This is a genomic window from Paraburkholderia sp., from assembly GCF_035501035.1.
Lineage (GTDB): Bacteria > Pseudomonadota > Gammaproteobacteria > Burkholderiales > Burkholderiaceae > Paraburkholderia.
In genome coordinates this window covers 1-54,949 of record NZ_DATJWR010000243.1, presented here as the reverse complement: position 1 = coordinate 54,949, position 54,949 = coordinate 1, and the positions used below count along the sequence as shown (strand labels likewise).

At 61.7% G+C, this 54,949-nt stretch carries 58 protein-coding genes and 2 pseudogenes (1 of these 60 cut by a window edge); 33 read left to right on the top strand and 27 right to left on the bottom strand.

Annotated elements, in window-relative coordinates; genetic code table 11:
• From VMJ11_RS18110 to VMJ11_RS18095, 4 genes are all read left to right on the top strand, one after another.
• Nucleotides 1-513, top strand: partial view of an ABC transporter ATP-binding protein gene (locus VMJ11_RS18110; RefSeq protein ID WP_325620768.1) — the end only. It extends 1,101 nt beyond the left edge of the window; only the last 513 of its 1,614 coding nucleotides appear in the window; its start codon lies beyond the left edge, outside the window; it ends in the stop codon at nucleotides 511-513.
• A 43-nt stretch (nucleotides 514-556) separates the two neighbouring features.
• Complete coding sequence (locus VMJ11_RS18105; protein WP_325620767.1) at nucleotides 557-1,219, top strand: isochorismatase family cysteine hydrolase; 663 nt, start codon at nucleotides 557-559, stop codon at nucleotides 1,217-1,219.
• Nucleotides 1,219-1,623: an oxalurate catabolism protein HpxZ gene (gene hpxZ / locus VMJ11_RS18100; protein WP_325620766.1), complete on the top strand. Its 405-nt coding sequence runs from the start codon at nucleotides 1,219-1,221 to the stop codon at nucleotides 1,621-1,623. The genes VMJ11_RS18105 and hpxZ overlap by 1 nt, the downstream gene beginning before the upstream one ends.
• A gap of 97 nt (nucleotides 1,624-1,720) precedes the next feature.
• Nucleotides 1,721-2,458: a GntR family transcriptional regulator gene (locus VMJ11_RS18095; RefSeq protein WP_325620765.1), complete on the top strand. Its 738-nt coding sequence runs from the start codon at nucleotides 1,721-1,723 to the stop codon at nucleotides 2,456-2,458.
• Nucleotides 2,459-2,603: 145 nt separating this feature from the next.
• Here VMJ11_RS18095 and VMJ11_RS18090 read toward each other — a convergent pair whose 3' ends face one another.
• Nucleotides 2,604-5,180: an ATP-binding response regulator gene (locus VMJ11_RS18090; RefSeq protein ID WP_325620764.1), complete on the bottom strand. Its 2,577-nt coding sequence runs from the start codon at nucleotides 5,178-5,180 to the stop codon at nucleotides 2,604-2,606.
• A gap of 28 nt (nucleotides 5,181-5,208) precedes the next feature.
• Nucleotides 5,209-6,246 (bottom strand): 3-oxoacyl-[acyl-carrier-protein] synthase III C-terminal domain-containing protein, encoded by a 1,038-nt coding sequence (locus tag VMJ11_RS18085; RefSeq protein ID WP_325620763.1) that lies wholly within the window; start codon nucleotides 6,244-6,246, stop codon nucleotides 5,209-5,211.
• Between the two features lie 415 nt (nucleotides 6,247-6,661).
• On the opposite strand from VMJ11_RS18085, the gene VMJ11_RS18080 reads away from it, so the two are divergent.
• Together VMJ11_RS18080 and VMJ11_RS18075 are read left to right on the top strand one after the other, a co-directional pair.
• Complete coding sequence (locus VMJ11_RS18080) at nucleotides 6,662-7,084, top strand: GMC family oxidoreductase N-terminal domain-containing protein (RefSeq protein WP_325620762.1); 423 nt, start codon at nucleotides 6,662-6,664, stop codon at nucleotides 7,082-7,084.
• A gap of 15 nt (nucleotides 7,085-7,099) precedes the next feature.
• Nucleotides 7,100-7,513 carry a GMC oxidoreductase gene (locus VMJ11_RS18075; RefSeq protein WP_325620761.1) on the top strand — a complete coding sequence of 138 codons (414 nt, stop codon included), beginning with the start codon at nucleotides 7,100-7,102 and terminating at the stop codon, nucleotides 7,511-7,513.
• A gap of 20 nt (nucleotides 7,514-7,533) precedes the next feature.
• Here VMJ11_RS18075 and VMJ11_RS18070 read toward each other — a convergent pair whose 3' ends face one another.
• Both VMJ11_RS18070 and VMJ11_RS18065 read right to left on the bottom strand, forming a co-directional pair.
• Entirely contained in the window at nucleotides 7,534-8,004 is a 471-nt protein-coding gene (locus VMJ11_RS18070) for a ribonuclease (protein ID WP_325620760.1), read from the bottom strand.
• Between the two features lie 264 nt (nucleotides 8,005-8,268).
• Complete coding sequence (locus VMJ11_RS18065; protein WP_325620759.1) at nucleotides 8,269-8,709, bottom strand: globin domain-containing protein; 441 nt, start codon at nucleotides 8,707-8,709, stop codon at nucleotides 8,269-8,271.
• 412 nt (nucleotides 8,710-9,121) lie between these two features.
• Between VMJ11_RS18065 and VMJ11_RS18060 the strand changes: the two genes are divergently transcribed.
• Nucleotides 9,122-9,286, top strand: a complete 165-nt coding sequence (locus tag VMJ11_RS18060; protein WP_325620758.1) for a zinc ribbon domain-containing protein — start codon at nucleotides 9,122-9,124, stop codon at nucleotides 9,284-9,286.
• An 87-nt stretch (nucleotides 9,287-9,373) separates the two neighbouring features.
• Here the strand turns inward: VMJ11_RS18060 and VMJ11_RS18055 are convergent, their stop codons facing one another.
• Entirely contained in the window at nucleotides 9,374-9,970 is a 597-nt protein-coding gene (locus tag VMJ11_RS18055; RefSeq protein WP_325620757.1) for a short chain dehydrogenase, read from the bottom strand.
• A gap of 527 nt (nucleotides 9,971-10,497) precedes the next feature.
• Between VMJ11_RS18055 and VMJ11_RS18050 the strand changes: the two genes are divergently transcribed.
• Entirely contained in the window at nucleotides 10,498-11,202 is a 705-nt protein-coding gene (locus VMJ11_RS18050) for a response regulator transcription factor (RefSeq protein ID WP_325620756.1), read from the top strand.
• A 16-nt stretch (nucleotides 11,203-11,218) separates the two neighbouring features.
• On the opposite strand, the gene VMJ11_RS18045 is transcribed toward VMJ11_RS18050, so the two are convergent.
• Nucleotides 11,219-13,165, bottom strand: coding sequence for a hybrid sensor histidine kinase/response regulator (locus tag VMJ11_RS18045; RefSeq protein WP_325620755.1), 1,947 nt, complete (start codon nucleotides 13,163-13,165; stop codon nucleotides 11,219-11,221).
• 310 nt (nucleotides 13,166-13,475) lie between these two features.
• Nucleotides 13,476-15,425, bottom strand: coding sequence for a hybrid sensor histidine kinase/response regulator (locus VMJ11_RS18040; RefSeq protein WP_325620754.1), 1,950 nt, complete (start codon nucleotides 15,423-15,425; stop codon nucleotides 13,476-13,478).
• Nucleotides 15,426-16,322: 897 nt separating this feature from the next.
• Between VMJ11_RS18040 and VMJ11_RS18035 the strand changes: the two genes are divergently transcribed.
• Both VMJ11_RS18035 and VMJ11_RS18030 read left to right on the top strand, forming a co-directional pair.
• Complete coding sequence (locus tag VMJ11_RS18035) at nucleotides 16,323-16,709, top strand: DUF4148 domain-containing protein (protein ID WP_325620753.1); 387 nt, start codon at nucleotides 16,323-16,325, stop codon at nucleotides 16,707-16,709.
• A 533-nt stretch (nucleotides 16,710-17,242) separates the two neighbouring features.
• Nucleotides 17,243-17,509, top strand: coding sequence for a hypothetical protein (locus tag VMJ11_RS18030; RefSeq protein ID WP_325620752.1), 267 nt, complete (start codon nucleotides 17,243-17,245; stop codon nucleotides 17,507-17,509).
• 305 nt (nucleotides 17,510-17,814) lie between these two features.
• Here VMJ11_RS18030 and VMJ11_RS18025 read toward each other — a convergent pair whose 3' ends face one another.
• Nucleotides 17,815-18,090, bottom strand: coding sequence for a hypothetical protein (locus tag VMJ11_RS18025; protein WP_325620751.1), 276 nt, complete (start codon nucleotides 18,088-18,090; stop codon nucleotides 17,815-17,817).
• A 508-nt stretch (nucleotides 18,091-18,598) separates the two neighbouring features.
• Here VMJ11_RS18025 and VMJ11_RS34500 point away from each other — a divergent pair.
• Nucleotides 18,599-18,850, top strand: coding sequence for a hypothetical protein (locus VMJ11_RS34500; protein WP_414694425.1), 252 nt, complete (start codon nucleotides 18,599-18,601; stop codon nucleotides 18,848-18,850).
• Nucleotides 18,851-18,979: 129 nt separating this feature from the next.
• Here VMJ11_RS34500 and VMJ11_RS18015 read toward each other — a convergent pair whose 3' ends face one another.
• Nucleotides 18,980-19,201, bottom strand: coding sequence for a hypothetical protein (locus tag VMJ11_RS18015; protein WP_325620750.1), 222 nt, complete (start codon nucleotides 19,199-19,201; stop codon nucleotides 18,980-18,982).
• Between the two features lie 636 nt (nucleotides 19,202-19,837).
• Between VMJ11_RS18015 and VMJ11_RS18010 the strand changes: the two genes are divergently transcribed.
• The 3 genes from VMJ11_RS18010 (at nucleotide 19,838) to VMJ11_RS18000 (ending at nucleotide 21,433) form a co-directional block, all read left to right on the top strand.
• The gene (locus VMJ11_RS18010) at nucleotides 19,838-20,164 is read left to right on the top strand and encodes a hypothetical protein (protein ID WP_325620749.1); all 327 of its coding nucleotides are present in this window, start codon (nucleotides 19,838-19,840) and stop codon (nucleotides 20,162-20,164) included.
• A 153-nt stretch (nucleotides 20,165-20,317) separates the two neighbouring features.
• On the top strand, nucleotides 20,318-21,049 hold the full coding sequence (locus VMJ11_RS18005; RefSeq protein WP_414694424.1) for an alpha/beta hydrolase: 732 nt from the start codon (nucleotides 20,318-20,320) through the stop codon (nucleotides 21,047-21,049).
• 3 nt (nucleotides 21,050-21,052) lie between these two features.
• On the top strand, nucleotides 21,053-21,433 hold the full coding sequence (locus VMJ11_RS18000; protein ID WP_325620748.1) for a hypothetical protein: 381 nt from the start codon (nucleotides 21,053-21,055) through the stop codon (nucleotides 21,431-21,433).
• Nucleotides 21,434-21,502: 69 nt separating this feature from the next.
• Here VMJ11_RS18000 and VMJ11_RS17995 read toward each other — a convergent pair whose 3' ends face one another.
• Nucleotides 21,503-22,111, bottom strand: coding sequence for an H-NS histone family protein (locus VMJ11_RS17995; protein WP_325620747.1), 609 nt, complete (start codon nucleotides 22,109-22,111; stop codon nucleotides 21,503-21,505).
• A gap of 611 nt (nucleotides 22,112-22,722) precedes the next feature.
• On the opposite strand from VMJ11_RS17995, the gene VMJ11_RS17990 reads away from it, so the two are divergent.
• On the top strand, nucleotides 22,723-23,064 hold the full coding sequence (locus tag VMJ11_RS17990) for an H-NS family nucleoid-associated regulatory protein (protein ID WP_325620746.1): 342 nt from the start codon (nucleotides 22,723-22,725) through the stop codon (nucleotides 23,062-23,064).
• Nucleotides 23,065-23,183: 119 nt separating this feature from the next.
• Here VMJ11_RS17990 and VMJ11_RS17985 read toward each other — a convergent pair whose 3' ends face one another.
• Nucleotides 23,184-23,399 carry a DUF3820 family protein gene (locus VMJ11_RS17985; protein WP_325620745.1) on the bottom strand — a complete coding sequence of 72 codons (216 nt, stop codon included), beginning with the start codon at nucleotides 23,397-23,399 and terminating at the stop codon, nucleotides 23,184-23,186.
• Between the two features lie 316 nt (nucleotides 23,400-23,715).
• Here VMJ11_RS17985 and VMJ11_RS17980 point away from each other — a divergent pair, with 316 nt between their 5' ends.
• Nucleotides 23,716-24,435, top strand: coding sequence for a hypothetical protein (locus VMJ11_RS17980; RefSeq protein WP_325620744.1), 720 nt, complete (start codon nucleotides 23,716-23,718; stop codon nucleotides 24,433-24,435).
• Between the two features lies 1 nt (nucleotide 24,436).
• The gene (locus VMJ11_RS17975; protein ID WP_325620743.1) at nucleotides 24,437-24,868 is read left to right on the top strand and encodes a cytidine deaminase; all 432 of its coding nucleotides are present in this window, start codon (nucleotides 24,437-24,439) and stop codon (nucleotides 24,866-24,868) included.
• Between the two features lie 119 nt (nucleotides 24,869-24,987).
• Here the strand turns inward: VMJ11_RS17975 and VMJ11_RS17970 are convergent, their stop codons facing one another.
• The 4 genes and pseudogenes from VMJ11_RS17970 to VMJ11_RS17955 all read right to left on the bottom strand — a co-directional run bounded on the left by VMJ11_RS17970 (nucleotide 24,988) and on the right by VMJ11_RS17955 (nucleotide 29,013).
• Complete coding sequence (locus tag VMJ11_RS17970; protein ID WP_325620742.1) at nucleotides 24,988-25,593, bottom strand: cytochrome b; 606 nt, start codon at nucleotides 25,591-25,593, stop codon at nucleotides 24,988-24,990.
• A gap of 274 nt (nucleotides 25,594-25,867) precedes the next feature.
• Nucleotides 25,868-26,986, bottom strand: coding sequence for an FUSC family protein (locus VMJ11_RS17965; RefSeq protein ID WP_325620741.1), 1,119 nt, complete (start codon nucleotides 26,984-26,986; stop codon nucleotides 25,868-25,870).
• A gap of 223 nt (nucleotides 26,987-27,209) precedes the next feature.
• The gene (locus VMJ11_RS17960) at nucleotides 27,210-27,689 is read right to left on the bottom strand and encodes an RbsD/FucU family protein (protein ID WP_325620740.1); all 480 of its coding nucleotides are present in this window, start codon (nucleotides 27,687-27,689) and stop codon (nucleotides 27,210-27,212) included.
• Nucleotides 27,690-27,846: 157 nt separating this feature from the next.
• Nucleotides 27,847-29,013 (bottom strand): annotated as a pseudogene (locus tag VMJ11_RS17955) (GNAT family N-acetyltransferase).
• Between the two features lie 358 nt (nucleotides 29,014-29,371).
• On the opposite strand from VMJ11_RS17955, the gene VMJ11_RS17950 reads away from it, so the two are divergent.
• Nucleotides 29,372-29,575, top strand: a complete 204-nt coding sequence (locus VMJ11_RS17950) for a hypothetical protein (protein WP_325620739.1) — start codon at nucleotides 29,372-29,374, stop codon at nucleotides 29,573-29,575.
• Nucleotides 29,576-30,079: 504 nt separating this feature from the next.
• Here VMJ11_RS17950 and VMJ11_RS17945 read toward each other — a convergent pair.
• From VMJ11_RS17945 to VMJ11_RS17930, 4 genes are all read right to left on the bottom strand, one after another.
• The gene (locus VMJ11_RS17945) at nucleotides 30,080-30,859 is read right to left on the bottom strand and encodes an amino acid ABC transporter permease (protein WP_325620738.1); all 780 of its coding nucleotides are present in this window, start codon (nucleotides 30,857-30,859) and stop codon (nucleotides 30,080-30,082) included.
• On the bottom strand, nucleotides 30,856-31,587 hold the full coding sequence (locus tag VMJ11_RS17940; RefSeq protein ID WP_325620737.1) for an amino acid ABC transporter permease: 732 nt from the start codon (nucleotides 31,585-31,587) through the stop codon (nucleotides 30,856-30,858). The genes VMJ11_RS17945 and VMJ11_RS17940 overlap by 4 nt, the downstream gene beginning before the upstream one ends.
• Nucleotides 31,588-31,667: 80 nt before the next feature.
• Entirely contained in the window at nucleotides 31,668-32,501 is an 834-nt protein-coding gene (locus VMJ11_RS17935; RefSeq protein ID WP_414694423.1) for an ABC transporter substrate-binding protein, read from the bottom strand.
• A gap of 365 nt (nucleotides 32,502-32,866) precedes the next feature.
• Complete coding sequence (locus VMJ11_RS17930; protein ID WP_325620736.1) at nucleotides 32,867-33,091, bottom strand: hypothetical protein; 225 nt, start codon at nucleotides 33,089-33,091, stop codon at nucleotides 32,867-32,869.
• Nucleotides 33,092-33,490: 399 nt separating this feature from the next.
• Here VMJ11_RS17930 and VMJ11_RS17925 point away from each other — a divergent pair, with 399 nt between their 5' ends.
• Both VMJ11_RS17925 and VMJ11_RS17920 read left to right on the top strand, forming a co-directional pair.
• Nucleotides 33,491-34,348, top strand: a complete 858-nt coding sequence (locus VMJ11_RS17925; protein ID WP_325620735.1) for a VOC family protein — start codon at nucleotides 33,491-33,493, stop codon at nucleotides 34,346-34,348.
• 206 nt (nucleotides 34,349-34,554) lie between these two features.
• Entirely contained in the window at nucleotides 34,555-35,589 is a 1,035-nt protein-coding gene (locus VMJ11_RS17920) for a sulfonate ABC transporter substrate-binding protein (protein ID WP_325620734.1), read from the top strand.
• Between the two features lie 40 nt (nucleotides 35,590-35,629).
• Here VMJ11_RS17920 and VMJ11_RS17915 read toward each other — a convergent pair whose 3' ends face one another.
• From VMJ11_RS17915 to VMJ11_RS17900, 4 genes are read right to left on the bottom strand one after another with little or no spacing between them, the layout of a single operon-like run.
• The gene (locus VMJ11_RS17915) at nucleotides 35,630-36,427 is read right to left on the bottom strand and encodes an ABC transporter ATP-binding protein (protein WP_325620733.1); all 798 of its coding nucleotides are present in this window, start codon (nucleotides 36,425-36,427) and stop codon (nucleotides 35,630-35,632) included.
• Nucleotides 36,424-37,290, bottom strand: a complete 867-nt coding sequence (locus VMJ11_RS17910) for an ABC transporter ATP-binding protein (protein WP_325620732.1) — start codon at nucleotides 37,288-37,290, stop codon at nucleotides 36,424-36,426. Before VMJ11_RS17910 ends, VMJ11_RS17915 begins: the two co-directional genes overlap by 4 nt.
• A gap of 11 nt (nucleotides 37,291-37,301) precedes the next feature.
• Nucleotides 37,302-39,125, bottom strand: a complete 1,824-nt coding sequence (locus tag VMJ11_RS17905) for an ABC transporter permease (protein ID WP_325620731.1) — start codon at nucleotides 39,123-39,125, stop codon at nucleotides 37,302-37,304.
• Between the two features lie 42 nt (nucleotides 39,126-39,167).
• Entirely contained in the window at nucleotides 39,168-40,346 is a 1,179-nt protein-coding gene (locus VMJ11_RS17900; protein ID WP_325620730.1) for an ABC transporter substrate-binding protein, read from the bottom strand.
• Between the two features lie 296 nt (nucleotides 40,347-40,642).
• Here VMJ11_RS17900 and VMJ11_RS17895 point away from each other — a divergent pair, with 296 nt between their 5' ends.
• The 13 genes and pseudogenes from VMJ11_RS17895 (at nucleotide 40,643) to VMJ11_RS17835 (ending at nucleotide 52,133) form a co-directional block, all read left to right on the top strand.
• A complete protein-coding gene (locus VMJ11_RS17895; protein ID WP_325620729.1) occupies nucleotides 40,643-41,245 on the top strand; it encodes a peroxidase-related enzyme in 603 nt (200 codons plus the stop codon).
• 124 nt (nucleotides 41,246-41,369) lie between these two features.
• Nucleotides 41,370-42,569, top strand: a complete 1,200-nt coding sequence (locus tag VMJ11_RS17890) for an ABC transporter substrate-binding protein (RefSeq protein WP_325620728.1) — start codon at nucleotides 41,370-41,372, stop codon at nucleotides 42,567-42,569.
• A gap of 125 nt (nucleotides 42,570-42,694) precedes the next feature.
• A pseudogene (locus VMJ11_RS17885) lies at nucleotides 42,695-43,375 on the top strand (HEAT repeat domain-containing protein); the annotation flags it as partial.
• On the top strand, nucleotides 43,372-43,686 hold the full coding sequence (locus VMJ11_RS17880) for a gamma-butyrobetaine hydroxylase-like domain-containing protein (protein WP_325620727.1): 315 nt from the start codon (nucleotides 43,372-43,374) through the stop codon (nucleotides 43,684-43,686). The pseudogene VMJ11_RS17885 and the gene VMJ11_RS17880, both read left to right, overlap by 4 nt.
• A gap of 312 nt (nucleotides 43,687-43,998) precedes the next feature.
• Nucleotides 43,999-44,364, top strand: coding sequence for a DUF2946 domain-containing protein (locus VMJ11_RS17875; RefSeq protein WP_325620726.1), 366 nt, complete (start codon nucleotides 43,999-44,001; stop codon nucleotides 44,362-44,364).
• A 79-nt stretch (nucleotides 44,365-44,443) separates the two neighbouring features.
• Nucleotides 44,444-46,858 carry a TonB-dependent receptor gene (locus tag VMJ11_RS17870; RefSeq protein ID WP_325620725.1) on the top strand — a complete coding sequence of 805 codons (2,415 nt, stop codon included), beginning with the start codon at nucleotides 44,444-44,446 and terminating at the stop codon, nucleotides 46,856-46,858.
• 13 nt (nucleotides 46,859-46,871) lie between these two features.
• Nucleotides 46,872-48,362, top strand: coding sequence for a PepSY domain-containing protein (locus tag VMJ11_RS17865; RefSeq protein ID WP_325620724.1), 1,491 nt, complete (start codon nucleotides 46,872-46,874; stop codon nucleotides 48,360-48,362).
• 8 nt (nucleotides 48,363-48,370) lie between these two features.
• On the top strand, nucleotides 48,371-49,060 hold the full coding sequence (locus tag VMJ11_RS17860) for an energy transducer TonB (protein WP_325620723.1): 690 nt from the start codon (nucleotides 48,371-48,373) through the stop codon (nucleotides 49,058-49,060).
• Between the two features lie 33 nt (nucleotides 49,061-49,093).
• Entirely contained in the window at nucleotides 49,094-49,825 is a 732-nt protein-coding gene (locus VMJ11_RS17855; RefSeq protein ID WP_325620722.1) for a MotA/TolQ/ExbB proton channel family protein, read from the top strand.
• A 14-nt stretch (nucleotides 49,826-49,839) separates the two neighbouring features.
• Nucleotides 49,840-50,259, top strand: coding sequence for a biopolymer transporter ExbD (locus VMJ11_RS17850; RefSeq protein WP_325620721.1), 420 nt, complete (start codon nucleotides 49,840-49,842; stop codon nucleotides 50,257-50,259).
• 150 nt (nucleotides 50,260-50,409) lie between these two features.
• Nucleotides 50,410-50,814, top strand: a complete 405-nt coding sequence (locus VMJ11_RS17845; RefSeq protein ID WP_325620720.1) for a DUF2946 family protein — start codon at nucleotides 50,410-50,412, stop codon at nucleotides 50,812-50,814.
• Nucleotides 50,815-50,921: 107 nt separating this feature from the next.
• Nucleotides 50,922-51,578, top strand: coding sequence for an SCO family protein (locus VMJ11_RS17840; protein ID WP_325620719.1), 657 nt, complete (start codon nucleotides 50,922-50,924; stop codon nucleotides 51,576-51,578).
• Between the two features lie 108 nt (nucleotides 51,579-51,686).
• The gene (locus tag VMJ11_RS17835) at nucleotides 51,687-52,133 is read left to right on the top strand and encodes a copper chaperone PCu(A)C (protein ID WP_325620718.1); all 447 of its coding nucleotides are present in this window, start codon (nucleotides 51,687-51,689) and stop codon (nucleotides 52,131-52,133) included.
• A gap of 155 nt (nucleotides 52,134-52,288) precedes the next feature.
• Here the strand turns inward: VMJ11_RS17835 and VMJ11_RS17830 are convergent, their stop codons facing one another.
• From VMJ11_RS17830 to VMJ11_RS17815, 4 genes are all read right to left on the bottom strand, one after another.
• A complete protein-coding gene (locus VMJ11_RS17830; protein WP_325620717.1) occupies nucleotides 52,289-53,194 on the bottom strand; it encodes a copper resistance D family protein in 906 nt (301 codons plus the stop codon).
• Between the two features lie 2 nt (nucleotides 53,195-53,196).
• On the bottom strand, nucleotides 53,197-53,562 hold the full coding sequence (locus VMJ11_RS17825; protein WP_325620716.1) for a copper resistance CopC family protein: 366 nt from the start codon (nucleotides 53,560-53,562) through the stop codon (nucleotides 53,197-53,199).
• Nucleotides 53,563-53,586: 24 nt separating this feature from the next.
• The gene (locus VMJ11_RS17820; RefSeq protein ID WP_325620715.1) at nucleotides 53,587-54,510 is read right to left on the bottom strand and encodes a hypothetical protein; all 924 of its coding nucleotides are present in this window, start codon (nucleotides 54,508-54,510) and stop codon (nucleotides 53,587-53,589) included.
• Between the two features lie 110 nt (nucleotides 54,511-54,620).
• On the bottom strand, nucleotides 54,621-54,949 hold a 329-nt coding region (locus VMJ11_RS17815), incomplete at its 5' end, for a DUF2946 domain-containing protein (protein ID WP_325620714.1).

The following is a 54,949-nucleotide window of genomic DNA, read 5'->3' as shown; positions in this document are numbered from 1 at the left end:
ATGAGCGTGGCCGAAAACATGGCGCTGCGCGATTTCGACCGCGCACCGCTGCGGCGGTGGGGATGGCGGCTCGACCGCCGCGCCATGCGTGCACGCGCCGAGGGGCTTATCGCCGAGTTCAACGTGAGGCCGCCACTGCCCGAGCGCGCCATCGGCACGCTTTCCGGCGGCAACGTGCAGCGCGCCGTGCTGGCGCGCGAGCTTGGGCAGGCCGTGAACGTGCTGATCGTTGCGAATCCCGTGTTCGGGCTCGACTTTGCCTCCGTGGCCGACATCCACGCCCGCATTCTCGCGGCGCGCAACGCCGGTGCGGCCGTGCTGCTCGTGAGCGAAGACCTCGATGAACTGCTGGAACTCGCCGATCGTATCGTCGTGATGGCCGAAGGACGGCTCGTCTACGAGACGGTGGCAAGCGAGGCGGATCGCGTAGTGCTTGGGCGTCACATGGCAGGTCATGGCGACGAAGGCAACGCACAGGCAGCCGAGACGGCAGTGCTGCACGCGAGCGCCTGAGCGAAACTCGAACGACACACAAGACAAAGGGAGAAGGACAGCGATGACAACCATCACCGGCGCAAAACCCGCGCCGTTCACGTTCGATGCGCGCCACACGGCGCTCATCGTCATCGACATGCAGCGTGATTTCATCGAGCCGGGTGGCTTCGGCGAGGCGCTAGGCAACGACGTGTCGCTGCTCGCCGACATCGTGCCGACGGTCGAGCGGCTCATCGCGCATGCACGCTCGGCGGGCTGGCAGGTCGTGCACACGCGCGAATCGCACGCGCCCGACCTCTCCGACTGCCCGCCGGCCAAACGCCTGCGCGGCACGCCGAATGCGCGCATTGGAGACGAGGGACCGATGGGCCGCATCCTCGTGCGCGGCGAGCCCGGCAACGCGATCATCGATACGCTGAAGCCGCTCGAAGGCGAACTCGTCATCGACAAGCCCGGCAAAGGCGCTTTCCATGCAACGCGGCTCGGCGAAGCACTGTCGATGCGCGGCATCACGCACCTCGTGTTCGCGGGCGTGACGACCGAGGTTTGCGTTCAGACTTCGATGCGCGAAGCGAACGATCGTGGCTACGAGTGTCTGCTGATCGAGGATGCAACGGCTAGCTACATTCCCGCGTTTCGTGAAGCCACGATCGCGATGATTCATTCGCAGGGCGGCATCGTCGGCTGGACCGCCCCGCTCGACGCACTGCTGGAGGCAGCCTGATGACGCTGGAATTGAACCGATCCGAGGTCGTTGCTCAGGTGGAGTCGGCTTTCGAGGCTTACGAACGTGCACTCGTCGACAACGACGTCGAGACGATGAACACACTCTTCTGGGACTCTCCTGAGACCGTGCGCTACGGCATCGCTGAAATCCAGCATGGCGGCGAGGCGATCCGCCGCTGGCGGGAGACCTGCGTGCCGGTGCCGCGCTCACGGCGGCTGCATCGCACCGTGGTGACGACATTCGGCGCCGACTACGCCACGGTAAGCACCGAATTCACGAGCGACGCCACGCCATTGACGGGCCGCCAGATGCAGACGTGGGCACGCCTGCGCGAGAAAGGCGCCGCGTTCGGCGGCTGGACGATCGTGGCGGCGCACGTGAGCCTCATCGAACCTGTCTGAGCATGGACACTAAGCGCGGATAATAGGGAACTGGCCTGCGTCGCCCGCCATCGCGCCGACGCGCCGCAAAACTCTCGACGTTTTTTACAGCCGACTCATGGACGACTTGCCCGAAGTGGCCGCCGAAGCCTGCGCAGCACCTGGTGCGAAGGTGGCCTATAGCGCGAACCCGCTTGCAGAACAGGTGTATCAGCTGATCAAGCAGGACATCTTCAGCTTTCGCCTGTTTCCTGGCGACCGCTTTTCCGAGAACGACATCGCCCAGCACTACGGCGTATCTCGCACGCCAATGCGCGACGCCCTGTTCCGCCTGCTGCGCGAAGGGTATCTCGAAGTGGGGTTCCGGCGCGGCTGGAAGGTCTGCGATATCGACTTCAACCGGCTCGACCAGCTCTACGACCTGCGCATCGTGCTCGAACTGGCGGCGCTCGAGCGGCTCTCCGGCGTCCCCCACAACGCCATGGACGAGCTGCGCGCCATATGGTGCGTCGAAGAAGGCGAGCGCGAAAGCGATCCGGCCGCGATGTTCGCGCTGGACGAGCGTTTTCATTGCGGCCTCGTGAGCGCGGCCGGCAACGACGAGATGCTGCGCGTGCATAACGAGGTCACCGAGCGCATACGCATCGTACGGCGGCTCGATTTTCTCAAGGCCCATCGCACGAGCGCGACCTACGACGAGCATTCGACGATGCTCAACCTCATCGATCGCAGCAAGTTTGCCGAAGCGAGCATCCTGCTGCGCGCTCACATTACGCAGAGCAAGCTGGAGGTGAGAAAGATCACACTGTCAATGCTCGCGACCGCGCGCGACGAGAAGCTGCCTTTCGTCAGCTAGGTCTGCGCCGCCTGGGCGCATCAGGTTGTTCATCTCGGTTCCCGGGGCCTCTGTGCCCCAGGGCTTCAGACATTTTCTTGCCTCTGCGCTCTGGCGCGTGCAAAGACCGCCTGAAAGCCGTTCACGCGCAAAGGCCCCTCGAACTTCAGTCGGCGCTCGATACGCCCGCCTGATCGACCGGACCTATCGCGGTCAGAAAATATTGATGCAGCGCATCGGCCGAACGGTTCCCCAGCGCGCAGGTCCGCTCACACCAGTCAGCCTCGACAGGCCATTGACCATCAAGGACCTGCGGGTAGATCTGCTGCACATGCGCGTGCAAGGCTTTCGCGCCGAGATTGCCGCTGTTGCCGAGCAGCAGGTGCAACGTCACTTGCGTGGCCCGGAAATCGCGCGCCTCTACGCTGCCCGCAAGCTGCGTCAACAGGGAGCGCAAATGCGCGACGCCCTTGAGGAAAGCATGATCCAGCATGTCGAGCGACGCGAGTTCCTCCAGGTGCGCCGCATCGAGCAGGTCGTGCTGTGCGAGCGCCGGCTGCTTGCCTGCCCGAATGGCAGCCGCTGCTGGACGCTCCCTCTTCTCCGGGACGGGCGCGAGGCGCGAGTGCGCAAACTGTCGCGCGAGACAGGCATAGAGGACGCCGACCTGCACGGGTTTGGTCATCACCTCGTTCATGCCCGCCGCAAGACAGGCTCGGACTGCGTCCATATCGGACTGGCCAGTCAACGCCACAATGGGCATGTCTGCATACTCGTCCACGCGGGCGCGAATCCAGGTTGCTGTCTCCACGCCCCCCATACCGGGCATGTTCATGTCCATCACGATGGCGTCGACGGTCCTTTCGCCCTGCAGGCGGCGCAGCACTTCCTCTCCGTTTTCCGCCTCCACGACGCTCGCGCCACATCGCTCGAGATAGCTCTTCGCGACCATCCTGCTGTAGGTGTCGTCGTCCGCGACGAGAATCGTCTTGCCCGCGAAGCCATCGAAGCGCGGGTGGCGCAAATGCCGATCGCCGCTTTCCATGAGCGTCTGCAGCGTGCTCACCAGTTCCACCATGCGTGTGGACTTGCTGATCGTGGCGTCCATGCCGGCTCCCTGCGCAAGCACACGAGCCAGCGTGTGATCCTCGCCCGTATAACCGACAACAAGCGGGCTCCAGGCAGCAAGATCGGGATCGGAGCGGATCTTCTCCGTGGTCGTGTAGCCGTCCAGACCCGGCATGTTGATGTCCATCAGCACGAGATCGTAGGTGGAACTTTGTCGAAGGAGCGTCAACGCCCGTTCACCGCTTTCCGCTTCGGCAACCTGGGCACCCACTCCGGAAAGCGCGTGACAGACTTTCTCACGCATGACCGCGTCATCATCCACGAGAAGAATCGTCTTCCCGGTGAAGAACGCCGTTGCGCGCACAACAAGCTGCTGCCGGTAAGCCGCGATTTCAGCCTCCGGCACTGCTGGAAACGCCAACGTAAATTGCGTAAAGCTACCCACTTCCGAACGGCATTCGATGGTGCCACCGAACGAACGCATGGCGCGCTGGCAGTAGGCGAGCCCCAAACCCGTGCCTGCAGCGTTTCCTTGCGTGCGAAAAGGCTCGAACAGCTCAGACATCATCTCGGCTGCGATGCCCGGTCCCGTGTCGTGAACGATAACCTTGTTCCGGTCAACGGTCAGCGTAAGCGTTGCAGTGGGATGAGCCACCATGTGATGCAACGCATTTTTGATCAAATTGAACAACGTAAACAGATAAACGGTCTCGTCGACCTTGAAGGTAAAGTCTTCGAGGACCATCAGCCTCACGCGGCTGCGCTCTTTCCTGTCGCTGAAGCCGTATTCGTCGAGCGCCTTGCGCGTCGCCGCTGCAGCGCTCGCGTAGTTGAGATTGTCCGACTGAATGGGCTTGGCACTGACTTCGTCCAGCGTCATCGCGATGATTCTCAGGCCGCGGTCGATCGCCAACTGCCCGTGCGCAACGTGCTGCGAGAGCGAAGCCACCGCATCGACCGGCAGCACCGGCGAAGGCCTCGACTCGGCCATTGCGGGCAGCGCCTCCTCGACGCGATCGAGCACGTACCTGAGCTGGCTGAGCGGATTCCTCATTTCATGGGCGATCGTGCCGGCAAGCGCCCGTAGCGCGCCGTTCTTCGCCTGCGCCGTGATCCCTCGCATGTTGCTGTAGCTGAACGTGAGGCCAGCGCCAATGCCGAACGCGAAAACCGGGAAGTACGTGTAGAGCAACAAATGTCCGTCGACCTGAAGCGATTGCGGGCTGACGATCCACGCGCAGAAGATGGCAAAGCCAACCCCGATGGCCAGATTCAGAGCCAGCACGACGAACGATGGAAAAATCGCTATCAGGAAGAACATCATCCCGACTTCCGCCATCGACCAGATCATCGAATAGTGGCCGGTCATCAGGTAGTAGGTGAAAAAGAACGGTAGCGTATAGGCTACCGTCAAGAAGTAATACCACGGCAGAAAGCGCGCCGCCGCTGCTGGCCAGAAGCGACGCAGAAGCAGCAGGAGACACGCAAGCGCGCCGACGACTCGCATCAGCGTGCTTTCATTGGGTTGAGGATCGATGTACGTCCACCACAACCAGTACAACGGATGTCCGATTGCCCCGATGACGCCAACCGCCAGCACGCTAAGGTCCGACAAGCCGTACGCGTCGCGAACCCGCTGCCGCAGGTAGCGGATGCCTCCTGCAATGCCTTTCATATTATTCTCGATAACTTGATACCGGGCTTCAGAACCGGAAGCTGCTAACGTTGAATGACATGCCTGCGCTGCCGACCCAGCACAACGCCCTGTCGCCCCGCTTCAGTTTCCCCGTCTCCTTTGCCATTGAAATCGCAGCCGGAATCGAGGCGGAAACGAGATTTCCGGTATCGGGATAGATGTGATACATCTTGTCGTCGATACCTGCCTTTACGCCATAACCGTGCCACGCGGCCTTCGACGAGGCGTGGGTGAAAACAATGTCGATATCTTTTTTGGGAACAGCCAGCCTGGAGAATACCGCAGACAGCTCGTCCGAGTTCTTGTGCAACTCGTGGCCGAAGGACGTGAACCGCATTTCGCCGTTCTTGCCGATGCGCTCCGTGGGGTGGCAATACCCTTCGTAGCCAGGAATGGGAATCGTACACAGGTCCGAAACCTCAGGCTTGCCGCGAAACGCAAAGCTGAAGTTTTCCGGCTCCTTTGCGACAACCAGCGTAGCAGTGGCAGCTTCGCCTATCGTGAACGACGGCAAGGTGTATTCAATCTGCGCGTGATGCTTGAGCGCGAAATTCGCCGGATAAAGCGGACCACCTGCGAGCATATTGAATTCGGCATTCACGATCATTGCGTTTTTATATTGGCCGGATTTGAAGAGACTGTCGACAATCGACATTGCCCGCGTCCAGCTCATGCAGGCATCGACGACATCGAAACATTCTGCGTTACCGAATCCGAGTGTGCTCGCCATCATGTGGCTATTGCCCGGCTCGAGAAACCCTCTTCCGATGCCGACGAAGATGAACAGTTCGATGTGCTCCGGCCTCAGATACGTTTCCGACAACACCTTGCGCGTCGCCATCGCAACGTGATCGATGGGCGACTCGTGACTATCGCACCAGCGCCGATGGACGAGACCGCTTCGGTCGAGAAGCGTCTTGATGGTTCGCGCCGCCCTGTCGATGTCGCCATCGAATGCGGTCGAGTGGTACCGGATCATGTCGACAACTTCTTCATTCGTAACGACGCGCGAAGGGAGGCTAACCGCAACATTCTTGATAAGCATAGAGAATCCGTGAATCACGAAAAATTGAGTGGATATAGATTTCGCGCGTATGGCACGCGGATACCAGGACACCAGATATCCGGCCGAACGGCAACCGTACATTAGCGCCTCCACCGTGTATCACGAATTCCACCCCTTCCCCATGCGACGACTCTCAGCGACCGGGTCTCGATTGCACGCAGCGGCAATGGATCGAGTAACGATCTCTGGCCGGCAGTCCAATTCTTTCAATTTGCCTTCCAATTGTCATTGTCATTGCGATTCCGTGTCGGATTGGATTTACCAGTTCATACACACTGCATATCTTCATGGACTGCTCTCCAACCGGTTATCGACAAAGACACATGAAACTTGAGTGTTACGCCCAACGGATATCCATATATGCCTTGCGACACCGTCGTCGCCGGGCAATTGAATGGGCTTCTCTGGCATTCCGCGCATCGACAATTACAACGGCACGAACTACGAGGGCGTGAGATACCTGCAGCTATCGGTTGGGCAAGGGCGCCGTTGCAGTACGGCCATCGGTTATCTGCACGGGCGGCCGCAAGGCAATCTGCGCATGGCCACGGGCGCCCTCGTGACGCGGCTGCTATTCGACGGCAGCCGGGTAACGGGCGTCGAGTATCGGCGGAATGGCGAAACCCGGACCGCTCATGCCGCTCGCGAAGTCGTGCTGAGCGCCGGGTCGAATCGGCGACGCGCAAAGTCTACGAGAGCTCGGCATTCCGGCGCAGCGGCATCTACCCGACGTGGGCGAGAACCTGATCGACCATGTGCAGTCGCGCATCACCTATGCTTGCACGCGATCGATCACGCTCAACGAAATCATAAGTAGTCCGTTACGTCAGGCGTGGATGGGCATGCGCTATCTGACGACCCGGCCCGGCATCATGGCGACGTGGTCGGCCACCGTGAGCAGGTGATGCTGGAAGCGCTACAACTGGCGCGTCGCGTAATGCGGCAGCCCGGCATCGCGCCGCTCGTCGAGCGCGAAACTCGGCCGGGCATCGACGTTGAGAACGAGGCCGCGCTGCCGCAATACATCCGCGAGTCCGGGCAGACCAGCTGGCATCCGATCGGCACCCGCAAGATGGGCGTCGACGAAATGGCCGTCGTCGATCCTCAGCTTCGCGTACACGGCGTGCCAGGTTTGCGCGTGGCGGACTCGTCGATCATGCCGACCATGTGCTCGCCGAATACGAATGCGGCGTCGATCATGATTGGAGAAAAGGCCGCCGACCTGGTGCTGGCGGCCAACGCCTGATCGAAACCTCAGCTGGCGCATCATCCTGCAATGCGTTTGAAACTGACGTAGTAATCGTCGGTGTAATAGCAGTCGCCGGTCTGCCTGCGCGGTCCACCGCATACGATCCGCCGCTGCCCTCGATCCGTCGCGCCGGGGGTGCGAACCGTGTATGTGTGGTAGTAGCCGCGCGGATGCTTCGGTAGCAAAAGCGCACTGTTACGGAACAACACACCGTCGTCCCCATAAGGGAAGGGACCGCCCGCCTTGATGAGCCGCAGTGTCTCGGCTGCTTCCCCCGGCAACTGTGCCGCGGTGACGGTACCCAGCGCGCCCGTCACTTGCGAGCCTGACGAGGCGGGGCTACCGCTTGCGCCCTGCGCTGGCTGACCCGGCGCCTGAGCCGCGGATGCGCCCGACGCCTCAGTGACGTTTCGCGAACTCTCCTTGCCACATCCACCGAGGATCGCGCTCAAGGCCACGACGCAGGAGAAAGCCCATGCTCTCTTCACGAAACGATTCTCCTCTCGTTGACTGGAACCCAACGGCCAGCACAGGCGTTAAGGTATCGCTGTTGACGCAGCGAATCAATGTTCGGCCGGAACCCGGCGCCCGGTACACCATGGGACGTTCAAATGCCTGCGTAACATAGCATCAACATGTGCGCTCCGTTCGTCTTCGTCGCATCGCAGGCCAAATGACCGGGGGCACGTACACCTTTCCGTCTCTTGAGACCTTTGCAAACTAGCCGTGGTCGCCAATGAAGCCAAACCGCATCATGCTTCCCGCGCGTAGAGACCACGTTCATGGCTCTTCAATACATCTGCCAGAAACCAGTATGCCTCCCCCCAGGCGCTCAGGACACGTTCATCCGCAGCGTCCCCGAGCACGTCTTTGATGGCGGGAAGCAACGCGTTAGCGACTGCTGGATAGTGCTCAGGTGCCACATGCATTTCAACATGGCGTGCGGCGATTCGCTCTATCGCGGCTGTCAAAACGTCAAGGTTGTCCGCGTTACTAGCAAAGCCGAGAAGTGCAGCGGCGAGTCGCTTTGGCTGCTCCCCGGACTTTTGGGCAGCCTCATCGAAAAGGCCCTTTATCTCTGGATCTACGAAAAGCCGCTCATACATGCGATTCGTGATCGCCACGCCATGCTGTCGCATGACCGGAGCAGTCGATTTAACGATCGCAATCGTTTCTGGCGTAAGAGCGTTCATGGATTTTTCTCCAGATGACGACGACAAAGCAAATGCACAAGCGCACGTTCGGTAACGTTTGCAAAGCGAAACCGGCCGTGCGCTGGATTGTGCTGCTTACGGGGCTTGTAGTACCGACCTTACCCGCTATTGAAATCGTATGCGCGAGTAATCGCTCTGCCCTCCATCATTCGATGGAGTCCATCAAAAGGCCAAAAGCCGAAAGTTCCCGCCTCCGCCGCGAGGCTATGCGGGCTCGCGTATACCCACATGGCCTTTAACGCGTACGGCCATTTCTCGCCGAGTGTCCGATGAACGCCTGGTGAGACGCGTACGCGGGCGTTTCCTGCACTAGAATGACCTCATACGCTGCCGCGCATCGCTGGCACTGTGTGGCCAGCACGACGTGCAGGATTCGCGTTAGAGGATTGCCATGCCGACTTACCAGTATCGTTGCGAGAAGTGCGGTGAGACCTTCGAACACACCGAACATCTCGCCGAACATGAAACCGCTCATCCGAATTGCCCGAAGTGCGGAAACGATAAGGTCCAGCACATACCGACGCCATTTGTTGCGAAAACGTCCAGAAAGAGCTGAGATCTGCCCACTGCCAACGAGCCACGGGGAAGGCAGTTCCACTCGCTTTCGGTGGCGATGTACGGCCGCAACCTGCCGTCGTGCGTTTCAATGGGTTGCCGATACGACCTGCCCGGTGATGTCTTCTTCTACGCACTTACGGAACGCATGTGCGACGACCGACGCACGCACACCGTCGTTCGGATTGCGCCCCATCGCCTCGAGCGTCTCGGATACCCAGCCGGGACTCACGACATTCACGCGCAGCTTGCCCTTCAACTCGAGCGCCGCCGCGCGCGCGAACGCTTCCACGCCGGCATTGACGATGCTCACCGCTGCGCTGCCCGCGATCGGGTGCTGCGCGAGCACACCGCTCGTCAGCGTGATCGAGCCGCCCGGTTTGATGCTCGATACGCCGCAGCGAACCAGATTGACCTGACCCATCAGCTTGTTTGCGAGGCTGAATGCGAAGTCATCGTCTGCGAGCGTTTCGAGCGGCGCGAATCTTGCGGTGCCGGCGACGCACACCACGGCATCCAGCGGTAGCGCCTGCCTGTACATCGCGACGATCGATTCCTTGCTTGAGATGTCGACGGCGATGGCCGCCCCTTTTCGGCTCGCGCCGATCACGTCGTGCCCGGACGACAGCAAACCGACGATCTCTTTACCGAGGAGCCCTGTCGCTCCCACCACCAGAATGCGCATACTTCCTCCTGTACCCACGGGGTGGAGACGATTGATTCTGACGCTTCACAAGCGCGGATGCAACGCCGCTCCACCGGTGCAGTTCGTGAGTGCCGAACGACCGATTGGTAGCCGAAAACCGATACACCGGCGTGGATAGTTGAAATAACCGCAGAGACCGAACTGCTCCGTCACCAAAACGCCAACGTGGCTCCGAAAATCCGCGTCTGGCGATATTCAGTCTTGCGATTGATAGCAAACTACATGCATGCGATCTGACTCCGCCTGCGTCGACACCAAGGCTATCTGCTTTGTGCCGCTTGACACAAAGAACTCAAATGCTTATCCGTCGATTCGACGAATTACGTGCCTGCGCTGGACGATAACGAAGGCTTTGCGGCAGCACATACCACCAGCAAGCGGAAAGTTCTCCATTCATCCTTCAAGGGCCTTCGGTCTCGCCACGATATGCTAAGCTGGTAAGCACTGTGCACACAAACCTAGTGCGACGGGTTGCGTTTCTCTGGTGCATAAGAGGAGAAGCGAGCATGAAAATCTTATGGGTCGATGACCACGAAATTCTTTGCATTGCTCTTTCCGAATATATCCAATCACATGCGTCGGAGCTGAGCGCAACTCCAATCGAAATCACGCCAGTATTTACCCTTGCCAGTGCGCTTGAAAAAATAAACACGCCCCCTCCCCCGGACCTGGTATTCCTGGACCTCAATCTGGACGGCGAGAACCGTGGTGCGACGACACTTGAACACTTCCAGGCGGGAAATCCATCTAATGTTCCCGTGGTCATCTGCACGGGACTCGCCCCCGGGAACGATCATGAAGTTGAAATCTTGCGAATGTGCATGCGCGACTACGCCGCTCGCGGAATCATTCTGAAGGGAGGTGCGCACAAAAAAATGTTCATTGGCCTGAGCAGGATTTTGGGCGGTGAACTCTGGATTCCGGAAGAAGTCTTGCTGCGCTTTGCCTGTTCGACCCAAACACCCGCCGATACCCGGACTCAGCATCATCTAGGACTTTCTCCGCGAGAGTGGGACCTGGCGCGTTGCATTGCGCGTGGCCTCTCGGGGAAGCAGATCGCGAGAGAACTCAACGTTTCCGAGGGACACGTCAGACAGGTTTCTTGTGTTATTTACGACAAACTTCAAGTCAGAAACCGAGTTGAAGCGGCACTTAGAGTCAGTGCCGAACTGGCCCTTGGAAAGGATGCTTCAGAAAAGGGGCTGCCGTGAAGTTCTCGGCTAACTTTCACCCGCCTTCGGTCAATGCTTTTGGTTTATGTTTTGCAAGTAGGGTCAACAAGGTCTGTTCCGAGACCGGCTTCGACAAAAGCTTCATGCCACTTGCGGCGACTTTCTTTAGCACGGCTGATGAGGTATCCCCCGACCAGAGGACCGCAGGGACCGATGTATCGGTAGCAGCGCGCACCGCCTCAATCGCAGCAATACCGTCCTCGTGTTCCAACCGGTAGTCGGAAAGGATGAAGTGCGGGCCGCACGCCAACGCTTCGATGCGCAACTGCTCGATGACGTCGCGTGATGACTCTCCCGCGACGACGTAGCATCCATGTTCGATCAGGCGCATCGATATTTCGACTCTCAAGTCGCTATTGTCCTCGATGATCGCCACTACCATATTGGTCAGGTCTGGTTCCCCATTCTCAACCGCTTGAAGCTCGATTAACTCTGCCGGTACGAGTCCTACGAAGGGGACCGTAACAGAAAAACGCGATCCCCGCCCTGGTGCCGAGTCCACGTCCAGTTTGTGACCAAGAAGGTCCGCGAGACCCTGGACAATGGACAGACCCAGTCCGAAACCCTTTTCACGATTTCTCTCGGGATTATCGACCTGGACATAGCTCTTGAAGATATCCGCCTGTCTGGCTTCGGGGATACCGATTCCGTTGTCCCACACGCTTATCCTCACGCCGCTGCCATGCCGTTGACAACTCACCAGAACATGCCCGGTCTTTCCTGCCTGTTCGGACGGCGTGTAACGGACCGCATTGATCACCATGTTTCGGATGATCCTGTCCAACGCATGTCGATCCGTACGGACCAGATAGGGGCGGTTATGGAGTCTCAACTTCAGGTCCTTCGCTCCGGCCATCGGCTGCATATCCGCAACTATGTCGCGCAAAAGGGAAGACAGCACCGCCTCTTGAACTTCGACATTCCAGGTGCCCGACTCGAGGCGGCAGATATCCAGTGCGCCGTTGATCATACCTTCCATCGCGTCCACTTGCCTTTGCGCAATCGAGACGTCTTCGGCCAGCCTGATTGATTCGACATTCCGCTCGATATAATTCAACTTCAGGCCGAGCGTCGTGAGCGGCTGGCGCAAGTCATGGCTTATCGCAGCGATAAGTTGGTTCTTCTCCGCCCTTGCCGCTTCAGCCCGCGATCGCGCCTCATCGAGAATAACTCCTTTTATACACGCTCGCTTCTGATTGAAAAAAATAAACCAGGCGATGAAACAATAACCAATCAGTTGAGCTGCAAACCAGACAAGCATTCCTGGCCGGTAAATAAATAGAGGTGGCGCAATGCTAAATCCGAACGGGATGGCGCCCAGCACGAGCGAACCTAAAGTCGCACGAAGACTAGGTGCGAGCAGCAGCAAAGTAAATGCATGGCTGATCAGCGTGTACTCGAAGAATCCATACCTGGCCAATTTAGAGTAAGAGGCATGGCCCGAGAAGTCGGGTGGGTTTAGCCCAAAGCTACCCGCGGCCCACCAAAACGATGTGAGTATGACCAATGCAGCCCAAGCCCTGTGCAGCCGCACGATCGCGTCGACACCCGCTTGTTTTTGGAGTGCTATTGTCTTCTTCAGTAAGTACGTTGCCATGGGAGCAGCGCCCCCCCACAGTCCCAATACCCAGACCACACGGAACACAATATAGATATCCGAAGTTTTGATCCACGACCCAAATACAAACAAGAGCGAGCTTCCGATCGACAGTAGCACGATCCAATATAGCGCTCGACGGGACAGCGATCCCAATAACTCGCGTTTGACGAGAAGATTCTGCTCGGCACTGAGTGCTGCAACCGGTCCCACAAGTAGATTCACAAATTCAGCGAATTTGCGGCGTTCGACTTTCCGGACCGTTTCACTCGCGCTCGGCGATGTTCTGGCCCCCGGCTTTTCGCCCGCGTCAGAATCATCTCGTGTTTGAGTACAGGACGCCATGGGAGGCCTCCGCGGATCAGCTTCAGCATGCACTCCATTGTGCGCCCGCCCCCCCAGCAAGTCGATGAACAGGTGTTCGTCACATGCCGAACAAAAGTTCGCGGTCCACGTGGGCGAACCACGCTCTTGCGACGTCCGTCCTTGCAGTAGACAATCCCGGCGCCGGTCCATATGCATTTCCCGATGGCACGCCGCCATCCTTGCCTGAAGCGCCGTTTTGACTGCCTGCGCCTGCTACCCGGTAGCTATGCTCACCGGGCCTTCATCGGTACCGGCCCGAGGGGGATCAAGAAACGCCAACCCATCACTTTCACCGGCCTTCCGTCAACGCTTTTGGCTTATGTTTGGCAAGTAGGGTCAACAAGGTCTGCTCTGAGACCGGCTTCGACAAAAGCTTCATGCCACTGGCGGCGACTTTTTTTAGCACAGCAGATGAGGTATCGCCCGACCAGAGGATCGCGGGGATCGATGTATCGGTAGCAGCACGCACCGCCTCAATCGCAAGAATGCCGTCCTCATGTTCCAGCCGGTAGTCGGAAAGGATGAAGTGCGGGCCACACGCCAACGCTTCGATACGCAACTGCTCGATGACGTCGCGTGATGACTCTCCCGCCACGACGTAGCATCCATTTTCGATCAGGCGCATCGATATTTCGACTCTCAGGTCGCTATCGTCCTCGATGATCGCCACTACCATATTGGTCAGGTCTGGGACGTTGTTCTCAACCGTTTGAACCTCGATTAACTCTGGCGGTACGAGTCCTACGAACGGGACCGTAACAGAAAAACGCGATCCCCGCCCGGGTTCCGAGTCCATGTCCAGCTTGTGACCAAGAAGGTCCGCGAGACCCTGCACAATGGACAGACCCAGTCCGAAACCCTTTTCACGATTTCTCTCGGGATTATCGACCTGGACATAGCTCTTGAAGATATCCGCCTGTCTGGCTTCGGGGATACCGATCCCGTTGTCCCACACACTTATCCTCACGCGGCTGCCACGCCTTTGACAACTCACCAGAATATGCCCGGTCCTTCCTGCCTGTTCGGACGGCGTGTAACGGACCGCATTGATCACCATGTTTCGGATGATCCTGTCCAGCGCATGTCGATCCGTACGGACCAGATAGGGGCGGTTATGGAGTCTCAACTTCAGGTCCTTCGCCCCGGCCATCGGCTGCATATCCGCAACTATGTCGCGCAAAAGGGAAGACAGCACCACCTCTTGAACTTCGACATTCCAGGTGCCCGACTCGAGGCGGCTGATATCCAGTGCGCCGTTGATCATACCTTCCATTGCATCCACTTGCCTTTGCGCAATCGAGATGTCTTCGGCCAGCCCGATTGATTCGACATTCCGCTCGATATAATTCAACTTCAGGCCGAGCGTCGTGAGCGGCTGGCGCAAGTCATGGCTTATCGCAGCGATAAACTGGTTCTTTTCTGCCGTTGCCGCCTCAGCCTGCGATCGTGCCTCCTCGAGAATGACCTCTTTTACAGATGCGCGCTTTTGATCGTTGCAAACAAACCATGCCATGAAAAAATAGCCAATTAGTTGAGCCGTATTCCAGTCAAACATTCCTGGCCGCTTAACAAATAGCACCGGTGCCATGCTAAATCCGAACGGGACAGAGCTGAACACGAGCGAACCTAGCGTCGCGCGAAGACTAGGCGCAAGCAGCAGCAAAGCAATTGCGTGGCTGATCATCGTCAGCTCGAAGAAGTTATATCTGCGCAATACGAAGTAATAGCCATGGAGGAGCGAAAAGTCGGGTGCGGGTAGCCCAAAGCTACCCGCCGCCCACCAAAGCGACGTCAGCATGACCAATACTGCCCAGGCCCAGTGCATCTGCTCGATCGCGCCGGCGCTCGCGTGCTTTGGGATGGCCATTGTCCTTTTCAGTAAAAATATGGCCACGGGCGCGGCCATTCCCCACAGTCCGAAGATCCAGACGGCACGGAATACAGACATATGGCTTAAGTTCCGATCCCACGACCCAAATACGAACCAGAACACGCTTCCAACCAGCAGTAGCGCGATCCAATATACGGTTCGACGGGACAGTGATCCCAACAACTCGCGGTTGACGAGAAGATTCTGCTCGGTACTGAGGGCTGCAACCGGTCCCATAAATAGATTCACAAATTCAGCGAATCGGCGGCGCTCGATTTTCTGAACTGTTTCACTCACATTCGGCGCTGTTCTGGCCCCGGGCCTTTCGTCCGCGCCATGATCACCTCGTGTTTGAGTACAGGACGCCATGGGAGGCCTCCAAGGATCAGCTTCAGCATGCGCTCAATTGTGCTACCGGACCCCCAGCAAGTCGATGTACAAGTGTTCGTTACTCGCCAAACAAATGTTCGTGGTCGACCCCGGTGACCACTTCTTGCGATTCTTAGCCGCTACGTTCGCACAGTCCTCTCACAAAGCCACCGGCGAATATTCGGAAAGCACCACCGAACATTTGTTCGAATACGAAAGAACATTTAATGCCGAACATCTAATAGTCGATCAGGCTACAACTGACATGGTTAATCCGACGAATAATGCAACATAATTGGACACAAGGAATGCGTACCTCACCGCGTGATGACTCACGTTCTTGTCGTCTCGCGTGCCTGTTACGAGTACAGCTTCATAGCCAACTGATCGGGATAACGCAGTGCATACATGGGCGTCGTCCGCTTTTTGCGCAATCTCGGCACAATCAGCACGCACTTATGCAGCCTCTACGCGCGACGTTTTCCACCTCGATTTCAGGGAGATTGCGATGATTCGCAATACACATTTGGGTTAAGGCAGCGGAGTGGCGGTCGGCTACACCCCATATCAACCAAAACTTCACGTATGTATGCCGTTCCAGATTAAATTGTCAATTCGGCATCCTTACTAGTTTGGTTATCGCTACCTGGGCGCTTCCTCCCGACCCGCCAAGAGGAGAACAACCGCCCGGCCCTTGCCATCTGTGCGATGACTATCGAGAGGAGGTACCGTCCGGCCCTTCGTCTACGGCGAGACCCACCAGCTATTTCGACGCGGCCATACCTGGTCCGACTGTGTCGGCCCGTAGCGTCGCCACGCTCCGTAATTCGGCAGCTGATCGACATTCGAGCCGTCGTAGCACGACGTTCCCGTTCAACCAATTCAAGGAGCTCCATCATGAAAACCCTTGCATGCCTAATCCTCGCCAGCAGTGCGCTTGCCAGCCCGGTCGTCAGCCTCGCTCAGAACACTGCGCCCGTCACCCGCGCGCAGGTACGCGAGGAACTGATCCGTCTCGAGGCGGCCGGCTATCACATCGGGGACGGGGACCACACGACGTATCCGGCGGAAATTCAGGCAGCTGAAGCAAAGATTGCTGCACAGGACAGCCCGCAGGAGGCCAACAACGCCGCACCGGACAGCCAACAGGGCGCCAACGACGCCGTTGGCGGCACCACGCTCAACGGTACGTCAGCCGCCGGTAGTTACCAGCAGCTGCCGAAGTCCTCGCCATCGTCGTGCGTCGGTCCCGCAAGCTATTGCAACATTTTCTTCGGTAACTGACCGCCTATGCCTCGCCCGACACCCCCCCGACGATTCGGGTAACGCGCCAGAATCGTCTGGAGGTGTTGTCATTGGCAGCGCCCGCATCTTCGAACCCTCCGCAACGAATGGCGGGTGAATCGATAGACCCGCGGTCGATACGCATGACCTGGCACAGGGTGTTGATGCCGTTGACACGATGCGCCAACGACATCAACACCCGAGCGAAATAGAAAGGCCAACATACCAATCGAAACGTCGCATCAGGGCGGCACTGCGACCCGCCGGATACCGTACATCTAGTCGTAGCCGTGCAAGGCAAACTATCAAGGTCCAGAATGGTCGATGACTCGTTGCCTCGGTGCGGTCTAGCCCGCAGCTTCAAAGGTCGAGGAACCCAAGGCCCGCTGCCGCCGCGCCGGGCTGAGTGACAGCGCCGTCAAAGATGGCGACGATGTCGTTTTGCGTCGGCGTGCGCCAGGGAATTTACCGAGTTTCGCGAGCTGACGGCCGTGCGACTCTATACACGAGTGCCATTCCCTATGGAGACCGGCATGCAACCTGAGACGCTCAAGAATGCTGCGGCCGCCGTTTTTCTGAAACGATCGGCGCTGTGTCTGCTGATGTCGCCAGTTGCGTGCCTGTTCTGGGCACTCAATGCATACCCGCCACAGGATGTACTCTGGCTTTGCTTTGCCTTGGCGACCTATGTCTGGCCTTTCGCCGGAATCCTTTTCGTAGTCTCGGCGGCATTTCACGTCGGCACCCGTGGTCGACGACCCGAAAAGGGCGCCGGATTGCAGGAAGCACACGGACACTAGGCCGTGCGCCGTCCAGCCGCACAGTCCGCTGCCATTGCTCAAATAAAAGCCTCCTGGAAACAGGAGACTTTCGAGTTGATACTGGCCGCGTGGACGACGTTCGTCAACGTGACCATGACATGCGACCCGTTACGGGTCCGCACAAAATTGCTCCGGAAAATCGACCCAATCCGAGCCCGGACGCTCTGGGACATGCCCAGAGTCGTATGCCTGCTGCGCTGATCCCTGATCTTCTCACGACAACGTCTAGATGCGCGGCCGTCAGGAAGAAGGCCGCGCTCGGGGAGCTCGCCGCAGAGGCCAAACTATTGCGAGGTCGTTAGCTTCAGGTTCGGTCGCAAGTCGTGCGTAACGGCCTCACGTTGCCCTTTTCGCTGGTCCGATACCTGTTCGATTCCCGTTTTCAACACCTCTTCGCAGAACGCAATTCGCATGCGGTAATACTCAGCCTGCAATTGTGCGTCCAGAACCCGTTGTTCGGCCTGGAACAGCGCCATGCGCAATTCACCGAGCGCGCGTTGAGCCTGCTTCTCCGGCGTAGCGGCATTGTGAGCAATCAAGTTTGAAAGCCAATGCAACATGGATAAGCCCCCCTCTGTTGGACTTCGCGTTCGCACGTATCAGGGCCCATAACGGCCCGAACTGTCGCTGCGAAAAGACTATCAGAGGCAAAGGAACGCAGTGTGTGCACAACCGAACGTGTTGTATAAACGATGCAAAAGAGACGGAAAAACTTAGCACCTCACTGGTGACTGCTGTGCGCCACCGATTCCCGCGCCGAAGACGGTGATAGTAGCGGATCGTTCAGGAATACGCGCCATGGATGCGTTACAACTCCGCATCCGAATCCCGGCTTTCGACATGCAGTCGGATGTATGGACCATTGACGAGCAAGACGAGGATGCGATTGAATGAGCTAGACGTGAGAGGAAGTTGTCGGCAACGACAATCGCCACCCGGAAATGCGCAATTACGCCTCCAGCGCACGCATTTTCATTGGCATCCTAACTATATCTTCACAGAGCAACCTCTGTCAGCGCAGGTGCCGGTGCAATCTACCGCCACATTGGAACGTGAAGACGCAACGGCATCGTTCCTGAGGCGTATCTGCGCTCCGTGCTCGTACGCATCGCCAACCCTCCGGCCAACCTCATCGACACACTTGCCCCATGGGTCGCTGCCGATCAGCCATCTTCTCCGTCCCGAAGATCTCGATTGCTGGTCGCGACTTTGCCGGGTCTGCGCTTAACATTGGTTGCCCGGCGACAGGCCGCCACGGATGGGAGTGGCCATCACGGGCGCGACATTGGTCCACAAAGCGGAAGCAGCCGGCTATCGTGACGCGTCATGCTGGCGATCAGATCATGCAGCACGTCGAAGCAGATGAACCGGAAACCGAGGAGGCGCAGTATGCGCCGGCGTCCTGCGCACGACGCGGACGACGAGAGGCAAACCTGAACATCACACGCATCACTGCGGCTGGTCACCTGCGGGAGGATACACATTCCAATAGCCATCATCGTGTTGAAAGAAGAACAGCGCGTGAAGTCCCGTCGCCTGGTGCGTCTCCACGCAGACGTAGCGCGGCCCGCCCGAACGGATGTGACCGAACGCAGTCACATGTACCTGAGTGGTGGGTGCAATCCATTTTTCAACCTGATAGCGCAGTGACTGCGCCTTCGTGCGTCTCATCTGCTCCTCCCGGACATCGGTTGCTTTTGCGGCCCTCTCGCCGCATACGGCGAAAGCATCCTGCCAAACCGCGCGCCCATGATGCAGAGCGCAATTCCTGCCGCGTCGCATCAGAAGCTTGAGAAAGCACTTTAACTATAGTGCTAAAACCTTCGTGCAATGTCGCTTTCAGCACGTTTGCAACAAAACGACAGAAACCTGGAGGAGCACGTTCGACAGCTCTGACGACGGCGGGCTGGTGCGTCGCACCAGGGTGTCGAACGAATGGCGGTGCGCCTGCCATACATACTTGAGCGCGATTGCCCCTGATAGGTGCGCAGAATGTTTGATTACATGGTGGACGCACGTTGGTTCGACGACACCGAACTGTCGTCGTCCCCTTTGCGACGCACGGACTGCAATCGACGACTACACCCGCATGCGGGCACCGTAGCGGAGCACCGCCACCCGCATTGGCACATTCGATTGACCAACGATTGTGGCCTACACTAGAGACCCGTCTTTCGCGTGCTCGAGGGCCGCCTTGACGCAATGCAACGTCGCTGGCAGCCAATTGAAGCAGGCGAATGGTCATGACACGGGCAACACATCGTCATCTGCTGCCCGAATTCATCTGATGTTCTAGAAGGGGGCATCATGTTGCAAGCCAGTGAAATGCAAAAGCGCTTTACTCATCTGCAGCAAACCGTCAGCGAGACATCCCAGACCTGTCATTCCGCTGCGACGATTCCAAAGGACTTGATGAAGTGGATGGATGAGCTCGATAACGAATGCAAATCGGCAAAGAAGGTCATGTCGTCCAGGGATGAGGGTCGAATCCGGCAGTGGGTCGACGATCTCGAGCAGATTGGTAATCGTGCAGAGCGAGCTTGCCAACAGGCCAGTGGTCTCGATGTCAGGATCATGGATGCAGTCAGTTCGATGCATTCGGAAATCTCAGACCTGCAGCGACGGCTGCACTGACCTGCCAGACGACCCCGGCCCACCCCGCCGGGGCCGTTTCGAAAGCGACTTGCCGCCGCAGCGGCCGGGAAATTGAAAGAACGAATACCCTGCCGTCACCTTGAGGGCCACCTATCTATCAGCACGTGCCTGAACGTCTGCGCGGGAGTCGCCATTTTGCAGGATCGTTTTATCTACTTCCCTGAGAAGGTCACAATCGAGAACCTCGCGTCGCGCGGACTTCGCGCATGGCCGACATCTGAGGCGTTTCGTGGGCTCGTTGCGGAACCGGCCGCAAAGTCGCACGGCACGGCCATCGTCTTTCACGGCAATGCCGGGCACGCCGGACACCGTTCGTTCTACGCGGCGGCGCTTACCCAGCTTGGGCTGCGCGTGATCCTCGCCGAGTATCCGGGCTATGGGCCACGCGACGGCACGCCGAGCGAAGAGAGTCTCGTGGCCGATGCCCAACAGACCATCACGCTCGCCCATCACCTCTACGGCATGCCGCTGCTGCTCATCGGTGAATCGCTCGGGGCCGGCGTGGTGGCCTCGGCCGGCTCGCGCGAACGCGACAAGACTTCCGGCTTGCTGCTCATCACGCCATGGGATCGGCTCGAGCACGTCGCCGCTTACCACTATCCGTGGCTCCCCGTGAAGTGGCTGCTGCACGACCGTTACGACAGCGTGACACACCTGGCGTCATTCGCCCGCCCTGTTCTCGTCGTGGTTGCGCAAAGCGACAGCATCGTCCCCGCGCGCTTCGGCGAAGCGCTCTATAGCACGCTACCCGCTCCGAAACACCTGACGGTCGTTAAGGGTGCCGAGCATAACGACTGGATTGGCCACATCCACGATACCTGGTGGCAGGAGGCAGTCGGATTCCTGCTCCCGCCCTCTCGTTGAAATATGAAATCCCGCTCTATTCCGCCAAGTTGGAAACGGCTCTACATCCTCGATGAGAAGAACAGGCCCGTCGAGGTGTTCGACAGCAGCGATTGGTCGCGCTGGATGTCCGGGAACGACCTGATCTTTCGCCGCACGTTGCTGGAAGAATCCGGAGTGACGGTCACGACGCGCTTTCGCGGTGCGTCCGAAACGAGCACCGGGGAGGCTCTGTTGTTCGTGACGCGCATTGCCGGAATGCAAATGCGGGACAACGAGAGCTACGCGGCCGCTACGCTCGATGAAGCACTGGAGCAGCATGAGCACATCGTGCAGACAATCCTGCGGATGCTGAGTACCCAGACGTCGCCCTCGCATAAGGCTCCGCGCAAAAGCACTCAGTGATCAGTCGTAGCGGGCGCCCAATGCGGCTTGGTCAACATGAGGCTCCGCCCGCTACGACTGTATCGTCCGTTACGCTGCTGCCACTTCAGGCGTAGGTGCAGCTTCAACTGCGGCCGGCGCCTTTTTGGCCGCGACCTTGCGCGGCGCAGAAGGCTTTTTCGCGGGCACTGCTGCCTTGCGTGCGCGAACACCCTTCGCCGGTACAGCCGCCGGGCGGCCAGGCGCCTCTTTTGCGGCAACTGCCTTCTTTGTTGCGGCCTTCTTCGCCCCGACACGCTTCGCAGATGCCTTTTTCGCCGGTGCTGCCTTTGCGTCGGCTTGTTTAGCCTTCGCACCGGATTCAATCAAAAATTTCGAACGATCCTTGACATCGCGAATCCAGAGCGGCGCCAGACCACGGCCCGACCACGTCGCGCCGGTTTTCGGGTCCGCATATTTGGGCGCAACGTGATGAACACTCGCGCGCGGAGCTTTGGTCGCCGACTTTGCTTCCGTAGCCGCCGGCTTACGGCCGCGCCTTTTACCGACAAAACTCTCGATGTCAGCAATGGTCAATCCGTGCTTGTGCATGAGGTCACGGATTCTGGCCAAACCCACCGACGACTGCTTTTCGGCGATTGTCGCTGCCTGCTTCTGGAGTTTTGCAATTTTCAGATTGATTGCGTCCAAGGTAACCATTTCTCTTTCTCCCTGTTGGGTTTACCGTCCATGCGATCCCGGCGTTTCCAGGCATTTCCAGGCGATTCCTGGCATATCGAAGTTCGGTCTGCCGGTCGGAATTGAGGCCATCGTCGCGGTGGCGATTATGACTTCATCAGTACACTCGTGCAAACTGGATTGACGAGGTTCAGCGGTTTCTACGTCACCTGGACGGAAAATGAACTGGCAACCGATGAGTTCTGCGCGTACAGTAGCCGGTAAGTTTCGCTGCGAATGCCGTCCCGCCGCAAAACGGCCAGGGATTATCTGTCGCCGACTCACACCACTCGTCGATCAACTAACAACGTTCAGCGTTAGTTTCGCACGCGCATTCGCACCGACAAAAAACCTGCCGACACGATCCGCAGGATTGAACCGCCAGCAAAGCTTTCGGGTTGACTTATACTGACTGAATACCACGACTACCAAACGCGATACCTTGCGTACGCCGCTTCCGGCCAGACGTCGTGCGAAAACGCCAATGACCTCTTCGCTGCCCCAGTATGGGCAGCACGGCGTCGCGTGGTATCCTGGCGGCACGCGACTTGCGATCACCGGCCCAACGCAAGGTGTTGAGCGGAGAATACTGAATGGATGAAAGAAGGCGTGAGAGCATCGTGGCTTATTTGCGGCGACGGATGGCCGAATTCGGAATCGAACCGGACGACATCGCTGCTTCAATTGCGGCTGACCAGGAGCGGTTGCGGGCCGTACGGTTCCGGGACGCCTCCGGCAACACATGGGACGGCAAAGGGGCTCCGCCGCAATGGGTGGTCCAGGCGACCAGCGCTGGCCAGTCTCTCGAGCATTTCGCAATCGACGCGCCACAGACGCGAGACTCAGGCAAGCGCGGCGGCGCGGACTGGCGCAATGACCCGTTTGCCGGGACCAGACTAGCCACAGTCAGGACGGAAGGCGCCGGCACGGCCTGAGTCCCTGCCGCTCGCAATGCGGCAGAAGTCGGTTATCGCCGGCCACGATTGGCGATAAACACCTGATCGAAGCGGTGAGAATCAGCGTTGCACGCTGTGCCGATCGCGCCTGATTGGCGCTATCCGCGTTTGCGCAGCGGATCGAGCAAGGCTCTCAGCCCGTTATGGTCCATCTCGTGCATCAGCGCGAGCAGGCGGCCGATCTCGCCCCGCGGAAACCCTTCGCGTGCCATCCAGTTAAGGTAATGCCCTGGCAGGTCGGCAATGAGCCGGCCTTTGTATTTGCCGAAGGGCATGGTGACGGTGAGAAGGCGTTCGAGGTCTTGGATTTGCATGGGCGTATTATGCAGGGCTTTCCGTTTCCCGCGCGATCCGGTCGCAATTGCCCCGCACCCCGCAAGAAGCGAAATCGGCACGGGAGTTCCGTCGCCAGCGCTATCGAAACCACCGCGCTCCCGAGACTGACCTGCCGAGACAATCTCTAACCGTCTCTAGTATCCACATGGCGGTCCGTTTGGCGGCGTGTACGCTGAGAGCCGTGAAGTGTATTTCCCGGAGAAACATACTAGACTTGAACGGCGAGCACTGGCGACGCTTGAGAATCGAATGACTTCCATGAACGAATGAGTTCATTGGTGCGGGGAGGCGACGATGCTTGAGAAACTTCGCAAGTACCCTACTCAAACGAATGCCGGATTGAGTTTCGTTGTCGGGATGTTGTCAGCAATTGGCGTCAATAAGCTGACGGCTACGCCTCCCGCGCTCTCCGGCTGGATATTCGTAGCCGCTGCCGTTCTGCTGTTAGCCGGTCAGACAATCATTGTTTACAGATTTATATCAACCCCTTCCAAGCCCCAATTGAAGGACTTGCTGAAACTCGGCACGGTCGCATTTATCGAGCACTCGCGCCTGGGAAAAGAGATTTCATTCGAGGATATCCGTGGCTCATTCCATGAGGTGAGGAAGTCCAGGCCGCACGGCGACCGGCACAGCAGGCCCTGCCTGTACCTTGTCGCGAGACATCGCGTTCACGAATACCCGGATACGGACTTGATCGAACTGGATGATTACGAAAACAGGAGATGGTATTTCAATGTGAAATCGGCAAACGCAAAATGCGGGCATGCTGGAGACGTCAACCCCGATAGACCCGTCAAATCGCAGGACACCGCGAATATCAAGGGGATAATTTCATATCCTATAATCGACGGAGGCAATGTGCTCGGTACTGTAACGTACGATTCCGCCCATCATGCGAAGGACATGCGATGGATCGATGAAGGCGGCAACATTGAGCAAGGCGCCGACAAAATAATGCGAAGTATCGTCGATGTGGTGCGCCGCGAAATTCAATGCAAATGGGACGATTAGCATGACGAACGAACTGACTTTGCAGGATGAGGAACTGCTGCAGGCCGCGCGTGAAGCCGCAGAAGAGGCATACGCCAAATATTCGAAGTTCAAGGTCGGAGCGGTCGTCCAGGGCCTGAAGGGCCAGCACCGAGGGGTCAATGTGGAAAACGCCAGCTATGGGCTGAGCCTCTGCGCAGAGCGATCAGCGTTGACGGCCGCCATTGCGGCGGGTGATCGGGAGATTTCCGCGGTGGCGATTGCGTGCATCAGCGTGGACGCCCATGCCCCGATCAGCCAGCGTATGCCGTGCGGGGCCTGTCGTCAGTGGCTGCAGGAGCTTGCGCCTGACGCGAGAATTCTCATTGACGGCGCGCCCCGTGCATTCACCGTGCAGGAACTCCTTCCGCTGGCATTCACGCTGCCCGACAACACGCCTGACGGGTCGTCCTGAGCGGCTATCCGCAGCAACGCGGCGCACGAGTCACCGCGAGTTCCGCTCGTATTCGCGCGACAAGAGCAACGTCCAATACGTACGCAGCTCTCATCGTGCTTGAAAGCAGGAAACGATATTTAAAGCATCCTTCGCAACACATCGTTACGCATGATCAGCTGGTGCTTGATTACCGCGGCCACGTGCAGCATAACCAGTCCAGCCAGCAGTGCGCAACTTGCGCGATGCACCGTGAACAATTCGTCGGTTAGCGGGCCTTTCTGGAACGGAGTGTCGATCTCAATCAGGCCGAAGAACGAATAGCCGTTCGGAACCATCAGGAAACCACTCGCAAGCACAGCAAAGATCGTGACGTAAATCACGGCATGTACGGCGTGCGCCAGCGTTTGTTGTCTGATGGACACATTGGGCAGCGCACGTGGCTCGACCCGGACCAGCTTCCAAACCACCCGAAGCGGAAAAAGCACGATAAGCACGGTGCCGATCGACATATTCAGTTGCGACAGGAAATCGTGCACGGGCCCGTTGGCGATGCGGGCGAGCGAGTAACCCGCTACGCTGGCGTAAATAATCGAAACAGCAAACGTCCAATGGAAAAATCGCGCAACACCATCGTAGCGGCCCGGTTCGGCATCGCCCACCTGCTGGTGCAAAGCACGCAAGGCAAGGTAACGATTTTGCGCGATCATGGTTTGCGGCTCACCTGTCTGGGTGCTGGATCGCATTGGCGCTCGTGACATTCGGTTCATACGTCTCTTCCAGTCATATGCTTGTTCCAGTCCGAGATCATCAGGACGTACTGGAACGCCACCATGCGCTTCGGCCATTGGTGAGACATCACCTCAGCCGTGCCTCATGGCGTCGGTGCGCCCGCCGGTGATCAGCGGCGCATCGTACCGGCTTGATCAGACCACCTCAACAACAATGCAAATGACAACGATTTGCATTTACGTTTATTTACGAACCCATTTCATAAGGCTTTCGAGACCCGGAATTAACCTATTTACCGGTGTCCGAAGATCGGAGCGGAAAAATGGTCATGGCTGCTGCCAGCCCGAGTGCCCCGCCGAGAAGCGTTTCCCAGGCGCGAGCTGCAAGCATGGGAACGGAGTGCACACCACTTGCAGCCAGCGTCACGATCAACGTGAAAGCGAACGCCGCGCAGGCAATGTCGTAGCGCTCTGGCAGGGCCATCGCATAGATGACCATCGCGAGTGCGGCTGCCCCCCAAAGCAGCAGCGGCGCATGCCCGGCAACCGGCAGGCAGGCAAGACCGATCGGAACGCCAATCAGCGTGCCGACAATCCGGCGACGCACACGCTGTATCGTGCCGGTCGCCGAACCGGCGACGACGTAAGTGCATGCGGTGATCGCCCAGGCGGACTCCTCGAGACCAATCAAACCGTTCAGGGCGACGATGACCAAAGCACCGATGGCCGCCTGCAGTCCCATGAAGAACTCGGGCGAGCACTTCCCACGAGCGGGGGCGGGTCCGGCGGCGAGCGCCGCCATTGCGACTGGCCGCTCCGCGGGACCGCTTAGCACGCGTGGCACCACCGACGCCAGGGCCGCGATGAGCGCCGCAATCCCAATGGCCCACAGATCATCGTTCGTCAGACGGGCGCCGTATGCGAGCAACTCTCCAATATAGATTTGCGATCCGACGCCTGCGCCCAGGATGCCGAATCGTTTGAGATAGCCAACCAGAAAAGCGCCCGTCAGGAGAATCAGTTCTGGTCCTGCCCGGCCCGCAACCTGCAGCGGCGGAGAAAGAACCACGAACAGGCCCGCGCCCAACGCGGCGGCAAAACTCAGCAGCACGAGATCACGGCTCGACTCGGCGCGCGTCGTTTTCCCCTCGGACACGCTCGCCCAGAGTGCGAAGCTTCCAGCGAGGTAACCCAGCGAAACGCTGTTGGGCACGCTGCGGGCAATATCGTGCAGCGTGCCGAGTGCAGCCGCGATGCCGTACGCCGTCACGAGCCGCAACCCCTTGATTCGGCGGTGCGTGCCGGGGTCGACCCGCTCCAGCCAGCGGTCAACCGCCGCTACGGGTCTCAGGATGCCCCGCCGAAATTTTCCACCACGATCGGGAGAGCCTTGCGTGTTGTCATTCATGGGCTTCTCCGTGATCTTTCGCAGGGCACATGCGAGCGGCAACGCAAATGTGATGTTGTCAGCAGCCGAGCGGCACGCACAGGGAGACCGGCAGAAGGACTCGCACTTCCATCGCTAGCCTTATGCCAACGCAAGCAGGTGCTCACATGATCTGGCCTGCGAGCCCCTCGTTTTCGTCACGCGTGAGGACATCCTGCATGTTCACGACGCCACGTCCACACGCTCACTGCGTTGCGGGATTCCCTCGCGGCGCATCCGGCGCGAGCAGCACGCCTTTGGCGAACACGAAGCAGCCGTAACCGCGCGTCTCCCCCGTGGCAATCACGCAATAGGCCTTGCGCGCGCGCGCATAGAATGCGTGCCGCTCGATGGAAGCGAACGGCACCGCGCGGCCCTCGGCCGCATCGACCTCGGACTGCGCTTCGCGCTGCACCGTTGGAATTGCTTCGGGATCGCCCACCACTTCCATGCGCATGGCCGGAGATTCGACGAAGGTGTCGAGCGGCAGCACGGAGAGGATCGCGCGCACGGCGCGCGGCGCATCGACGCCGTCGATGCGCAGAAGCTTGCCGAGCGCCGTTGCGCGTGCAATCGAGTCGGCCGGAAAATTCGCATCGCAAATGACTAGCTCGTCGCCGTGCCCCATCGCGCGCAGCGCGTGCAGGACATCGGCGTTCAGGAGCGGGTCGATATTCTTCAGCATGTCTCCTCCATTGTTGGCATTTCGCACGGAGGACAATGCTGCGCTCGATCCCGGGGCCAAGTCAACTCGCGGATTTCAGGCGCGTGCCGAACATGGCGCTTTCGACGTGTCGGCCAATGTTGCGTGCACCGGCGAATTATGCGTAGGGTGCTCGGGATCAGAATTGCAGGCGGTAGCGCACGAAATCGTCTGCGTTCGTGAATTCGTCGTAGAGCTTGCGTGCGGGGTTGTCCTCACGCGTATGCCAATAGAGGCGCGACCACGCGCGCGAGCGCGCCAGTGCGATGAGGTCTTCGATCAACCGCCTGCCAATGCCCTGCCCGCGGCAGGCGGGATCGACGAACAGGTCCTCCAGATAGCAGACCGGCGCATCGACCCATGTGCCTTCATGCAGCACGCAAAGGCTGAATCCCGCCACGCGACCATCGACTTCGGCGATGCGCCCGAACAGCGGCACATCCGCATCGAGCATGCGCTGCCAGGTCCGCTCGCTGACTGACGGCGGCACGCTCGCTTCGTAGAACGCGTTGTAGCCCGCCCAGAGGCCGAACCACGCGTCGCGGTCGGCGGACGCGATATCGCGGATAAGGATCGTGCCGGCCATTCAGGACGCCGCCGCTTCCCTGAAGCTCGCGAGCGAAGCGCGCTGCTTGCCATGGGCGTCGAAATTCTCTTTCGAGAGCCACGTCTCGAACGCCGCCTTGGCGAGCGGCCAGTCCTTGTCGATGATGGCGAACCACGCCGTGTCGCGGTTGCGGCCCTTGTACACGATGGCCTGGCGGAAAATGCCCTCGAACTGGAAGCCAAGGCGCAGCGCGGTTTTGCGCGAGGGCGCGTTCAGGCTGTCGCATTTCCATTCGTAGCGCCGGTAGCCCAGTTCGTCGAAAACATAGCGCATCAGCAGATACTGCGCTTCGGTGGAAATAGGCGTTTGCTTCAGACGCGGCGAAAACGTCACGCTGCCAACCTCGATCACGCCATGAACCGGTTCGATGCGCATGAGCGCGAACGTGCCCACGGCCTTGCCGCTCGCGCGGTCGATCACGGCATAGTGAAACGGATCACTCGATACCGCGGCCTTGGCCAGGTATTCTCGAAACGCAGCGAAATCGGTGAACGGCTCGGCGAACAGATAGGTCCAGTCGCGTCCATCCGGCGCCTCGCCATAGGCCTCGAAGAGGTCGGCCGCGTGCCGCTCGAGATCGATCGGCTCAATGCGGCAGAACTGCCCCTCGATCGTCACGCGCGCAGGCCGCGCGCGCGGCTGCCAGTCCGAGACGGGTTCGCCAATGGGTTGCTGGTATTCGTTCACTCTTGCTGCCATGCGTGACAAGCTCCTTTTGCGCGACACGTGTGCCTTATCCGCACCAGGTTACCGCAGGCGTGGTCCCTTGAAAAGGTCCACGAGCGGCGGCTCTGGTGGAACCACGCGCTGGCGCGTTGCATCACGTACCGCGCCCCTATTATCGCGGCATATCGCGGCATCGAAGCAGGTCCCCTCGCAAATCGGGGTTGGCGCGGTTCTTCACCACCATCGCTGCGCGTTCCTGCACCTCAAACAGGCGCATGCATGCATTCCTGATGCGACACGATTTCACGAATCGAACTCGTCTTATTTTTCTTGCCCAGCCCTGCATTTATCCTGATGCAAGTTTCGTATTTCATTGCATTGGGAGAGGGACATGGGTCCGCAGTTGGTGGTCGACTTCATCGCTAACCAACCGTACGAACTCGGCGAACGCGCGTTGCGGCATGTGTGCCGTGAAAACGGCCTCCTCACTAAAAGAGCGTACCGCACTCAGGGCCAGACCATGGCGCTTATCGCCGGCACTTCGCCTTTCCTCCCGCCCTTGACGGCCTATTTCATGTTGTCGTACCAGCAGTAACCAGCACTTCGTGCCTTGTGCATCACTCCGGTGCACTGTAATGGAGCCCGTTGCGGGTTTCGCTCACCAGTTTTCTGCCTGATGGCCGCTAGCACGGCCATCCTCTCCAGTCCATGTTCAAACGCGGTAAATCAGAGCCCGGCCTAGATCGCCCGGCCAATCCCGAGAGTCTGCTTGCCCAGACCGTCAACCGTTACGCTCACCTCTGTATCGACTTTGCAGTGTGCGTCGGGATACTCGTGCTGGTTGTGTGCCTGGTCGTCGCAACACGTGCTCTGGACGACTGGTTTCAGTTGGGGATGTAGTGTCCCATGACCGGGTCATCACGGACAGAACGGCGATCGTGCGACGCAAGGGAATCGCGGGCGTCGTGTCGGCTCGTAGACACGTTGAATGCTGACCACTTCAACGGGTGCGGATGAGCTCCCGATTGCAATTGCGAGAATCGAAACACGTCGGTTGCGAACCCCGCCCCATAAGGAGGCGAGGCGGCACACCGCCGCATCAGTCTCGCGCCCTGCGCGTCGCCGCCGCGCCAACCAACGGCGATCGCATTTCGCGTCGTTCGTGATACTTGTCGCCTTGCACTCCGCTCCCACTTAGACGCGTAGACTTGCGGCGCACGAGCAGCGCGTTGGCAACCCACTGCAACGCGCCGCACAACAGCAGATAGACAAGCGCGACAAACAGGAAGATCTGCGCCGGATACACCATCAGGCGGTTGTTCAATTGATTGGCGAGGAACGTGAACTCCGGCACGCCAACGATATAGGCGAGCGACGTATCCTTGATCAACGAGACCCACTGATTGATGAACGACGGCATCATCACACGCACGGCTTGCGGCAGGATCACTTCGCGCAAAGTCTGCCAGCGTGTCAAACCAAGTGACAGTGCTGCCTGGCGCTGCCCATCACTGATCGATGTGATGCCCGCATAAACGGAGTGCGACAGATACGCGCCGCCGATCAGTGCCAACGCGCAAACCACGGTCGCGAGACCCGGAACGTCGACGTGCAGCAGGATCGGCATCAGGAAGAAGGTCCAGAAGATCAGCATCAGCACGGGTATTGCGCGAAAGAACGCGACCACGACCGTCAGCGCGAGATGGACGAAGCCACGCGTCATGGCGAGCGCAATGCCGCCCGCGAGACCGAACAACGCGGCAAGCAACGCGGACATCACCGAAAGCACGAGAGTCAGCGCAATGCCGCCCAACGGGCCTGCGGGAAATGCTCCGAGCAACAGATAACGCAGCGTCGGAAGCCAATCGAAGCCGTTCATACCCGGCCTCGCTGCAACGCGCGCACGCCGGTGCGTTGCCAGAGCACGAGCGCCGCTTCGATAACCGCAATGGCCAGCACATAGAATACGGTGGCGGTGCCGAACGCCTGGAATGTCCTGAAGCTTTCCGTGTCGACCTGACGCGACATATACGACAGCTCCCCAACGCCTATCGCCATCGTCAGCGAGGAGTTCTTCACCACGTTCATGTACTGGCCAGCGAGTGGCGGCGTCGCGATGCGCAATGCCTGTGGCAGGATCACGTAGCGCAGCGTTGCGTAGCGGCTCATGCCGAGCGCGGCAGCCGCCTGCCCTTGTGCGGGGTTCACGCCGCGCATGCCGGCGAGAAACTCCTCGCCGATGAACGCCGTCGTGTAGCAGGTCAGTCCAACCCATCCGGCGAACAGCTCGAAACTCGGCCAGCGCAACGTCAGCACGCCAAGCGTTACCGCGTGCGGCGTGTTGAGCCAGTTCATCCATGCGGACGGTAGAACCGTCGCCGCGCCGAAGTACCAGAACAACAGTTGGACCAGCAGCGGCGAATTGCGGATGACGAACACGTAAGCCGCCGCGCCGCGCGCGATCGCGCTGGTGCGAGCCGTGCGGGCAACCGCGAGTACGAAACCCAGCGGCGTCGCGCACAACGCCGCACAGGCAGAGAGCATCACCGTAACGAGGAAACCCTGCTCCAGCCACGCGAGATACTTCGGTTCAAGCCAGTTATGCATGAGTCAGCAATGGAAAGCGTCGAGCGCCGTGCCACCCGGCACGGCGAGGCAGCAGGCGCCCGTAAGGACGGTCGCAGCGCTCAACTGCTTTTTTCCGGATCGCCGATCTTGAACAGACGCGGCAGTGGCGCCGCGCTCTTCGGGCCGAACCACCTGTCATAAATCTGCGCGGCTTCGCCGTCCGCTTCCAGGTGCGTGAGCGTATTGTTCACCACATCGAGCAGACGCGTCTCGCCCTTTGGCACGCCAACGCCTTCGTAGTCGTTCGAAATCGTGAAAGGGGAAATCTCGTAGTTGGCCTTGTCCGGCACGCGCGCAAGCAATGCGACGAGCTTCGGGCCGTCCTGCGTAATGGCCTGCACGTTGCCAGTGCGTAGCGCGGCGAAGGCGAAAGGCGTGTCGTCGTAGGCGACGATCGTCGCGTTCGGGAACTTCGCACGCACCTGCTGCTCGTTGGTCGTGCCCTTGTCTGCCCCGATACGCAAGCTGTTCAGCTGCTCCGGAGACTTGAACACGCCCTTCTTCGCGATGAACTGGGTGCCCGATGCGAAGTACGGCGTGCTGAAATCCACTTCCTTCTTGCGCTCGTCGGTGATCGTAAAGTTGGCGAATACCAGATCGACCTTGCCCGACTTCAGAAACGCAATGCGGTTGGCAGGATTGGTCGGCTGGATTTCGAGCTTCACGCCGAGGCTCTTCGCCACGGCGCGCGCATAGTCCACATCGAGTCCAGCGATCTGGTTGTCCTTCGGATCGACGAAGCCGAACGGCGGGTTGCTGTCGAATGCCGCAACGCGCAGCACGCCCGCCTTCTTGATGTCGTCCAGACGATCTGCATGCGCGGCATTCGATCCCATGACCAGCAACGCCATCAACAGTGCGGCAGGCACTGCGCCCCAGGTTCTGTTTTTCATCTTCGAGAGTCCTTCTTGTGTTGCGCCTGTGCGCTGTCAATGGACATTGGCGCTGGCGAGGCAAGCATCCTCGCAGCGCGATGGATGCGATGGAACCAAGCATTTTTCAGATCGAAAGCAAGGCTGGTGATTTGGCGCGACGAGGGACTGCGCCCAAACGCGCACACGTGAAGCCGTGAGCCCGATAACCGGAAGCTAACGCAGGCGCCCAGGCGTCGGATCGGCTACGCGTAGCGCTTGCCGGGTACCCGCAAACAGGCAAGTTCGCCGAACCCAGGCGGATTTCGAAGCGCTGATTTCGAAGCGCGTCGATCTTCGCAATGCCCTGCAGCCTCCCTTCGGCCGAATGTGGGCCGCGCAGCGCATCAAGCACGTCGGTGCGATTCCTTGACGCGGTTGTCGATCCACAGCCGCGCCCATCGCCATGCGTAGGCGACGGCGTGATCGGCTTCGAAGAAGTAATCGAGCGCGTCGAACCTGAACGACGGTCCGTGAACCGGCACGTCGCTTTCAATCGTGAGGTTCGCGGCATATAGACCGCTCGGCAGCGCATGTGCCGAAGGCGCAACTTCGTATCCCTTGTATCGCATGGAGTTTCCCGTGAAAGCACAACGGACGGTATCGTCCCATGCGGTTCATGCTAGTCCTCGCCCCTCTCGTCACCAACGAACGTTTTGGCCTTAGGAAATGAACAAAGGTGTAAGTACCTTTTCGACGTCACGTTCTTGCGAAGCCAGCGTGCCGGTGAAACAGCACGTGGTTTGCCAGTCAATGACCGGGCGCGCTGCCTGAGCGTCGACCGGTTTGCCGTCCGTCAACCAGATGGGCCACGAATCGCGCAGAGCAAATCAGAATCCGTTGGTTGGTTCCGCGCAATCCGGTCATTACACTTTTCAGTGGCTTCACGCTTTCACGCTTTCACATTCGACGGAATCGCGACGGCCACGCGGCGTGCATTCCGCCACTGCCTTCCGGAGAATTTCGCTGCAATGAGCCGCCTCCCCGCACCCGTTCTGGATCACGCCGTCGTCAACGTCAAGGATCAACTCGATCAGGCGTCTGTCGCCTATCGCAAGCTCGGCTTCGCCCTGACCGAGCGTGGACATCATTCGCTCGGTTCGAGCAACCATCTCGCGATCTTCGGCGAGAACTACCTGGAACTGCTTGGATTCGAGCACGGTAAAAGCACGAATCGTCCCGACATCGTCAACGCGCCTCCCGGTCTTTCCGGGCTCGCATTCAAGACGGACGACTCGCTCGCGCTGCATGACGCAATAGCGGCGCGTGGAATCGCCGTGGAGCCGCCCGCCGAATTCTTCCGGCCGGTCCAGCTACCGGGCGGCGCGCAGCACGCGCGCTTTCGCACGGTGCACCTCGCGGCAGAACTCGTACGCAACGGGCGCACGTTCTTCTGCCATCACTTCACGCCGCAGCTCGTGTGGCGCGACGAGGACCGCCAGCATCCGAACGGCGTCACCGATATCGCCCGGTTCGTCGTCGCGTCGCCAACGCCCCACGAGGTCGCTAATCTCTACGAGCGCCTGTTCGGACCGGGTATCGTCGAGCGGACTCGCGATGGCCACTACCGGCTGCCGGCCGGCCGCGCGCAGGTGGAATTCGTGACACCGGCCGAAGCGGAGCACCGCTATGGCGCGCTCGCGGCCACGCAGGACGGCAGCGAACGCTATGTCGCGCTCGATCTGCGCGTGAAATCGCTTGATGCGCTGCGCACGCTGTTCGAGCGCAACGGCGTGGTCTTCAGCACGGCCGCCGACGGCTCGCTGCGCGTCGCCGCCGACGAAGCCGCGGGCGTCGCGCTGCGCTTCGTCGAAGACGCTGCGGCGTGAGCGAAGCAGCCGCCCTCCGGCTGATAGCGAATGAAACCGACGAATGATGCATGCGATCCGGTCCAGATATCAGGAGCGGCCCGGAGATAAGCATCTGAGAATATCTTGGTTGTATCGCCGATGAAACGGATTAAGGTGGGAGGCAATTCGCCGCGCATCGGCGGCGGCTTCAGCTTCAGCGCACTTCCACAGAGGCAATACAAGCGATGTCCCTCGACAATCAAGACGATCACACCGGCCACTCGGCCAACGGCTCGCGCCGCCTGCTCCTCAAGCTCGCAGCCGGTGCCGCGACAGCCGGCGCGCTTCGCGGCGCGACGGCGCTGGCCGGCGCCGCGGCGCTGGCAATCCGCAGCGGCATTGCACGCGCGGACGACAGCAAGACGCTGCGTGTCGGCTACCAGAAATACGGCAACTTCGTCGTGTTGAAGGCCCAGCGCACGCTGGAAAAGCGCCTGGCGCCACTCGGTTTCAACGTGCAATGGCTGGAGTTTCCCGGCGGCCCGCAGCTGCTCGAGGGGCTCGCGGCCGGCGCCGTGGACGTCGGCACGGTTGGCGAAACACCGCCCATCTTCGCGCAGGCCGGCGGCGTGGACTTCGTCTATATCGCGAGCGAGCCGCCCGCGCCGCAGGGCGAGGCCATCGTCGTGCACCAGGACTCGCCGATCCGCACGCCCGCCGACCTGCGCGGCAAGCGTGTCGCGCTCAACCGCGGCTCGAACGTGCACTATCTGCTCGTCAAGGCGCTGCAGAAGGCCAACCTCAAATACGAGGACATCCACCCCGTCTATCTCGCGCCGGCCGACGCGCGCGCGGCCTTCACGAGCCGCAGCGTCGACGCATGGGTGATCTGGGACCCGTATCTCGCGGCTGTCGAGCGCCAGGCCAATGCGCGCCAGATTGCCAACGGCGAGAACCTCGTTCGCAATACGCAGTACTACATCGCGAGCCGCAGCTTCGCAAACGCACACGCGCCGATTGTCCACGCGCTGCTCGAAGAGATCGGCACAGTCGACACGTGGGCCCGCAACAACGTGCCCGCGGTCGCCGCGCAACTCTCGCCGCTCGTGGGCCTCGACGCGCCGACGCTCGAAGTCGCCCTCAAGCGCACGGGCTACGGCGTGCAGGCCATCAATGCCGAGACGCTCGCCTACCAGCAGCAGATCGCGGACACGTTCTCCGATCTCAAGCTGATTCCGAAGAAGCTGGCGGTGGCAGACGCACGCTGGCAATCCGCCTGAACCCCGTGTTGCCTCGCTGTCCGCATGAAGGCGGCGAGGCTCACGAAGCGGTTTGCGCGGCGAGCGGGCCGCCGAGGTAGGCGTCGCGAATACGCTCGTCCGCGAGCAGCGCCGATGCCTCGCCCGAGAGCACCACACGCCCCGTTTGCAGCACGTAGCCGCGGTGCGCGATCTGCAGCGCGAGGCTCGCGTTCTGCTCGACCATGAAGAACGTCACGCCCTGCCCGTTGATCGTGCGGATCAGATCGAGCACCTTGTCGACGTAGAGCGGCGAGAGGCCCATGGTCGGCTCATCCATGCAGACGAGCTTAGGGCGGCTCATCAGCGCGCGCGCCATTGCCAGCATCTGTTGTTCGCCACCCGATAGCGTGCCCGCGCGCTGGGCGAGCCGCTCCTTCACGCGGGGAAACAGCTCGAGCATGCGTTCGTAGTCCTCTGCAATTCCCTCGCGATCTCGGCGCGAAAACGCTCCCATCAGCAGATTCTCGCGCACGCTCATATCGCCGAATAGCCGCCGCGCTTCCGGCACCGAGGCGATGCCGCGGCGCACGATCTGCGCGGTGGACAGACCGTCGAGCGCAGCGCCATCGAAGCTCACCGTGCCCGCGCGCGGCTTGTGCAGGCCGAGAATCACCTTCATCGTCGTCGATTTGCCGCTCGCATTGCCGCCGAGCAGGCAGACGATCTCGCCGCGCGGCACCTCCACGGTCACGCCGAAGTGCACCTGGCTCTGGCCATAAAAGGTGTCGATGCGGTCGAGCTTGAGCAGCGGCGTGGTCATGGTGCGGCGTTCGCGTGAAGAGTCGTTGAATAGCGGGATGACCTGCGCACGGCTCATATCGCCACCGCGCGCGAAAGGTCGTCGGCGCCCACGTGCCGATGGCCGAGATAGGCTTCGATCACGGCGGGGTCGTGGCGCACTTCCTGCGGCGCCCCCGATGCAATCACCCGGCCCTCGTCGAGCACGAGCACGCGGTCGGACAGCGTCATCACGAGATCGAGCTTGTGTTCGATGAGCAGGATGGTCAGCCCCTCACGCTTGAGTTCGAGCAGCAGCGCGAGCATCTCCGCCGTCTCGGATTCGTTCATGCCGGCGGTCGGTTCGTCGAGCAACAGGATGCGCGGGCCGAGCATGAGCGCGCGCGCAATTTCCACGCGCCGCCGGTTCGCATAGGAAAGGCTATGTGCGGGCTGGTCGACGCGCGGCGTGAGCCGCTCGCCGAACCGCGCGATCACGGCGCGCGCCGCGTCGCGCAAGGCGGCTTCCTCGCGCCGTACGCCGGGCGGCTGGAAAAGCGCGCGCAGCAGTTCGGCGAGAGCCCCGGCCACCGGCCACCCCGCGCGCGCACTGCGCAGGCGCACATGCGCACCCATCAACACGTTGTCGAGCACACTCAGGTTGCCGAACACGCGGCCGTGCTGGAACGTCCGGGCGATACCGCGCGCGGCGAGCTTCTCGGGCGCATAGCCCGTCACGTCCTCGCCGTCGAAGCGGATCACGCCTTCGCTGGGCATGTCGGCGCCCGCGAGCAGATTGAACAGCGTAGACTTGCCCGCTCCATTCGGGCCGATCACGCTCACGCATTCGCCACGCGCGATGGAAAGACTCACGCCTGCCACTGCGGTGAGCCCGTCGAAACGGCGCGTCACGTTGCGCACGTCGAAGAGGATTTCGGCATCAGCCTTTGCGTTGTTGGACATGATCCGAGCCCTCATACGGAACCGAACAAACCCTGCGGCCGGAACCGCACGAGCAGCAGAAGCACGACGCCATAAACCAGCATGCGGTACTCCGCGGCGAAGCGGAACAGCTCCGGCAGCGTGATCAGCGCCGACGCACCGATGATTGCACCCGCAACGTTGCCGAGGCCTCCCAGAATCACCATCGTGAGCCCGAGTATCGACACTTGAGAATCGAAGGTCTGGTAGTTGATGTAGCTGTACAGATGGGCGGCAATGCCGCCGCCGATGCCCGCAGCAAATCCGCCCCATGCGAAAGCGAGCGCCTTGTAGCGGTTGGGCCGCACACCATAGGCCCGCGCGGCCACATCATCCTCGCGCACCGCACGCCACGTGCGGCCGAGGTGCGAGTTCAGCAACCGCAGCTGCAGCAGCGCCAGCACGATCAGCACGGCGAGCGTGAACCAGTAGACCGAACGTGCGCTTTCGAGCGTCCAGCCGAACAGGGAAAGCGGCGCAATGCCGGACACACCAATCGGGCCGCGCGTGAGGCTGTCCCAGTTGAGCACCACGAGGCCCACGATCTCGCCTATGCCGAGCGTCGCAATCGAGACGTAGTGCCCGCGCAGCCGGAACGACGGATAGACGAGCAGCGTGCCGAGCGCGGCGGTAATGAGCCCTGCGAGCAGGATCGTCAATGCCGGCGACCAGCCAGACGCGGCTGAGAGCAGCGCCGAGCCATATGCGCCGATCAGCAGCAACGCCGCATGCCCCAACGAAATCTGGCCCACGGTGCCCGCCACGAGCGTGAGACTCAGCGCAAGCAAGCCGTAGATCCACGCGTTCGTGAGCGTTTGCAGCACATAGGAGGAGGACACCACGAATGGCAGCGCCACCGCAATTACGACGAGGGCGGCGAACACGGGCCGCGGTACGTTCAGCGCCCGGCGGTTCGACACGAAGGTGCCCGTGAGCGGCTCCGGCGGCAGGCGCCGGTTCCCGCTGAACAGGCCGTTGGGGCGCCAGACCAGGAACGCGAGCAACAGCACGAACGCAAACAGGTCGCGATAGCTCGTGCCGAAGAGCGCCACCCCATAGCTTTCCACGAGCCCGAGCAGCAGGCTGCCCGCGATCGCCCCCGGCACGTTGCCCAGCCCGCCGATCAGCAGGGCCACGACGCCCTTGAGCGTGGCCTGGAAGCCCATCGCCGGGTCGATGCTGTTGTAGTACATGCCGACGAGCAGCCCGCTCAGGCCGCCAAGACCGCAAGCGATGGCGAACACCACGCGGTTGACCGCGTCGACGTCGACGCCCATCTGCTGCGCAGCGTCGCGGTCCTGAGCCGTCGCGCGCACGGCCCACCCGAGGCGGCTGAAGCGCAGGAACGCGTAAAGCACGGCCGCCGCGCCAATGCCGATCGCCGCGATCAGCACGTCGAGCGAGCCCAGCGTCGCGCCGCCGATGGCGAGCGTCCAGTTCGGCAGCGGCGAGGGCACGGGGCGCGGATCCGGACCGCACACGAGCTGGGCGAGCTGGTCGAGCACGAAGCTGATGCCGATAGTGGCGAGCAGCGGCGCGATGCGCGCGGCGCCTTGCAGCGGCCGCAAACCGATGCGCTCGATCGCAATGCCCAGCAGTGCGCATCCGGCAATGGTGGCAGCGAGCGCGAGCGGCAACGGCAGGCCAAGGCGCGTGAGGCACAGCCAGCCGATGAACGCCCCCACCATGTACACGGAACCGTGCGCGAAATTGATGAGGTGCGAAACGCCGAAGATCAGCGCAAGCCCGACCGCGAGCAACGCGTAGATGTTGCCGACGATCAGGCCGTTTATTGTGTAGTCTAGCCAGGCGCTCATGATGGCGAGGTTTCCGTTTGGAGACTGCGCGAGGCGCGGCGCTTACTGCGCCTTGAGCGCACTCGCGCCGTCCCAGCGTGCGAATTTGCCGTCCTTGACGACGAGGTCCTGATTCTTCGCGCCCGCTACGCGGCGCGTTTGCGCATCGAAATGAAAGTGCCCGAAGATCACGCTCGGCACGTCATCGATTTTCGCGAGGCCGTCGTGCACGGCCGCGCGCGTCGCGCCATAGCGGCTCAGCAACTCACCCGCGAGTATCATCGCGTCGTAGGCGCGCGCCGCGAACGTATCCGGGTCGGTGCCGTACCTCGCGCGATAGCGCTGCACGAAGCTCTGCACTTCGGGCCGCGGATCGCCGGGGAAGAAGTTCGACTCGGTATAGATGCCATTCACCGCTTCGCCGCCCAGCTCGATGAACTTCGGTGAGTACACCGAACCGACTGCGGCAATGGGCAGCCCGATGCCCGCCGTGCGCGCCTGGCGCACGATCTGCGCGCCATCCGAGTAGTACGAGATCAGCACGATCGAATCGGGATTGGCGCTGCGCACGCGCGTGAGCGTCGCGCGAAAATCCTTTTCATCGGGTTGGTAGCCTTCGGCGGCCACGATCTGCGCCCCGTGCGCGCGCGCCGACTTCGCGAAGATGTCCTCGCTCGTGCGGCCCCAGTCGGTATTCAGGTAAAGCACGGCGATCTTCCGGAAGCCGAGGCCGCCCGTCACGTATTGCGCGAGCAAGGGCTGCTCCTCCGCCTGGCTGATCGCCGTGCTCCACATGTAGTCGCCGCCCTTCGTAAAATCGGGATGCGAGTTCGTGAAGCCGAACTGCACGAGGCCGGCGCGCTGATAGATGGGGGAAGCCGCCATCGAGGCGCCGCTCGAAAGGTCGCCGAGTTCAAGCAGGATACGGCTGTCGCCCGCGAACTTCTGCGCGATCGCCACGGCCTGGCGCGGATCGCTGCGGCTGTCCTCGAAGTCGTATTGCAGCGGATGGCCGTGAATGCCGCCGCTGCCGTTGATCTGATCGAGCGCAAGATCGAAACCGCGCTTCCACTGCTCGCCGTATTGGGCATCGTGGCCGGTCAACGGGCCACTCACGCCAACCCGGTAAGGATCGGCAGCATGCGCCGCGCAGGGGAGCGCGAATGCGCCCAAGCACGCCAGTGCGCGCAGCCATTTGAATCGCGCAAACGCGCCGCATTTTTCGTACAGCCGATTCGCCATGCTCTGTTCCCGTACAACGGATTGAAGTGCTGCGATCTAATCACGCGGCAAACGGGCGAACCAACCAAGATTCGTGTCAAAGCTTCCAAAAGCCAATGTGGATTGCTTATTCCGGGCGCCGAAATGCGCGAGGGCTAAGGCTGCGCCATAGCGCCGCAACTGCTGGATTCATTGGCTTATGGCTGCATTTCGCGTAGCGCGAATCGCGCGCCGGTAACACCGCCAATTTCCCGCCATTTGCCATTCGCTCATTTAAAAAGCGCTATTTATTATAAGAATCGCGCATACAGACGGCCATGGAATGCCCACACCGCATGAATGGGACGTCGTTCGCATGGAGCTTTCACCTCGCAAACGCTCGGCTGGTCCGCGTGGCTCGACACGGTCAACCTCGACGAGGTCACGCCCGCGCAGCTCGCCGTGCTCGAACCGAGCCATCCGCAGGCGAAGACTTCCGACTACTACATGCGGCTCGTGCACGAGCCGCAGGTGCTGGCCGCCGCTCCGGCGCGTTCAACAGCATCATGTACGCGCCAGGCGGCCTTTCGCGCGCAGAACGCGAGCTGGCCAGCACGGTCGTCTCGCGCGTGAACGGCTGCGTTTATTGCGCATCGGTGCACGCGCAGCGCTTCCAGCAGCTCGCAAAGCGCGACGACGTCATCGAGCAGGTTTTCGCCGATCCGCAAACGGCCGGCACCATGCCGCGCGAGCGCGCGATCGTGCGCTATGCGATCGACCTGACGCTCGCGCCCGAGTCCCTTGGCGGCGCCTCGCTAGATGCGCTTCGCGAGGCAGGCCTCACGCACGCCGAGATACTCGATCTGAGCCACGCCATCGCCATCTTCGCGTGGGCCAACCGGCTCATGCTCACGCTCGGAGAGCCACTGTTCCCAGAGTGAGGCCATGCGCATATCGATAGCTGAATCGCTTCGTTGTGCGTAGCGTGCGCGCATTGGAGACTCGTCACGAAGTCCCTTTTTCATTCACGCGTAGATTCGCCGCAGATATAAAGGAAACACAGTGATGAAGACATCATTTCGTGCAGCGAGGCGCCGCCTGCTCGCGCGCCTCGCGGCCGCCCTCGTGCTCGCGCCGGCCGGCGCGAGCCTCCTCGCGTTCAGCGCCAGTGCGAGCGCTGCCGCGGCTGCGGGCGAGCCCGTCTGGTTCGGCGTGAGCGGTCCGCTCACGGGCCCGAACGCGCAGTACGGCGCGCAGTGGCAAGCGGGCTTCGATCTCGCGCTCGACCAGATCAATGCGGAGGGCGGCATCAACGGCCATCCGCTGCGCTACGTGTTCGAGGATAGCCAGAGCGATCCGCGCCAGGCCGTGACGATCGCGCAGAAGTTCGTTGCCGACTCCCGCATCCTGATCGAGCTCGGCGATTTTTCGAGTCCGGCCTCGATGGCAGCTTCCCCCATCTATCAGCGTGCGGGACTCGTGCAACTCGGTTTCACGAACTCGCACCCGGACTTCACCAAGGGCGGCGACTATATCTGGAGCCCTTCGGTCAGCCAGACCGACGCGCAGCCACTCATCGCCGATCTCGCCGTGAAGCAGGGCTTCAAGCGTGTGGCCGTGCTCTATCAGAACACCGATTGGGGCCGCGCGAGCAAGGACGTGTTCGTGAAGGCCACCAATGCGCGCGGCGCGCAAGTGGTCGACGCCGATGGCTATCAGCCCACGGACAAGGACTTTCGCGCCACGCTCGTGCGCGTGCGCGACACGCACCCGGATGCGCTCGTGCTGATCGCCTATTACGCCGACGGCGCGCAGATCGTGCGGCAGGCGCGCGAAAGTGGCATCGGCTTGCCGGTGGTCGCCGCGAGTTCGGTCTATTCGCCGAAATTTCTCGAACTGGGTGGGGACGCCGTAAATGGCGTCACGACGAACACGAGCTTTTTCCCCGGGGATCCGCGCCCCGAAGTTCAGCGCTTCGTACAGGGCTTCAAGGCGAAATACCATCGCGAGCCCGACGCGTTCAACGCCTTCGCCTACGACGCCGTGATCATCGCCGCCAACGCGCTGCGCACGGGGGGCACGACGCGGCAAGGCGTGCACGACGCGTTGCCCAAGCTGCACGACGTACCGAGCGTGGTGTTCGGCAAAGCCACCTTTGATCCGCGCACGCGGCGCATCGACGGCGTGAAGAGCATCGACCTCGTCGTGCACGACGGTCAATGGACGCTGCTGCCGGCCCAGCAGACCGTGGCCGCCAAGCAGTAACGAAAGCACTGCGCGCGGACCGGGGTCCGCGCGCAGCGTTGCCATTCAAGCCCTGATTCGTCCTCAAGCCACCGTTTCGGCCGCCGCGTTTGCGGGCAGCGTGTGACGCAACTCGCCGTCGATCGCTGAAAGCGCCTTCGTCGGGTCACGTGCTGCGCCGCTGGGCGGCGCGGCCGGAGCCGTTCGTGCGCCGCGCGGCGCGGCGCGGCTTGCGTGAGCTGCGCTTCGCCGAAGCATTCGACCCTGCTTTGCAGGCGCTCGCGGACGAAGACGCGGGCGTGCGCCTCGAAGCCGTTGCCGTGCTGGGCTGGCTGAAGGACGCACGCGCGCTCGCTCCGCTTGCCTCGCTCGCCGCCGCCGACACGAACGCGGACGTGCGCCACGCGGCGGTCAGCGCCCTTGGCTTCGCCTCGCGCGACGATCACGCGATTCTCGGCGCGCTGCTCGCCGCGCTGCGCGACGACGCATGGCAGGTACGCGAAGAAGCCGCGACCACGCCAGGCCAGCTGCGCACAGCCGCGGCACGCGAAGCGCTCATCAAAGCGCTCGCCGATGCGTACTGGCAAGTCAGGCTGCGCGCGGTCCGCGCGCTCGGCCAGTTGTGCGATGCGCAGGCAGCGCGCGCCGTTGCCGCGCTGCTCACGCATACGATCAGCAATTTACGCAAGGAGGCGGCGCTCGCGCTTGGCGAGCTGGGCGCGCCCGGCTCGTTGCCGGCACTGCAAGCGGCACTGGACGACTGCGATCCGGATGTGCGCAAGGCCGTGCGGATCGCGATAGGCCAGATCGAAGGGACTCATCGATGAGGACACCGGATGAAATCCACAACGACGCAGCAGCGCGAGCGCTGACACTGCGGTGGCCGGCTGGCGAGACGCAGCGTGTGGCCCATGCCCGGCTTCGCGCGGCGTGCCCGTGCGCGGCCTGCCGGCGCATTCGGCTCGCCGGCGCCGCGCTCACGGCGGCGCCGAACATCACGCTCGCCGCCATCGAACCGATGGGCTACGGCGTGCAACTCGCGTTCAGCGATGGCCACGCGCGCGGCATCTACCCGTGGTCCTACCTCGAAGCACTGGGGCACGACGAAGCGGACGGCGACGCCCGTCACACCGCTTAGCGCGCCATTTCGCGCAGGGCAGGCGGCGTCAACTTGCCGCATTCGCACTCGCGAGGCGTCTCGCGCTGCCGCATGCCGCAAGGCTTCGATACGAGCGTTTGATAGTTCTCTGCAGATCGTTATCCTGACAATGACCATCAAACCTGTTGTCATCCGCTCGTTGCCCGAACAGTGAGCGGCCAGCGCAACCCCGCAACACGCATTGAACCGGGGCCGTTCGCAGTACGGCAACTGCGCGGAGTATGCGTGCGACTCGCCACACAGCGAACCCTTCAAGTGGTAAACTTCGCGGCGCTATTTCGTCCCGCGACCATGACTCTCCGATCCCGCAAACACCTGACCGCATGGCTTGGCCTCGTCGCCATGTGGCTCGTCGTGCTCGCGCCGCTCGTGAGTCAGCTGGTCCTGGCCGCCCATCGTGACGACACGACCGCCGCGCTCTGTTCCGCGACGCAGCCCGCGACCGGTTCCAGTCATGTGGCGCACGGCGACTCGCTCTCGGCCTGCGGCTATTGCGACCTGCTCGCCAATCAGCCCGCCATGCCCTCCCTACCGCCGTCACCGCTCGTGCTGCTGATGCTCGTCGCGATCGCTGCCGCGCCGGTGCTCTCCATGCGTCACACGCCGCTCGGGGCATTCCCATCCGGGCGGCCGCGAGCCCCGCCAGCCTTTTCCTGATCTCCGTGATTGACCGTGGCTTCGACGCGCCTCCTGCCGGCGCGCGTGGCCGTTCGCACTCCGAATCAAGGAAAATTTCATGCTGCACTTCGCATCGCGAAGGCTGCGCGCGCGTGCGCGCGGCCGGGCGCGGTTCGTCACGCTCGGGCTGTTGCCCCTCACATTGATTGCTCAGGCTGCGCACGCCGCGGCCGAGACCGGTCCGGGCGCAACCCTCTCCAACACAACGACAGACCAGGCCGCAACGCTCGCCGCCACGACGCAGGAAGCCACCGTGCTGCCAACCGTTACGGTCAGCGCCAGCACGGGCGGAAACGCCGGCAACAGTAGCGTAACGCCTGCCGTCGACCCGAACATGCCGGCGTCAGTCGAGACCGTCACGCCCGATCAGTTCCGCAACTGGAACGTGGTCAACACCGAAGACGTGCTCAAGTACATGCCGAACCTCGCGGTTCGCAAGCGCTTCATCGGCGACCTGAACTCGATCATCGCGGTGCGCGGCACGAGCAATACGCAAAGCGCGCGCGGCCTTGTGTACGCGGACGGCCTGCTGCTGTCGAACCTGCTCGGCAACAGCTATTCGTTTCCGCCACGCTGGTCGATGGTGCTCCCCGAGGAAATCCAGCAGGTCGATGTCATTTACGGGCCGTATTCGGCGCTGTATCCGGGCAACTCGCTCGGCGCGACGGTATTGATCACCACGCAGATGCCCACGAAGTTCGAGGCGAACGCGGACGTCAAGGCGTTCACGCAGCACTTCAGCCTATATGGCGTCAACCAGAACTTCAACGGCAGCGAGGCCAGTGCGGCGATCGGCAACCGCATCGGCAAGTTCTCGTTCCTGATCGGCGCGAATCACCTTGAAAACACGAGCCAGCCCTTGCAGTTCGCCACGCTCGCGAGATCGACGACGCCCGCCAAACCCGGCGATACACCAGTAAGGGGTGCGTACTTCTACAACAACCAGACCAACACGCCCACCACGGTGATCGGCGTGAATGGCGAAGGTATCGAGCATACGATCCAGGACCAGCTCAAGCTGAAGATGCAGTACGACTTCACGCCGACGGTTCAGGGCGCATTCACGCTCGGTTACTGGCACCAGCAGTACAACAGCTCGACATCCACGTTCCTGTACGACGCCAACGGCAACCCCGTGTACAGCGGCCGGGTGAACATTGGCGGCTACGAGTACAACATTCCGGCATCGGCGCTCGCGCCGAGCCAGGGGTGGAGCGAAAACTGGCTCTACGGGCTCTCGCTCAAGACGCACAACGCAACGGGCTGGAACGCCGAAGCGATCGCTTCGTACTACGACATTACGAATAGCGTAGCGCGCACGGCGAATGCGGGGGGCCCCGGCAACGGTCCGGGCGTCGTCACGTTCGGCGACGGCACCGGCTGGAAAACGCTCGACCTCAGGGCAAGCTGGACGCCGCCCTCGCCTCAGGCCGGGCTCGCCAATCATGCAGTGAGTTTCGGCTACCACTACGACAACTATTTCCTCGACAACGAAACGTACAACACGGCAGCCTGGATCGACGGCGCCGCGGGCAGCTTTGCGAACGCGTTCAAGGGCCGCACGCAAACCCAGGCGGCCTACGTGCAGGACGCCTGGCGATTCCTGCCGCGCTGGAAATTCGTGTATGGCGTGCGCTACGAGGACTGGCAGGCCTACGATGGCGCCCAGGCCGTGGGCAGCGCCTTCGTGCCCTACCCCGACGCCAGCCAGCGCCACTACTCGCCGAAGGCCTCGCTCTCGTTCGACGTGACGAATGACCTGACGCTGCGCGCGTCGATCGCACGCGCGTACCGCTTCCCCACTGTCAGCGAACTGTTCCAGGGGCAAATCAACGGGTCGTCGATCATCAACAACAATCCGTACCTCCAGCCCGAGAACGACCTCTCGAAAGAGCTCGCTGCCGAGTGGGCGCACTGGAACGGGCTATTCCGGCTGTCGCTCTTTCAGGACGACGTAAAGAATACGATCTTCAGCCAGACCGACACGACGGTGATTCCGAACGTGACGAACTTCCAGAACATCGGCAAGGTTCGCTCGCGCGGCGTCGAGGTGAGCTATCAGGGCGAGGATGTGTTCGTGCGTGGGCTCGATCTGATCGGCAGTGTGGCCTATACGCAGTCGAAGATCCTCGAAAACGCGCAGAACCCGGCAACGGTGGGCAAATACTTCTACCGCATTCCGCTCTGGCGCGCCGACATCGCGGCGACTTATCACATCGGCGAGCGCTATGCGCTCACGCTTGCCGCGCGCTACTCGGGCCGCGAGTACAACACGCTGACCAATACCGACACGAACCCGAACGTGTTCGGCGGCACCAGTACCTATACGGTGGCGGACGCGAAGTTCACGTTCCACCCCACGAAGGCCAGCGATCTCAGCGTGGGCGTCGACAACATTTTCGACGCCCGTTATTTCGTGTATCACCCCTACCCCGGCCGCACCTTCTATGCCGAAGGCCGTCTGCGGATGTAAAGGAGGCACGCCCATGTCCACTGCCGAAACCGTCACCCGTACGGCGCCTGCCGCTACCGGAGCGCAACCTGGTCCGCAAAGCGGCCCGCAACGCGGTTACCGTACGCTCTGGCGCTGGCATTTCTACGCGGGGCTGTTCGTGATACCGTTTCTCGTGATCCTCGCCATCACGGGAACGATCTACTGCTTTCAGCCGCAGATCGAACCGCTGCTCTATCCGCACCGGCTTATCGTTGCGCCCGCAACGTCGCCGCGCCTGGAAGTCGACGCCCTGCTAGCGAAGGCACGCGGCGCCATGCCGGCCGGCGCGGTGGCGACGACGGCGCGCATCAGCTCGCGCGCCGACCGTAGCGCGGAATTCATCTTCCGCCTGCCGGATGGCCGCAAGCAAAGCGTGTACGTGAACCCCTACGATGGCGCGGTGCTCGGCATGCTCGACGTCGACAGCCGCTTCATGCAGGTCGACCGCATGATTCACCGCAAGCTGCTGCTCGGCAAGCCGGGCGAGCTGTTGATGGAACTGGTGGCATGCTGGACGCTCGTCATGATCGGCACCGGCGTCGCGCTCTGGTGGCCACGCGAGAGGGCCTCGCTGCGCGCGGCCCTCGTGCCCGATCTCACACGCCGGGGGCGGCCGCTGTGGAAGAGCGTTCACGCCACGCTCGGCATCTGGCTCGCCATCGGTGCGTTCGCGTTCGTGGCGACGGGCCTGCCGTGGACCGGCTCGTGGGGCAAGCAATTCAAGGCGCTGGCCAGCAGCGTCAAGCTCGGCTCTCCACCGGGCTCGTGGGGTGGCTTGCCGCTGCACTCGAAAGTACCCGGCCAGCCTTCCGAGGCAGGCGCTGCCACGAGCCATGAGGCCGCCTCCGGCATGGAGTCGATGCCCGGCATGACGATGGACGAGATGCCCCTGCCCCAGGTGCCCTGGGCAGTCGGCGCGGTGCGCGTACCCGGCTCGCCCGACGTGGGCGCACCCGGCGTCAAACCGCTGCCGCTCGGGCACGTGGTCGAGCAGATGCACGCGGACGGACTCACGCATGGATATGACATCGCGCTGCCCACCTCGCCTCTGGGCGTGTACACCGTGTCGTACTTCCCTGCCGACCCGAAGCTCGAGCGCACCGTGTACATCGACCAGTACAGCGGGGCCGTGCTCAAAGACATCCGCTATGGGGACTATGGCGCCGTCGGCAAGGCCGTGTCGTATGGCACGTCTCTGCACATGGGCCGTTACTTCGGTGTGCCAAATCAGATCGCCTGCGCCGCGCTGTCGCTCGGCCTCGCGGCGCTCGCCGTCACCGGCTTCGTGATGTGGTGGAAGCGACGGCCTCGGGGCACGCTCGGCGCGCCGGCACGCGAGCGCGGCGCGCCGCCGATGCGCGCATGGGCAACCGGGCTCGTCGTTCTCGGCATCGTGTTTCCGCTCATGGGCTTGACGATCGTCGCGGTCTGGCTGGTCGACCGCGTGCTGCTGCGCTGCGCCGGTCCGCTCGCCGCCTCGTAAGGGCACACGTGATAACCGACCAACGCCGGGCGGCTTGCGCCGTGGCCGTCGTCGTGGGACTCCATGCCGCGCTGATCGTATCGATGCAAACCGGGCGCGAGATGGCCGCGCCCGTCGCCCTCGAATCGCGCACGATCACGGCCGAACTGCTGCAGCCCGAACGCGCGGTCGCGCCTGCCGCGATCCAGTCGCTGCCGGCGCCCAGGCCGCCGAACCCGGCCAGGCACGTCGTGCGTGAACCGCGCAACGTCGCGCCGTCTGCGAAGCCGGTTCCGAAGCCGCTGCCCCTTGCCGAGACGCCTTCGAGGCAATCGATCGAAAGCCCGCCAGCGGTCGCGCCAACGCAGCCAGCCACCGCCGCGGCACCGCAGGTCGCCGCCGCGCCCGCCGCGGACCGGGCCGTGATGGCGCTGAGCGCGCCCAAAAACGTCTCGCACCTCGACTGCCGAATCGCGCAGCCGGAGTACCCGGTGCTCTCGAAGCGGCGCGGCGAGGTGGGTATTGCCTACGTGCGCTTCGTGGTGAGCCTGACCGGCAGGATCGAGGACGTCGAACTCAAGCAGAGCAGCGGCTTTAGCCGGCTCGACGACGCCGCCCTTGCCGCCATGCACGACAGCTCGTGCAACCCGTACACGGAAGCCGGCCAGCCGGTGCGCGCGGCGTATACCCAGCCGTTCGACTTCAGTCTGCACGAATGACCGTGCTTGAACCATGACCCAAAGGAATGCCAGATGCAGAACTACGGTATGACCCACTTGTGGGCTCAAGGAGATTTCGTCACGCGCGGCATCGCGCTCACGCTATTGATCATGTCGGTACTCTCGTGGTGCGTGATCGTCGTGAAGGGCTGGAATGTCATGCGCCTGAAACGCCTCACGAAGAACGCCGAGCGCGCGTTCTGGCATTCGGACGACATGGCCGACGGCATGCAAAAGCTCGGCGACGGCGCGCGCGAAGACAACCCGTTCCTCGCGCTCGCGCGCGCCGGCGAAGAAGCCGCCGAACATCACCACAAGGCGCAGCCGCAACTGCACGACCGCATGGACGTGTCGGACTGGATCACGCGCTGCCTGAAGGACTCGATGGACGACTCCGTTGCGAAGATGCAAAGCGGCCTCGCGGTCCTCGCCTCGATCGGCAGCACGGCGCCGTTCGTCGGCCTGTTCGGAACGGTGTGGGGCATCTATCACGCACTGCTTACCATCGGCGCGACCGGTCAGACCTCGATCGACGCCGTGGCCGGCCCCGTTGGCGAAGCGCTCATCATGACCGCGTTTGGCCTCTTCGTCGCGATTCCGGCCGTGCTCGGCTACAACGCGCTCACGCGCGCCAACAAGTCGATCGTCGCGAAGCTCAATCGCTTCGCGCACGGCCTGCATGCATTCTTCGTGACCGGCGCGCGCCTTTCTTCGCGCATGTCTTCCACCAAGGGCACGCTGCGCGTCGCGGCACGCGCCCACTGAACCGGAGGCACGCCATGGCGATGAGCCCCTTTTCCAGCGAAGAAGACGATGGCCTGGTGAGCGAGATCAACATGACGCCGCTCGTCGACGTCATGCTGGTACTCCTGATCGTCTTCATGGTGACGATTCCGGTGATGCGTCATGCCGTGAAGATCGACCTGCCGCATGCGAGCAGCCAGAAGGAGGACACGAAGCCCGCGCAGATCGACGTGTCGATCGAAGCGGACGGCACCGTGCTGTGGGACGGCGCGAAGGTCGACGAAGCGGCGCTGAACCGGAGGATCGCGGCTGCGGCGCTTGCGACGCCGCAGCCCGAACTGCATCTGAACGCCGACCGGAAGGTCGCTTACGAAAGCGTGGCTCGGGTCATGTCGGCAGCGCAAGCCGGCGGCCTCACGAAAATCGGCTTCGTGACCGTTCCCACGCGCCAGTGAACAGCATGGCAAGCGAACAGCACCGCCCCACGGCAACCGTGCGTACCGTGCTTATTGGCGGCGATTGGTCCGGCAGGATTGCGACACTTCGCCGCAATCGTTCGACCTATGGCCTTCTGAGGCCGATGCGTCTGCTGCGGCTTCGTCGCCATGCGGGATGTCTTCGATCGACTGCGTTACCATACGCAAATGCACTCGTCCGCCGCCGCACGCAAACGCCTGACCACATGGCTCGCCTTGCTCGCCATGTGGCTGCTCGTCTGCGTGCCGACGGTCAGCCAGATGGTCGCGGCGCACGAGGCGAGCGAACCCGTTGCCGAGCTCTGCTCGGGGTCGACCGCATCCGCCGTGCAGCAGGAGCATCCCGCAGCGACGCTGGCCAAATGCGGCTACTGCGACTTCGTCGGCACGCACCCCGTACTCCCTGCCCTGGCGGCAGCCGTGCTGTCCTCGCCAGCGCTCGCCCCATTGGCAGTCGCGGCCCTTTTCGACGCTTTCATCCCCGTTTTCTCCTTCCAGGCCGGACATCCGCGCGATCCACCTCGCCGCGCCTGACCCATCGCCGCCATCTGCGAACGGGACGCCCTCGCGGCCCTGCGTTCGCCATTCGCACCTCTTTTTCTGCAGGCTGCACGCCGCCGCGCGTGCGTGCCCGAAACATCATGTTCAATTGGCTCCGCTTCTCGCGCGGGAGATCCCGCGCGCAACGCTTCATCCCAACCCTTGTGGCCGGCGCGCTGCTGGGCACGACGTTGCTGGCCGGCTGCGATCAGAAGCCCGTGCTGTCGTTCCAGAACCTGGACATCACCGGCAACCGGCAATTTGCGGATCACTTCACGCTTGCCGACACGAGCGGCCAGGTTCGCACGCTTGCCGACTATCGCGGCAAGATCGTGGTGTTGGTCTTCGGCTATACGCACTGCCCGGATGTCTGCCCCACGACGCTTGCCGAGCTGTCCCAAGCGCTGCAGCAACTCGGCCCCAAAGACGCGCAGCGCGTGCAGGTGCTGTTCGTCACGCTCGACCCGACGCGCGATACGCCATCCGTGCTCGCGCAATATGCCGCCGCGTTCAATCCGTCGTTTCGCGCGCTACGCCCGGCAGACGCGACTCAACTCAAGCAGATGGCGAGCGACTTCCATCTCGTCTACGAGAAGGTACCGGGATCCACCCCCGACAACTACACGATGAACCATACCGCCGCGAGCCTCGTGTTCGACACGGAAGGCAAGCTGCGGCTCTATGCGCGCGACGGACAAGGCGTCACCCCTTGGGTTCACGACCTGCGCGAACTGCTGGACGCGCAGTCCGACGCTTGATGACGGTACCGAACCGGTAAGCCAACCTGTCTGGTGTGGTGTCGAACGAACGAACGAACGAACGAACGCCAGACGATATTTTCCAAACGCAAAACAGGAGATCCTCTCATGCGCCGTACCTTCTGCCGTATTGCCTTCGCTCTGCCGCTCGTGGCAGCCGCGCTGCCCGCCTGCGCAGCTTCCTCCAGCTCGATGATGGTGTCCGACTGCTGGATTCGCTCGATGCCCGGCGACACGCCCTCCGGCGGCTACTTCAAACTCATGAACATGAGCGACAAGGCCATCGATCTCGTAGGCGTGGACACCGAGGCGTTCGGCATGTCCATGCTGCACCAGACGCAGAGCAGCGGCAGCACCTCGAAGATGGTCATGGTGGACAAGGCGAGCGTGCCCGCCAACGGCACGCTCGCCTTCGCACCGGGTGGCTATCACGTGATGTTCGAGAAGGCGAAGAAGCCGCTCACGGTCGGCTCGTCGATTCCGGTCACTTTCAAGTTCAGCGACGGCGAGAGCGTCGAGGCACAGTGCACCGTGAAGAACGCGGCGGGCAAGTAAGTTCTTTTGCGCGCCTGCGTGATGATGCTTCGGCACAGCGATGGTCCATGGCCAATCCGGCACGGACCCTCTTTTTGTTTTCGAGGCGCCGTGTTCGCCGCATAAATCCTGTAACGACGCACGTTGCCGGCCGCGAGCTGTGCGGCCGGCACGCGCTAGCCCATCGTCGGCGACGTATGGCCCAGCAGCGCGGCGAATGAGAGCACCGCGAGCATGACCACCGCTTCGACAGCGAGCGTCCTGTCGAAGCGACGCTGTTGTGCCGCATAAGCCGGGTCGTTCTGCTCGGCGCGCATGCGCAGCGCAGGCAGCACCACCATGCGGTTCCAGCCACCCAATACGATGGCCAGCACGACGCATGCGAGCTTGGCGATCAACACCCGGCCCCAGCTCATTTCGAGCAACGAAGCGTTGGCGCGCGCCGTGTCTTGCAGGACGTTGTAGAACCCGGTGACGAGCACGACGACGAGCGCGGCCGTCGCGAGATGCGACAGCGCCGAACAGAATGCCGCGCGTTGCCGGGGCGAACTGTCCGCCATACGCACGAAGCCGCCGAGCAGCACGGCAGCCACGATCACGCTGCCAGCCCACAACGCCGTGGCGAACAGATGAACCACGTGGATGGCCTCGCGCCACGAAAAGTCGCCCGAGTCGGCCGCGTGGCTCGCCGCCGCCTTGCCGGCCACCCACAGCACGAGCCCCACCGCAAAGAGCGCCGAACCTCTCTCTTTGCGCAGGCCGCTCAGTGCCGCAAGCAGCGCGCCGGCAAAGCCAATCGACCACGCCTTTCCGAAGTGGGACTCCGTGAGCACGGCGGAGACAGCCGAGGCGGCCTCACCGAGCGGCGAGCCGCTCATGATGGCCGCCTGCAGCCACAGGTACGCCAACGCCGCACAAGCCAGCACGGCACACGATGCCGTGCGCCAGGCGCGCAGCCTGCCCTCGCCGGGCAATCCGCTGCGCATTCCCATCACGGCGCAGGCGAGAGCGCCTGCGGCCGCGGCAAAGAGGACATCCTGCACCGCGGCCAGCACGATCTGCGCGATGACGAGCGGATCCACCGTCACTTCACCGTGAACGTGTAATGCCCCTGGGTGCGATGGCCGTCGTCGGCGACGGCCACCCACGAGACGGTGTAGACGCCCGGCGTCAGCGGATTCAGGCCCACCGACATGTGCTTCTTGTTCGACGCGTCGACTTCAGCCTTGCCGCTCGTCACCGACCTGCCTTGCGCGTCGGTGACGGCAATCGAGCTGAACGCAGGCTCGAGCGCATCGTCGAAGTCGATCGCCACGTCCTTCTGCGAGGTCGGTACCGTGTCGCCCGCCGAAGGCGCTCGATGGGTCGGATAGGCATGGGCGTGAGCGAGCTGGCACGTACCGACGATGATCGCGGCCGCGGCGGCGCGCGCAATGGTTTTCAGATTCATGACTTGTCTCCTTCGATCAGTCAATCAGAAAAGTGGCTTGCCGAGCGAGTTCGGGAAGATGTCGTCGAAGAACAGATGCGCCTGGAACAGCACGCCCACGTGGTTGCCCGTCGCGCGGTTGACTGGAATCTGCGCCTCGACACCGAGTTGACCGTAACGGTTTATCCAGATCAGGCCCGGGTTGATGGTACCCGTCGTGTGCCCTGAACACGCGCCGGCGGTGCATGTGTTCATCGGGAATTCGACGACCGGGATCAGGTTGCTGAACGGCTGTGGCAGGCCCAGGTCCTTCACCTGGTTCTGCAGATACGGAATGCTGTACTGAAGCGTCAGGCCCCAGTCGAGCGAATTGGGCCCCTGGTCCGAACTCGCCGTCGTGATGTTCGGTCCGATTTCACCGGTGATGGCGAACGGCCGCAGGTAGCCGAGGCTTGCTGGCAGATCGCCGAAGCCTTTGCCGAAATACGCGGTGGGCGTGAAGGTCGAAAACGAGTCGCCGATCGACTTCGCGCCCGTGCCGCCAATCTCGCTCTCGAGCCCGACCGACGCCATGAATTCGTGCGCGGCGTTCGCATAGACGAGGTACTTCACGCCGAGCGTGATGTTGTCCCAGCCTTTCGCGGAATTGCCGTTGGGCGCGTTCTGGCTCACGTAGTCTCCGGCGATACTGAACGCGAGATTCCTGGTGATGAGCTTGTCCCACTCGTAGGACACCGTATTGACGTTCATGGCGTCGCCGTCGTCGGTAGGTGCCTTGATGTGGCCGAACTGCGCGTCGAACTCGTCGCCGACGCCGGGGTCATCCACGGTCATCGTGGCGGGAAAGACGCGATCGCCAACCACGGCGTGCGCCGAGGCCGTCGACGTGCAGGTCATGCAGGCCAACGCGGCCGTTGCGAGAAGCGCGGCGCGTGCGGGCAACGCCGACCGCTTGATGAGGGTGCGCATGTTGGTATTCTCCAATTGTCGTTCGGTACCGTCGTGCAAAGGCACGACAAACGGCCGCGTGCATCAGGAGCAAAGCGGCAGTTTCAGTTTTTCAGGCTGTGAATTAAACGTCAGGAGAAAACGGGGGGCGCCCGCGATTGCGCCACCGTATGCACGAAGGCGGCGCGAACCACGGCCGACGCAACGGCGACCCGCATCGGCCCTGCCGAAAGCGGCAACGCGAGCAGCATAGGACTGCCGGGCAATGCCGGCACGTGCGCAATCAGACTGCAGTAAGGACAGGCCTGCCAGTGCCCCTTCGCCGAATGCGCGGGATGGCCGTCATGCGCCGCCGCTGTGACTTCGCCTTCGGCCGAGCAATATGTCGCGAGCGCGTCGCCGAGTCGGTGATGGGAAGCGAGCACCTGCGAAACGGTCGGCGCGAGCGAGAGCATCAGGA

What these genes read in the sequence shown, in the direction of transcription:
- VMJ11_RS18105 (WP_325620767.1), top strand. Translation starts at nt 557, where the DNA reads ATGACAACCATCACCGGCGCAAAACCCGCGCCGTTCACGTTCGATGCG.
- hpxZ (WP_325620766.1), top strand. Translation starts at nt 1,219, where the DNA reads ATGACGCTGGAATTGAACCGATCCGAGGTCGTTGCTCAGGTGGAGTCG.
- VMJ11_RS18095 (WP_325620765.1), top strand. Translation starts at nt 1,721, where the DNA reads ATGGACGACTTGCCCGAAGTGGCCGCCGAAGCCTGCGCAGCACCTGGT.
- VMJ11_RS18090 (WP_325620764.1), bottom strand. Translation starts at nt 5,180, where the DNA reads ATGAAAGGCATTGCAGGAGGCATCCGCTACCTGCGGCAGCGGGTTCGC.
- VMJ11_RS18085 (WP_325620763.1), bottom strand. Translation starts at nt 6,246, where the DNA reads ATGCTTATCAAGAATGTTGCGGTTAGCCTCCCTTCGCGCGTCGTTACG.
- VMJ11_RS18080 (WP_325620762.1), top strand. Translation starts at nt 6,662, where the DNA reads ATGGGCTTCTCTGGCATTCCGCGCATCGACAATTACAACGGCACGAAC.
- VMJ11_RS18065 (WP_325620759.1), bottom strand. Translation starts at nt 8,709, where the DNA reads ATGAACGCTCTTACGCCAGAAACGATTGCGATCGTTAAATCGACTGCT.
- VMJ11_RS18060 (WP_325620758.1), top strand. Translation starts at nt 9,122, where the DNA reads ATGCCGACTTACCAGTATCGTTGCGAGAAGTGCGGTGAGACCTTCGAA.
- VMJ11_RS18055 (WP_325620757.1), bottom strand. Translation starts at nt 9,970, where the DNA reads ATGCGCATTCTGGTGGTGGGAGCGACAGGGCTCCTCGGTAAAGAGATC.
- VMJ11_RS18050 (WP_325620756.1), top strand. Translation starts at nt 10,498, where the DNA reads ATGAAAATCTTATGGGTCGATGACCACGAAATTCTTTGCATTGCTCTT.
- VMJ11_RS18045 (WP_325620755.1), bottom strand. Translation starts at nt 13,165, where the DNA reads ATGGCGTCCTGTACTCAAACACGAGATGATTCTGACGCGGGCGAAAAG.
- VMJ11_RS18040 (WP_325620754.1), bottom strand. Translation starts at nt 15,425, where the DNA reads ATGGCGTCCTGTACTCAAACACGAGGTGATCATGGCGCGGACGAAAGG.
- VMJ11_RS18035 (WP_325620753.1), top strand. Translation starts at nt 16,323, where the DNA reads ATGAAAACCCTTGCATGCCTAATCCTCGCCAGCAGTGCGCTTGCCAGC.
- VMJ11_RS18030 (WP_325620752.1), top strand. Translation starts at nt 17,243, where the DNA reads ATGCAACCTGAGACGCTCAAGAATGCTGCGGCCGCCGTTTTTCTGAAA.
- VMJ11_RS18025 (WP_325620751.1), bottom strand. Translation starts at nt 18,090, where the DNA reads ATGTTGCATTGGCTTTCAAACTTGATTGCTCACAATGCCGCTACGCCG.
- VMJ11_RS18015 (WP_325620750.1), bottom strand. Translation starts at nt 19,201, where the DNA reads ATGAGACGCACGAAGGCGCAGTCACTGCGCTATCAGGTTGAAAAATGG.
- VMJ11_RS18010 (WP_325620749.1), top strand. Translation starts at nt 19,838, where the DNA reads ATGTTGCAAGCCAGTGAAATGCAAAAGCGCTTTACTCATCTGCAGCAA.
- VMJ11_RS18000 (WP_325620748.1), top strand. Translation starts at nt 21,053, where the DNA reads ATGAAATCCCGCTCTATTCCGCCAAGTTGGAAACGGCTCTACATCCTC.
- VMJ11_RS17995 (WP_325620747.1), bottom strand. Translation starts at nt 22,111, where the DNA reads ATGGTTACCTTGGACGCAATCAATCTGAAAATTGCAAAACTCCAGAAG.
- VMJ11_RS17990 (WP_325620746.1), top strand. Translation starts at nt 22,723, where the DNA reads ATGGATGAAAGAAGGCGTGAGAGCATCGTGGCTTATTTGCGGCGACGG.
- VMJ11_RS17985 (WP_325620745.1), bottom strand. Translation starts at nt 23,399, where the DNA reads ATGCAAATCCAAGACCTCGAACGCCTTCTCACCGTCACCATGCCCTTC.
- VMJ11_RS17980 (WP_325620744.1), top strand. Translation starts at nt 23,716, where the DNA reads ATGCTTGAGAAACTTCGCAAGTACCCTACTCAAACGAATGCCGGATTG.
- VMJ11_RS17975 (WP_325620743.1), top strand. Translation starts at nt 24,437, where the DNA reads ATGACGAACGAACTGACTTTGCAGGATGAGGAACTGCTGCAGGCCGCG.
- VMJ11_RS17970 (WP_325620742.1), bottom strand. Translation starts at nt 25,593, where the DNA reads ATGCGATCCAGCACCCAGACAGGTGAGCCGCAAACCATGATCGCGCAA.
- VMJ11_RS17965 (WP_325620741.1), bottom strand. Translation starts at nt 26,986, where the DNA reads ATGAATGACAACACGCAAGGCTCTCCCGATCGTGGTGGAAAATTTCGG.
- VMJ11_RS17960 (WP_325620740.1), bottom strand. Translation starts at nt 27,689, where the DNA reads ATGCTGAAGAATATCGACCCGCTCCTGAACGCCGATGTCCTGCACGCG.
- VMJ11_RS17950 (WP_325620739.1), top strand. Translation starts at nt 29,372, where the DNA reads ATGGGTCCGCAGTTGGTGGTCGACTTCATCGCTAACCAACCGTACGAA.
- VMJ11_RS17945 (WP_325620738.1), bottom strand. Translation starts at nt 30,859, where the DNA reads ATGAACGGCTTCGATTGGCTTCCGACGCTGCGTTATCTGTTGCTCGGA.
- VMJ11_RS17940 (WP_325620737.1), bottom strand. Translation starts at nt 31,587, where the DNA reads ATGCATAACTGGCTTGAACCGAAGTATCTCGCGTGGCTGGAGCAGGGT.
- VMJ11_RS17935 (WP_414694423.1), bottom strand. Translation starts at nt 32,501, where the DNA reads ATGAAAAACAGAACCTGGGGCGCAGTGCCTGCCGCACTGTTGATGGCG.
- VMJ11_RS17930 (WP_325620736.1), bottom strand. Translation starts at nt 33,091, where the DNA reads ATGCGATACAAGGGATACGAAGTTGCGCCTTCGGCACATGCGCTGCCG.
- VMJ11_RS17925 (WP_325620735.1), top strand. Translation starts at nt 33,491, where the DNA reads ATGAGCCGCCTCCCCGCACCCGTTCTGGATCACGCCGTCGTCAACGTC.
- VMJ11_RS17920 (WP_325620734.1), top strand. Translation starts at nt 34,555, where the DNA reads ATGTCCCTCGACAATCAAGACGATCACACCGGCCACTCGGCCAACGGC.
- VMJ11_RS17915 (WP_325620733.1), bottom strand. Translation starts at nt 36,427, where the DNA reads ATGAGCCGTGCGCAGGTCATCCCGCTATTCAACGACTCTTCACGCGAA.
- VMJ11_RS17910 (WP_325620732.1), bottom strand. Translation starts at nt 37,290, where the DNA reads ATGTCCAACAACGCAAAGGCTGATGCCGAAATCCTCTTCGACGTGCGC.
- VMJ11_RS17905 (WP_325620731.1), bottom strand. Translation starts at nt 39,125, where the DNA reads ATGAGCGCCTGGCTAGACTACACAATAAACGGCCTGATCGTCGGCAAC.
- VMJ11_RS17900 (WP_325620730.1), bottom strand. Translation starts at nt 40,346, where the DNA reads ATGGCGAATCGGCTGTACGAAAAATGCGGCGCGTTTGCGCGATTCAAA.
- VMJ11_RS17895 (WP_325620729.1), top strand. Translation starts at nt 40,643, where the DNA reads ATGGAATGCCCACACCGCATGAATGGGACGTCGTTCGCATGGAGCTTT.
- VMJ11_RS17890 (WP_325620728.1), top strand. Translation starts at nt 41,370, where the DNA reads ATGAAGACATCATTTCGTGCAGCGAGGCGCCGCCTGCTCGCGCGCCTC.
- VMJ11_RS17880 (WP_325620727.1), top strand. Translation starts at nt 43,372, where the DNA reads ATGAGGACACCGGATGAAATCCACAACGACGCAGCAGCGCGAGCGCTG.
- VMJ11_RS17875 (WP_325620726.1), top strand. Translation starts at nt 43,999, where the DNA reads ATGACTCTCCGATCCCGCAAACACCTGACCGCATGGCTTGGCCTCGTC.
- VMJ11_RS17870 (WP_325620725.1), top strand. Translation starts at nt 44,444, where the DNA reads ATGCTGCACTTCGCATCGCGAAGGCTGCGCGCGCGTGCGCGCGGCCGG.
- VMJ11_RS17865 (WP_325620724.1), top strand. Translation starts at nt 46,872, where the DNA reads ATGTCCACTGCCGAAACCGTCACCCGTACGGCGCCTGCCGCTACCGGA.
- VMJ11_RS17855 (WP_325620722.1), top strand. Translation starts at nt 49,094, where the DNA reads ATGCAGAACTACGGTATGACCCACTTGTGGGCTCAAGGAGATTTCGTC.
- VMJ11_RS17850 (WP_325620721.1), top strand. Translation starts at nt 49,840, where the DNA reads ATGGCGATGAGCCCCTTTTCCAGCGAAGAAGACGATGGCCTGGTGAGC.
- VMJ11_RS17845 (WP_325620720.1), top strand. Translation starts at nt 50,410, where the DNA reads ATGCGGGATGTCTTCGATCGACTGCGTTACCATACGCAAATGCACTCG.
- VMJ11_RS17840 (WP_325620719.1), top strand. Translation starts at nt 50,922, where the DNA reads ATGTTCAATTGGCTCCGCTTCTCGCGCGGGAGATCCCGCGCGCAACGC.
- VMJ11_RS17835 (WP_325620718.1), top strand. Translation starts at nt 51,687, where the DNA reads ATGCGCCGTACCTTCTGCCGTATTGCCTTCGCTCTGCCGCTCGTGGCA.
- VMJ11_RS17825 (WP_325620716.1), bottom strand. Translation starts at nt 53,562, where the DNA reads ATGAATCTGAAAACCATTGCGCGCGCCGCCGCGGCCGCGATCATCGTC.
- VMJ11_RS17820 (WP_325620715.1), bottom strand. Translation starts at nt 54,510, where the DNA reads ATGCGCACCCTCATCAAGCGGTCGGCGTTGCCCGCACGCGCCGCGCTT.